This is a genomic window from Actinomycetota bacterium (assembly GCA_035640355.1).
Classification (GTDB): domain Bacteria; phylum Actinomycetota; class UBA4738; order UBA4738; family HRBIN12; genus CALGFI01.
This window is the reverse complement of sequence record DASQWI010000007.1, coordinates 57,672-115,342: the sequence shown is the minus strand read 5'-3', so window position 1 is coordinate 115,342 and position 57,671 is coordinate 57,672. Positions and strand designations below refer to the sequence as shown.

Annotated in this window: 60 protein-coding genes and 1 tRNA gene (2 of these 61 cut by a window edge); 39 read left to right on the top strand and 22 right to left on the bottom strand. The window is 68.1% G+C overall.

Annotated features, from left to right (window positions below):
• The 30 genes from steA to VFA08_03970 form a co-directional block, all read left to right on the top strand.
• A protein-coding gene (gene steA, locus VFA08_04115) for a putative cytokinetic ring protein SteA (protein HYZ12775.1) crosses the window boundary here: on the top strand, window positions 1-666 show its 3' portion. The gene continues 519 nt to the left of window position 1, outside the view; the window shows 666 of its 1,185 coding nt (coding positions 520-1,185); its start codon lies beyond the left edge, outside the window; its stop codon occupies window positions 664-666.
• Complete coding sequence (locus tag VFA08_04110; GenBank protein HYZ12774.1) at window positions 663-1,568, top strand: copper transporter; 906 nt, start codon at window positions 663-665, stop codon at window positions 1,566-1,568. Before steA ends, VFA08_04110 begins: the two co-directional genes overlap by 4 nt.
• 68 nt (window positions 1,569-1,636) lie before the next feature.
• Window positions 1,637-2,299: a glycosyltransferase family 2 protein gene (locus VFA08_04105; protein ID HYZ12773.1), complete on the top strand. Its 663-nt coding sequence runs from the start codon at window positions 1,637-1,639 to the stop codon at window positions 2,297-2,299.
• The gene (locus VFA08_04100) at window positions 2,296-3,033 is read left to right on the top strand and encodes a hypothetical protein (GenBank protein ID HYZ12772.1); all 738 of its coding nucleotides are present in this window, start codon (window positions 2,296-2,298) and stop codon (window positions 3,031-3,033) included. The genes VFA08_04105 and VFA08_04100 overlap by 4 nt, the downstream gene beginning before the upstream one ends.
• An 85-nt stretch (window positions 3,034-3,118) precedes the next feature.
• The gene (locus VFA08_04095; protein ID HYZ12771.1) at window positions 3,119-4,792 is read left to right on the top strand and encodes a CTP synthase; all 1,674 of its coding nucleotides are present in this window, start codon (window positions 3,119-3,121) and stop codon (window positions 4,790-4,792) included.
• A 33-nt stretch (window positions 4,793-4,825) separates the two neighbouring features.
• Window positions 4,826-5,356 (top strand): NUDIX hydrolase, encoded by a 531-nt coding sequence (locus VFA08_04090; protein HYZ12770.1) that lies wholly within the window; start codon window positions 4,826-4,828, stop codon window positions 5,354-5,356.
• The gene (locus tag VFA08_04085) at window positions 5,353-6,702 is read left to right on the top strand and encodes an adenylate/guanylate cyclase domain-containing protein (GenBank protein ID HYZ12769.1); all 1,350 of its coding nucleotides are present in this window, start codon (window positions 5,353-5,355) and stop codon (window positions 6,700-6,702) included. Before VFA08_04090 ends, VFA08_04085 begins: the two co-directional genes overlap by 4 nt.
• 47 nt (window positions 6,703-6,749) lie before the next feature.
• The gene (gene ald / locus VFA08_04080; GenBank protein ID HYZ12768.1) at window positions 6,750-7,868 is read left to right on the top strand and encodes an alanine dehydrogenase; all 1,119 of its coding nucleotides are present in this window, start codon (window positions 6,750-6,752) and stop codon (window positions 7,866-7,868) included.
• Between the two features lie 15 nt (window positions 7,869-7,883).
• Window positions 7,884-8,873 (top strand): site-specific tyrosine recombinase XerD, encoded by a 990-nt coding sequence (gene xerD, locus VFA08_04075; protein ID HYZ12767.1) that lies wholly within the window; start codon window positions 7,884-7,886, stop codon window positions 8,871-8,873.
• Window positions 8,836-9,192, top strand: coding sequence for a TraR/DksA family transcriptional regulator (locus tag VFA08_04070; GenBank protein HYZ12766.1), 357 nt, complete (start codon window positions 8,836-8,838; stop codon window positions 9,190-9,192). Before xerD ends, VFA08_04070 begins: the two co-directional genes overlap by 38 nt.
• Entirely contained in the window at window positions 9,144-10,379 is a 1,236-nt protein-coding gene (locus VFA08_04065) for a phosphopentomutase (protein HYZ12765.1), read from the top strand. Before VFA08_04070 ends, VFA08_04065 begins: the two co-directional genes overlap by 49 nt.
• 117 nt (window positions 10,380-10,496) lie before the next feature.
• Window positions 10,497-11,813 carry a thymidine phosphorylase gene (locus tag VFA08_04060; GenBank protein ID HYZ12764.1) on the top strand — a complete coding sequence of 439 codons (1,317 nt, stop codon included), beginning with the start codon at window positions 10,497-10,499 and terminating at the stop codon, window positions 11,811-11,813.
• A gap of 4 nt (window positions 11,814-11,817) precedes the next feature.
• A complete protein-coding gene (locus tag VFA08_04055; GenBank protein HYZ12763.1) occupies window positions 11,818-12,471 on the top strand; it encodes a site-2 protease family protein in 654 nt (217 codons plus the stop codon).
• A gap of 43 nt (window positions 12,472-12,514) precedes the next feature.
• Window positions 12,515-13,552, top strand: coding sequence for a tryptophan--tRNA ligase (gene trpS, locus VFA08_04050; protein ID HYZ12762.1), 1,038 nt, complete (start codon window positions 12,515-12,517; stop codon window positions 13,550-13,552).
• A 27-nt stretch (window positions 13,553-13,579) separates the two neighbouring features.
• Window positions 13,580-14,338: a ScpA family protein gene (locus VFA08_04045; GenBank protein ID HYZ12761.1), complete on the top strand. Its 759-nt coding sequence runs from the start codon at window positions 13,580-13,582 to the stop codon at window positions 14,336-14,338.
• The gene (scpB, locus tag VFA08_04040) at window positions 14,328-14,942 is read left to right on the top strand and encodes an SMC-Scp complex subunit ScpB (GenBank protein ID HYZ12760.1); all 615 of its coding nucleotides are present in this window, start codon (window positions 14,328-14,330) and stop codon (window positions 14,940-14,942) included. Before VFA08_04045 ends, scpB begins: the two co-directional genes overlap by 11 nt.
• A 7-nt stretch (window positions 14,943-14,949) precedes the next feature.
• A complete protein-coding gene (locus tag VFA08_04035; GenBank protein ID HYZ12759.1) occupies window positions 14,950-15,669 on the top strand; it encodes a pseudouridine synthase in 720 nt (239 codons plus the stop codon).
• A gap of 46 nt (window positions 15,670-15,715) precedes the next feature.
• Entirely contained in the window at window positions 15,716-16,075 is a 360-nt protein-coding gene (aroH, locus tag VFA08_04030; GenBank protein ID HYZ12758.1) for a chorismate mutase, read from the top strand.
• Between the two features lie 7 nt (window positions 16,076-16,082).
• The gene (locus tag VFA08_04025; GenBank protein HYZ12757.1) at window positions 16,083-17,177 is read left to right on the top strand and encodes a prephenate dehydrogenase; all 1,095 of its coding nucleotides are present in this window, start codon (window positions 16,083-16,085) and stop codon (window positions 17,175-17,177) included.
• Window positions 17,178-17,180: 3 nt separating this feature from the next.
• Window positions 17,181-18,542, top strand: a complete 1,362-nt coding sequence (gene aroA, locus VFA08_04020; protein ID HYZ12756.1) for a 3-phosphoshikimate 1-carboxyvinyltransferase — start codon at window positions 17,181-17,183, stop codon at window positions 18,540-18,542.
• Window positions 18,539-19,207 (top strand): (d)CMP kinase, encoded by a 669-nt coding sequence (gene cmk, locus VFA08_04015; GenBank protein ID HYZ12755.1) that lies wholly within the window; start codon window positions 18,539-18,541, stop codon window positions 19,205-19,207. The genes aroA and cmk overlap by 4 nt, the downstream gene beginning before the upstream one ends.
• Window positions 19,208-19,247: 40 nt before the next feature.
• On the top strand, window positions 19,248-20,543 hold the full coding sequence (der, locus tag VFA08_04010; protein HYZ12754.1) for a ribosome biogenesis GTPase Der: 1,296 nt from the start codon (window positions 19,248-19,250) through the stop codon (window positions 20,541-20,543).
• 11 nt (window positions 20,544-20,554) lie between these two features.
• A tRNA-Pro gene (locus VFA08_04005) sits at window positions 20,555-20,629 on the top strand.
• A 12-nt stretch (window positions 20,630-20,641) separates the two neighbouring features.
• The gene (locus tag VFA08_04000; protein ID HYZ12753.1) at window positions 20,642-21,226 is read left to right on the top strand and encodes a CDP-alcohol phosphatidyltransferase family protein; all 585 of its coding nucleotides are present in this window, start codon (window positions 20,642-20,644) and stop codon (window positions 21,224-21,226) included.
• Between the two features lie 72 nt (window positions 21,227-21,298).
• Complete coding sequence (gcvH, locus tag VFA08_03995; protein ID HYZ12752.1) at window positions 21,299-21,691, top strand: glycine cleavage system protein GcvH; 393 nt, start codon at window positions 21,299-21,301, stop codon at window positions 21,689-21,691.
• Between the two features lie 189 nt (window positions 21,692-21,880).
• A complete protein-coding gene (locus VFA08_03990; GenBank protein HYZ12751.1) occupies window positions 21,881-22,333 on the top strand; it encodes an FHA domain-containing protein in 453 nt (150 codons plus the stop codon).
• A 6-nt stretch (window positions 22,334-22,339) separates the two neighbouring features.
• Entirely contained in the window at window positions 22,340-23,050 is a 711-nt protein-coding gene (locus VFA08_03985) for a MerR family transcriptional regulator (protein HYZ12750.1), read from the top strand.
• A 10-nt stretch (window positions 23,051-23,060) separates the two neighbouring features.
• On the top strand, window positions 23,061-24,341 hold the full coding sequence (locus tag VFA08_03980; protein HYZ12749.1) for a D-alanyl-D-alanine carboxypeptidase family protein: 1,281 nt from the start codon (window positions 23,061-23,063) through the stop codon (window positions 24,339-24,341).
• A gap of 94 nt (window positions 24,342-24,435) precedes the next feature.
• A complete protein-coding gene (hpt, locus tag VFA08_03975; protein ID HYZ12748.1) occupies window positions 24,436-25,035 on the top strand; it encodes a hypoxanthine phosphoribosyltransferase in 600 nt (199 codons plus the stop codon).
• Between the two features lie 47 nt (window positions 25,036-25,082).
• Window positions 25,083-25,559, top strand: coding sequence for a bifunctional nuclease family protein (locus VFA08_03970; protein HYZ12747.1), 477 nt, complete (start codon window positions 25,083-25,085; stop codon window positions 25,557-25,559).
• Between the two features lie 68 nt (window positions 25,560-25,627).
• On the opposite strand, the gene VFA08_03965 is transcribed toward VFA08_03970, so the two are convergent.
• The gene (locus tag VFA08_03965) at window positions 25,628-26,146 is read right to left on the bottom strand and encodes a CAP domain-containing protein (protein HYZ12746.1); all 519 of its coding nucleotides are present in this window, start codon (window positions 26,144-26,146) and stop codon (window positions 25,628-25,630) included.
• 217 nt (window positions 26,147-26,363) lie between these two features.
• On the opposite strand from VFA08_03965, the gene VFA08_03960 reads away from it, so the two are divergent.
• From VFA08_03960 to VFA08_03940, 5 genes are all read left to right on the top strand, one after another.
• Window positions 26,364-26,813 carry a MerR family transcriptional regulator gene (locus VFA08_03960; GenBank protein ID HYZ12745.1) on the top strand — a complete coding sequence of 150 codons (450 nt, stop codon included), beginning with the start codon at window positions 26,364-26,366 and terminating at the stop codon, window positions 26,811-26,813.
• On the top strand, window positions 26,810-27,181 hold the full coding sequence (locus tag VFA08_03955; GenBank protein HYZ12744.1) for a hypothetical protein: 372 nt from the start codon (window positions 26,810-26,812) through the stop codon (window positions 27,179-27,181). Before VFA08_03960 ends, VFA08_03955 begins: the two co-directional genes overlap by 4 nt.
• Window positions 27,182-27,240: 59 nt before the next feature.
• Complete coding sequence (gcvPA, locus tag VFA08_03950) at window positions 27,241-28,566, top strand: aminomethyl-transferring glycine dehydrogenase subunit GcvPA (GenBank protein HYZ12743.1); 1,326 nt, start codon at window positions 27,241-27,243, stop codon at window positions 28,564-28,566.
• 53 nt (window positions 28,567-28,619) lie between these two features.
• Window positions 28,620-30,080, top strand: coding sequence for an aminomethyl-transferring glycine dehydrogenase subunit GcvPB (gene gcvPB / locus VFA08_03945; protein ID HYZ12742.1), 1,461 nt, complete (start codon window positions 28,620-28,622; stop codon window positions 30,078-30,080).
• A 131-nt stretch (window positions 30,081-30,211) separates the two neighbouring features.
• Window positions 30,212-30,682, top strand: coding sequence for a CAP domain-containing protein (locus VFA08_03940; GenBank protein ID HYZ12741.1), 471 nt, complete (start codon window positions 30,212-30,214; stop codon window positions 30,680-30,682).
• A 423-nt stretch (window positions 30,683-31,105) separates the two neighbouring features.
• On the opposite strand, the gene lnt is transcribed toward VFA08_03940, so the two are convergent.
• The 4 genes from lnt to VFA08_03920 form a co-directional block, all read right to left on the bottom strand.
• A complete protein-coding gene (lnt, locus tag VFA08_03935) occupies window positions 31,106-33,409 on the bottom strand; it encodes an apolipoprotein N-acyltransferase (protein ID HYZ12740.1) in 2,304 nt (767 codons plus the stop codon).
• On the bottom strand, window positions 33,340-33,684 hold the full coding sequence (locus VFA08_03930; protein HYZ12739.1) for a DUF4193 family protein: 345 nt from the start codon (window positions 33,682-33,684) through the stop codon (window positions 33,340-33,342). Before VFA08_03930 ends, lnt begins: the two co-directional genes overlap by 70 nt.
• A 299-nt stretch (window positions 33,685-33,983) precedes the next feature.
• A complete protein-coding gene (locus VFA08_03925; GenBank protein HYZ12738.1) occupies window positions 33,984-35,495 on the bottom strand; it encodes an amidohydrolase family protein in 1,512 nt (503 codons plus the stop codon).
• An 11-nt stretch (window positions 35,496-35,506) separates the two neighbouring features.
• The gene (locus tag VFA08_03920; GenBank protein HYZ12737.1) at window positions 35,507-36,235 is read right to left on the bottom strand and encodes an RNA-directed DNA polymerase; all 729 of its coding nucleotides are present in this window, start codon (window positions 36,233-36,235) and stop codon (window positions 35,507-35,509) included.
• Window positions 36,236-36,410: 175 nt separating this feature from the next.
• Between VFA08_03920 and VFA08_03915 the strand changes: the two genes are divergently transcribed.
• From VFA08_03915 to cysS, 3 genes are all read left to right on the top strand, one after another.
• Window positions 36,411-36,854 carry an Lrp/AsnC family transcriptional regulator gene (locus VFA08_03915; GenBank protein HYZ12736.1) on the top strand — a complete coding sequence of 148 codons (444 nt, stop codon included), beginning with the start codon at window positions 36,411-36,413 and terminating at the stop codon, window positions 36,852-36,854.
• Between the two features lie 81 nt (window positions 36,855-36,935).
• Window positions 36,936-38,786 carry an AAA family ATPase gene (locus VFA08_03910; protein HYZ12735.1) on the top strand — a complete coding sequence of 617 codons (1,851 nt, stop codon included), beginning with the start codon at window positions 36,936-36,938 and terminating at the stop codon, window positions 38,784-38,786.
• Between the two features lie 54 nt (window positions 38,787-38,840).
• Window positions 38,841-40,226, top strand: a complete 1,386-nt coding sequence (gene cysS / locus VFA08_03905; protein ID HYZ12734.1) for a cysteine--tRNA ligase — start codon at window positions 38,841-38,843, stop codon at window positions 40,224-40,226.
• Here the strand turns inward: cysS and VFA08_03900 are convergent.
• The 11 genes from VFA08_03900 to VFA08_03850 form a co-directional block, all read right to left on the bottom strand.
• Entirely contained in the window at window positions 40,223-41,314 is a 1,092-nt protein-coding gene (locus VFA08_03900; protein ID HYZ12733.1) for a M24 family metallopeptidase, read from the bottom strand. The genes cysS and VFA08_03900 overlap by 4 nt on opposite strands.
• Window positions 41,311-42,234 (bottom strand): diacylglycerol kinase family protein, encoded by a 924-nt coding sequence (locus tag VFA08_03895; GenBank protein HYZ12732.1) that lies wholly within the window; start codon window positions 42,232-42,234, stop codon window positions 41,311-41,313. Before VFA08_03895 ends, VFA08_03900 begins: the two co-directional genes overlap by 4 nt.
• Window positions 42,235-42,263: 29 nt before the next feature.
• Window positions 42,264-44,933 (bottom strand): DEAD/DEAH box helicase, encoded by a 2,670-nt coding sequence (locus VFA08_03890; protein HYZ12731.1) that lies wholly within the window; start codon window positions 44,931-44,933, stop codon window positions 42,264-42,266.
• 68 nt (window positions 44,934-45,001) lie between these two features.
• Entirely contained in the window at window positions 45,002-45,736 is a 735-nt protein-coding gene (locus tag VFA08_03885; GenBank protein HYZ12730.1) for an alpha/beta fold hydrolase, read from the bottom strand.
• Window positions 45,737-45,739: 3 nt separating this feature from the next.
• Window positions 45,740-46,393, bottom strand: coding sequence for a hypothetical protein (locus tag VFA08_03880; GenBank protein ID HYZ12729.1), 654 nt, complete (start codon window positions 46,391-46,393; stop codon window positions 45,740-45,742).
• 91 nt (window positions 46,394-46,484) lie between these two features.
• The gene (tatC, locus tag VFA08_03875) at window positions 46,485-47,276 is read right to left on the bottom strand and encodes a twin-arginine translocase subunit TatC (protein ID HYZ12728.1); all 792 of its coding nucleotides are present in this window, start codon (window positions 47,274-47,276) and stop codon (window positions 46,485-46,487) included.
• Window positions 47,277-47,279: 3 nt separating this feature from the next.
• Window positions 47,280-47,795 (bottom strand): twin-arginine translocase TatA/TatE family subunit, encoded by a 516-nt coding sequence (locus tag VFA08_03870; protein HYZ12727.1) that lies wholly within the window; start codon window positions 47,793-47,795, stop codon window positions 47,280-47,282.
• 3 nt (window positions 47,796-47,798) lie between these two features.
• On the bottom strand, window positions 47,799-48,035 hold the full coding sequence (locus VFA08_03865) for a hypothetical protein (GenBank protein ID HYZ12726.1): 237 nt from the start codon (window positions 48,033-48,035) through the stop codon (window positions 47,799-47,801).
• A gap of 30 nt (window positions 48,036-48,065) precedes the next feature.
• On the bottom strand, window positions 48,066-48,422 hold the full coding sequence (locus VFA08_03860) for a hypothetical protein (protein ID HYZ12725.1): 357 nt from the start codon (window positions 48,420-48,422) through the stop codon (window positions 48,066-48,068).
• A gap of 64 nt (window positions 48,423-48,486) precedes the next feature.
• Complete coding sequence (locus tag VFA08_03855) at window positions 48,487-49,461, bottom strand: WYL domain-containing protein (GenBank protein HYZ12724.1); 975 nt, start codon at window positions 49,459-49,461, stop codon at window positions 48,487-48,489.
• Window positions 49,448-50,398, bottom strand: a complete 951-nt coding sequence (locus tag VFA08_03850; protein ID HYZ12723.1) for a WYL domain-containing protein — start codon at window positions 50,396-50,398, stop codon at window positions 49,448-49,450. Before VFA08_03850 ends, VFA08_03855 begins: the two co-directional genes overlap by 14 nt.
• Window positions 50,399-50,421: 23 nt before the next feature.
• Between VFA08_03850 and VFA08_03845 the strand changes: the two genes are divergently transcribed.
• Window positions 50,422-51,546, top strand: coding sequence for a DUF3866 family protein (locus VFA08_03845; protein HYZ12722.1), 1,125 nt, complete (start codon window positions 50,422-50,424; stop codon window positions 51,544-51,546).
• Window positions 51,547-51,563: 17 nt separating this feature from the next.
• On the opposite strand, the gene pafA is transcribed toward VFA08_03845, so the two are convergent.
• The 6 genes from pafA to arc form a co-directional block, all read right to left on the bottom strand.
• Window positions 51,564-52,922 (bottom strand): Pup--protein ligase, encoded by a 1,359-nt coding sequence (pafA, locus tag VFA08_03840; GenBank protein HYZ12721.1) that lies wholly within the window; start codon window positions 52,920-52,922, stop codon window positions 51,564-51,566.
• Between the two features lie 64 nt (window positions 52,923-52,986).
• Window positions 52,987-53,667 (bottom strand): proteasome subunit alpha, encoded by a 681-nt coding sequence (prcA, locus tag VFA08_03835; GenBank protein HYZ12720.1) that lies wholly within the window; start codon window positions 53,665-53,667, stop codon window positions 52,987-52,989.
• A gap of 5 nt (window positions 53,668-53,672) precedes the next feature.
• Window positions 53,673-54,512 (bottom strand): proteasome subunit beta, encoded by an 840-nt coding sequence (prcB, locus tag VFA08_03830; protein HYZ12719.1) that lies wholly within the window; start codon window positions 54,510-54,512, stop codon window positions 53,673-53,675.
• Window positions 54,509-54,712: a ubiquitin-like protein Pup gene (locus VFA08_03825; protein ID HYZ12718.1), complete on the bottom strand. Its 204-nt coding sequence runs from the start codon at window positions 54,710-54,712 to the stop codon at window positions 54,509-54,511. The genes prcB and VFA08_03825 overlap by 4 nt, the downstream gene beginning before the upstream one ends.
• A gap of 45 nt (window positions 54,713-54,757) precedes the next feature.
• Window positions 54,758-56,242, bottom strand: coding sequence for a depupylase/deamidase Dop (gene dop, locus VFA08_03820; GenBank protein HYZ12717.1), 1,485 nt, complete (start codon window positions 56,240-56,242; stop codon window positions 54,758-54,760).
• A 9-nt stretch (window positions 56,243-56,251) separates the two neighbouring features.
• Window positions 56,252-57,671 carry the 3' portion of a proteasome ATPase gene (gene arc, locus VFA08_03815; GenBank protein HYZ12716.1) on the bottom strand. 332 nt of this gene lie beyond the right edge of the window, so 1,420 of the gene's 1,752 nt are visible here — the last part of the coding sequence; its start codon lies beyond the right edge, outside the window; its stop codon occupies window positions 56,252-56,254.

The window sequence follows — 57,671 nt, the reverse complement described above, 5'->3', positions numbered from 1 at the left end:
CTCGTGGTGGTTCGCGGTCCCAACCACAAGGAGGACCTCGCAGTACTCGGTCCGTACATCCGCGACGTGCGCCCGGTCCTGGTCGGCGTCGACGGTGGGGCCGACGCACTGATCGAGGCGGGGTACCGACCGGAGATCATCATCGGCGACATGGACAGCGTGTCGGACGGCGCCCTCCGCCTTGCGCTGGCGAACGGTCATCTGTGGAGGCGGAGGCCACCGACGGAGGTCGTCCTGCACGCGTACGAGGACGGTCACGCGCCGGGCCGCGCCCGCCTGGACGACCTCGGCGTCCCGTACTCGGTCGTCGCCGCAGCGGGAACGAGCGAGGACGTCGCGTACCTGCTCGCGCACGAGAAGGGCGCCGAGACCATCGTGGCTGTGGGGAGTCACGGCAACCTGCGCGAGTTCCTCGACAAGGGACGAAGAGGCATGGCGAGCACGTTCCTCGTCCGCCTTCGAGTCGGGGAGATCCTGATGGACGCGAAGGGCGTGTCCCGCGTGTACTCGTCTCGCCTGCGAACCCGCGACGGTCTGCTCCTCGTGGGGGCGGCGTTCGCCGCGATCGGCGCCGTGATCGCCGTATCGCCCCCGCTCCGGCTGTACGTGATCCAGCTGTTCGAGGAGTTCCGGCAGTGGTTGTTCGACCTGAAGGCGTTGCTGTGATCTCGTTCCGGTATCACGTCGTAACGATCGTCGCGGTCTTCCTGGCGCTGGCGATCGGGCTCCTCGGTGGGGGAGCGTTCGTTCAGCCGGCGCTGCAGGACCAACTGGAGCAGCAGACCCTGGAGCAGCTGCGGAACAACGCGGAGCTTCGCGAACAGCTCGATGAGGTGAGGGCTGAGGTCGCGGCGATGAACGGGTTCGCGTCGTCGGCACTGCCGTACCTCGCCCGCGACCGCCTCATCGGGAGCACCGCGGTGATCGTGGCGCACGAGGACGTCGAGGACGCCGTTGTCGCCAGCGCCGAGGAGGCGCTCACTATCGGTGGCGCCGAGATCGTCGCGTCAATCTCCGCGTCGAGCGATCTGTTGTCGGAGGACCCCGAGACGCAGGCGCAGCTTGCGGACATCCTGGGGATCTTCTCGGCGCCGCCCGAGGAGCTGTCGGCGGCGGCAGCTGCCGCGCTCGCGCGACGGCTGCGCGCGGCGCCCGACGACGGCGCCCTTCCAGAGGACGACGTGCTGAACAGGTTGCTGTCGGCCGGGTTCTTGGATACGAGCGAGGAGAAGCCGAGCCTCGACGACATCGGTCGGAGCGGACAGATCGTCGTCGTGCTCGCCGGGGGCGCCACCGAGGAATCCGCGCTCGCGCCTGACGCGTTCGCGGTTCCGCTCGTGGACGCGCTCACCGAGCTGGGTGTTCCCGTCGCGGCCGGCGAGTCGGCCACGACGCCCGTTCCGTACGTCGGCGCCGTCGACGGCGACGGCGTGGTGACCGTGGACGACCTGGACCTCACCATGGGTGGCGCCGCGCTCGTTCTGGGGCTGGATCGACTGCTCGCCACCGGCGAGGGCGGGACATACGGGCTCAAGGACGGGGCGGATCCCCTGCCGCCACTCGCGTAACCGGGGGCCTGGCGGCGGGCGCGGCGAGCGAGGCGAGCCTCGAACGGACGCCCCGAACGGAGCGCGTGGTGGCGCTCGTGGCCGCGCGCGACGAGGCCGAGCTGATCGGGATGACCGTACAGGCGCTCCGGATGATCGACGGCGTCTCGGAGGTCGTCGTCGTCGACGACGGATCGCGCGACGCCACGTCGGCGAGGGCGATCGAGGCCGGCGCTACGGTATTTCGGCGGGAGCGCCCCCTCGGCAAGGGCGATGCCGTCGATCGAGCGCTCCAGGGCGCGATGGCCGACGTATGGCTGCTCGCGGACGGCGATCTCGGCTCGAGCGCGTCGGCGCTGGCCGCGGTGCTCGAGGCCGTGCTCGAGGGGGATGCCGATCTCGCCATCGCCGCGTTCCCCCCGGAGCGTGAGGGCGGCGGGTTCGGGCTCGTGAAGCGAGCCGCGCGCTGGGCGATCCGCCGTCTGTGTGGATTCGACGCGACCGAACCGCTCTCCGGTCAGCGGGCGATGACCGCGACGGCGATCGACGCGGTCCGGCCGCTCGCGCACGGATTCGGGATGGAGACGGCGATGACCATCGATGCCGTGCGCGCCGGACTCCGCGTCGTCGAGGTGCCCGCTGGGCTCTCGCACCGGCCGAGCTTTCGAAACGCACGCGGGTTCGTCCACCGGGGCAGACAGGGGTGGGACGTCGTGCGTGCGGTCCTGCCGCGTGCGTTCCGGTTCCGATGAGGTGGGGACGGTTCGCGACAACGAACCACCGCGGCGTACCGGTGCCGATGGTGCTCGGCATCGCGCTCGCGCTGTGCGCGACGGCGTCGACCGTTGTGTACGCGACCGTCCGCGGAGCCGGCGCGGCGGCCTGGGGAGCGCTCGCGGGCATGCTCCTCGTCTTCGCGGCCGGGCTCGTCGACGACCTCGTACCGGTCGGGCCGCGCGGGTTGCGGAACCACCTGCGCGAGCTCGTGTCTGGGCGGATGACGACGGGGATCCTGAAGTTGATCGTGACCGTGGGGGCGTCCGTGTTCGCCGTTGCGCTGCAACCGGAACGCGCGGCGTACGCCACGGTGGCCGCGGTCGTGCTCTTGGCGGCGTCGGCGAACGTGTGGAACGGCCTCGACGTGCGTCCGGGGCGTGCGTTGAAGGCGTTCGTCTTCGTCTGCGTCGCGTTCGCGGTCTGGGGCGATCTCGCCAATGTCCCCGCGATGGCCGGCCTTGCCGCCTGCGCGATCGTCGCGCTCCCGTTCGACCTCACCGAGCGCGCCATGCTCGGGGATGGCGGCGCGAACCTGCTCGGGTTCGCCGTCGGCCTGGCGATCGCCGACGTGCTGGCCGATCCCTGGGTACCCGTCGCGGCCGTCGCCGCGGTCGGGCTGAACATCCTGGCCGATACGGTGACGTTGAGCCGCGTGATCGACGCGACGCCGCCGCTCCGCTGGGCCGACGGGCTCGGCCGAAGGCCCTGAGCACGCACGAACACGGCAATTCGCCCCTGAAAGTCGAGGAGCACGCTCGACGCGTCGGGCCGCTCTGTTACGATGCCATCCCGACGTGCAGACGCCACTGGGGAAGCCGCCGGGAAAGAAGGATCCGAAGTTCATCTTCGTCACCGGTGGCGTCGCCTCCGGCCTCGGTAAGGGCATCACCACCGCCTCGCTGGGCCGCCTCTTCCGCTCCCGCGGACTTCGGGTCGCTCTCCAGAAGCTCGATCCGTACGTCAACGTCGACCCGGGCACCATGAACCCGTTCGAGCACGGCGAGGTGTTCGTGCTCGACGACGGGGCCGAGACGGACCTGGATCTCGGCCACTACGAGCGCTTCACCGGGGAGAACCTCCACCGCGGTTCCAACGTCACCACCGGCGCGGTCTACTCCGCCGTGATCCAGAAGGAACGCAGAGGTGACTACCTCGGCAAGACCGTGCAGGTCATCCCACACATCACCGACGAGATCAAGGAGCGCATCCGCAACCACGCCGCGGCCGAGAACGCCGACGTTGTGATCGTCGAGGTGGGCGGGACCGTCGGCGACATCGAGTCGCTGCCGTTCCTGGAGGCGATTCGCCAGCTGCGAAACGAGGTGGGACGCGACCGCTGCGCGTTCGTCCACGTGAGCCTGATGCCGTTCATCGGTCCGTCGGGTGAGCTCAAGACCAAACCGACGCAGCACTCGGTCAAGGAACTGCGTTCGATCGGTCTGCAGCCGGACGCGATCGTGTGCCGTTCGGACCGAGTGATCGGTCGGCACCTCAAGGAGAAGGTCAGCCTGCTGTGCGACGTGCCGATCTCCGGCGTCGTGTCCGCGCCAGATTCGGACTCGATCTATCGCGTGCCGCTCGTGTTGCACGACGAAGAGCTCGACCGTGAGCTCGCGCATCACTTGCGGATCGACGCCGAACCCAACCTGAACGAGTGGCGCGACCTCGTCCACCGTATCGACGCCGCGTCCGAACCCGTTCGGATCGCGATCGTTGGCAAGTACGTGAACCTTCGCGACGCCTACCTGTCGGTGATCGAAGCGCTCAAGCACGGTGGGTTCCACCACGGCGCACACATCGAGATCGAGTGGATCTCGTCGGACGACCTCGAGGGCGGCGACATGCGCGAGATCTTCGAGGGGATCCATGGGATCGTCGTCCCGGGCGGATTCGGATGGCGTGGTGTGGAGGGCAAGCTCGACGCGATCCGTTACGCGCGCGAGAACGGCGTCCCGTACCTCGGTCTGTGCCTCGGCCTGCAGTGTGCGGTGATCGAGTTCGCCCGCAACGTTTGCGGGCTCGACGCAGCGAACTCCTCCGAGTTCGATCCGGCCACTCCGCACCCGGTGATCGACCTGCTGCCGGAGCAGAAGAACGTTACGGATCTCGGCGGGTCGATGCGCCTCGGCGCGCAGCCGTGCCACGTGACTCCGGGCAGCAAGGCTGCCGAGGTGTACGGCGAACCCGTCGTGTACGAGCGGCACCGTCACCGGTACGAGGTGAATCCCGCGTACCACGAGGCGTTGTCGGAGAAGGGTCTCGTGTTCTCCGGCATGTCGCCCGATGGGCGACTCGTCGAGATCATCGAGCTCGAGGACCACCCGTTCTTCATGGCCGGGCAGTTCCACCCCGAGCTCCGCTCGCGGCCGACGAGGCCGCACCCGTTGTTCCGCGACTTCATCGGCGCCGCGTTGAAACTAGCGCGCTCCGGACCTGTGGCGGAACCCCCGCTGGTCGTCCGCCGTTAGCACGACGATGCGGCGTCCGCCGTCGACGCGGCGATGACCGACGACACCTCGCGCCAAGAGCCGATGTCGGCGGAGACCGTCTACGACGGTTCGATCTTCGCGCTCGTCCAGGAGCGCTGGCCGAATGGCGAGTACGACGTCGTTCGCCACAGGGGTGCAGCCGCGGTCGTACCGGTGACGCCCGACGGCGACGTGCTCCTCGTTCGACAGTTTCGGCCGGCGATCCGGCAGGAGCTCGTGGAGATCCCCGCCGGGCTGCTCGACACCAGCGGTGAGGACGCGCTCGCGTGCGCGGCGCGTGAGCTGTTCGAGGAGACGGGATATCGACACGAGTCGATGGAGTTCATCGGGGGCATCTACACGTCGGCGGGCTACTCCGACGAGTTCATCCACCTGTTCTGGGCCAGGACGTTCGCCGAGCCCGAGGCCATGCCGGAGGAGGGAATCCAGCTCGTCCGCACGCGGTTCGCGGAGATGGCGGCGGCGGCACGCGCCGGCCGCATCCGCGACGCGAAGACCGCGCTCGCGCTCGTCCTGACCGCGCGCAGACTGGACACGTCATGATCCATCCCGCCACCCGCTACGCCCGAAGCGGCGAGCTCAACATCGCCTACCAGGTCGTCGGAGACGGACCGTTCGATCTCGTCTACGTCCCGGGGTGGGTCTCGAACCTCGATCTGATGTGGGAGGAGCCGTCGTACGCGGGACTCCTCGAGCGGTTCGCTTCGTTCTCGAGACTGATCCTGTTCGACAAGCGCGGGACTGGACTCTCCGACCCGGTGCCGTTCGACCAGCTGCCCACCCTGGAGCAGCGCATGGACGACGTCCGCGCGGTGATGGACGCCGCCGGATCCGAGCGCGCCGCGTTGCTCGGCCACTCCGAGGGCGGCAACATGTGCATCCTGTTCGCGGCGACGTATCCCGACCGAGCGTCCGCGCTCGTCTTGGTGGGGTGCTACGCCAAGCGCATCCGATCCGACGACTACCCGTGGGCTCCGGCGTGGGACGAGCGCATTCGCGAGATCGAGGACACGGAGCGCTCGTGGGCGGACCCCGACGTCGTACGGACGCTCGCGCCGAGCAGGGCCGACGACGCGAGGTTCGTGGCGTGGCTGACCCGCTACCTCCGCGCGTCGGCGAGCCCGAAAGCCGGGGCGGGGCTCCTGCGGATGAACTCCATGATCGACGTACGAGACGTCTTGCCGGCGATCCGCGTGCCGACGCTGCTCGTCTACCGGTCGCACGATCTCGACGTGAACGTCGAGGAAGGACGGTACATCGCGTCGCGGATCCGGGGTGCTCGCCTCGTCGAGCTACCGGGACGCGACCACCTGATGTGGACCGGCAACGCCGACGCGATCGCGGACGAGGTCGAGGGCTTCCTGACCGGGACCCGCCGCGGGCCCGAGCCCGACCGAGTGCTCACGACCGTGCTGTTCACCGACATCGCCGGGTCGACCGCACGCGCCGCCGAGATCGGTGACCGTGCGTGGAAGCAGCTCGTCGATCGCCACGACGAGGCCATCCGACGCCAGCTCGACCGGTGGCGCGGACGTGAGGTCGATACCGCGGGCGACGGGTTCCTGGCGACGTTCGACGGACCGGCCCGAGCGGTGAGATGTGCGTCGTCCGTCGTCGACGCGGTACACGAGCTCGGCCTCGACGTCCGCGCGGGCGTTCACACAGGCGAAGTGGAGGTCGCCGACGCCAACGTGCGCGGGATCGCCGTCCACATCGGATCGCGCGTCGCCGCGCTTGCGGCTCCTGGTGAGGTGCTCGTTTCCAGGACGGTCGTCGATCTCGTCGCCGGATCGGGGATCGCGTTCACCGATCGGGGTGAGCACTCGTTGAAGGGTGTGCCCAGCGTGTGGCAGCTGTTCGCCGTGGAGCCGGGCCGAGACGCCGGGTAGGCTTTGCCGGAGGGCGCAACCGCTTCCATCTCCGCGAAAGGGCCGTCGTGATCGTCGGGGTCCCCAAGGAGCTGAAGGACAACGAGTACCGCGTCGCGCTCACGCCGGAGGGCGCGAGGGAGCTCACGCGCGCGGGGCACGACGTCCTGATCGAGGATGGCGCCGGCGAGGGCTCCGCCGTCCCGCAGCAGCGATACGAACGCGCCGGAGCCGACGTCGTCGGCGGCGCCGACGAGCTGTGGTCGAGCTCCGACATGATCCTCAAGGTCAAGGAGCCGATTCCGGAGGAGTACCCACGCCTCCGCGAGGGTCAGATCCTGTTCACCTACCTCCACCTGGCCGCCAGCGCGGAGCTCACGAAGACGCTGCTCGAGCGGAAGGTCTCTGCCGTGGCGTACGAGACCGTGCAGCTGCCCGACGGACGGCTTCCGCTCCTCGCTCCGATGAGCGAGATCGCCGGCCGGATGGCGCCGCACGTGGCGGCGAGATTGCTCGAGAAGGAGTACGGCGGTCGGGGCGTGCTCATGGGGGGCGTCTCCGGCGTTCGTCCGGCGCGAGTGCTCGTGCTCGGCGCCGGCATGGCCGGCTCGAACGCCGCGGTGATCGCCGCCGGTATGGAGGCCGAGGTCCTCGTCGTCGACAAGAACCTCGACAAGCTCCGTTTCGTCGACACGATCCATCGCGGCCGCATCACGACGCTGATGTCGGACCAGCTCACCCTGGAGCAGCGGGTTCGGGACGCCGACGTCGTGATCGGGGCGGTGCTCATCCCCGGTGCGCGCGCGCCGAAGCTCGTGTCGGAGGAGATGGTCGCGTCGATGCGCGCGGGGTCCGTGGTGATCGACGTCGCGATCGACCAGGGCGGGTGTATCGAGACGGCGCGCATGACGACGCATTCGGATCCCACCTACGTCGTGCACGGCGTGGTCCACTATTGCGTCGGCAACATGCCCGGAGCCGTCCCGAACACATCGACCTACGCGCTGACGAACGTGACGCTGCCGTACGCGATCGACGTTGCGACGAAGGGTCTGGAGCAGGCCGTGCGCGAGGATCCCGCGCTGGCCCTCGGCGTCAACGCGTACGCCGGCGCGCTCACCAGCGACGCTGTCGCCGAGGCGCACGGCGTTGCGTACACCCCGCTCGCGGACGCAGGCGTCGGCTGAGCGCGGAGCCGCTCCGTGCGTGAGGATGTTTCGTCTCAGATTGAGCGGTTCCTCGATCATTTGACGGTCGAACGCGGTCTGTCGCGCCATACGATCGCGGCATACCGGCGGGACCTGGCCAGGTACGCGGAGTTCCTGCGGCGCCGTCGCGTCCGCGACGCGACGGCGGTCACGGCGCGGAACGTAACGGCGCACATCGCGGGAGTGTCGTCGTCGACCCACGGAGACGGCGTGCCGTACCGTGCGACGTCGGTGGTGCGTGCGCTGTCGTCGATCCGAGCGTTCCACCGATTCCTGATGCGCGAGGGTGAGGCCGACGTCGACCCGACCGCCGGCGTCATCCGCCCAAGGCTCCCGCGGCGCCTTCCCAGACCGCTGTCAGTCGAGGACGTGGGGAAGATCCTGGCGCAGCCAGGTCCTTCCACTGTGCAGGGCCTCCGCGACCGAGCGGTCCTCGAGACGCTGTACGGCGCGGGGCTGCGCGTCTCAGAGCTGGTTGGTCTGGACGTCGACGACGTGGACCTGGAGGAGGGTCGCGTTCGCGTTCTCGGGAAGGGGAGCAAGGAACGGGACGTTCCGCTCGGCCGGTACGCGCGGGACGCGATCGCCGCCTACCTCACACGCGTGCGCCCCGAGATCGCGACGGCACGCTCGCGGTCGGCCCTGTTCCTGAACCTCCGAGGGGGCCGACTCACGCGACAGGGATGCACCGGAATCCTCGAACGACACGCCGCGGCGGCGAGGATCCAAGCGCGCGTGAGCCCGCACACGCTCCGGCACTCGTTCGCCACGCATCTGCTCGAGGGCGGCGCGGACGTGCGCGTCGTGCAGGAGCTCTTGGGACACGCGAGCGTTGCCACCACGCAGGTCTATACGCTGGTATCGAAAGAGCACCTGCGAGAGGTGTACTTCAGCTCGCACCCCCGAGCGCGGTCGAGCGGGCGGAGCGTGAAGGGAGGGGGAAACCGTGTTGGAGCCGTCGAAGCTGGCGGAGCTCCGCGCTGAGCTCGAGCAGCAGCGAGAGAACCTGCGCAAGGAGATCGTCGAGCAGGGGGGCGATCCCGACTCCGACGACGCAGCGATCGACGTCGAGCGTGGATTCGCCGACAGCGCGCACAGCACGGCCGAGCGCGCGCGGTTGTTGTCGGTGATGAAGGCCCTCCGCTCCAATCTTCGGTGGGTCGACCGCGCTCTCACCAAGATGGAGCTCGGCACGTACGGGACGTGCGAGCGGTGCGGGAACCCCATCGGGATCGAACGGCTCGAGGCGCTGCCGTGGGCGATCCTGTGCATCGACTGCAAGCAGAAGGGCGAGGGCCGCTGACCACTCCCGAGTCGGCGCGGCTCGTCCCCCGCGTCCTGATCGTCGTGTGCGATTCGTTCGGCGTGGGAGACGCGCCAGACGCCGAAGCGTACGGCGACGAGGGGTCGGACACACTCGGCAACACCGCCAAGGCGGTCGGCGGCATCGTCGCGCCGAACCTTGGAAGTCTCGGGCTGGGAATGCTCACCGACATCGTCGGTATGGAACCGGGCGCCGAGGCCGGTACGGCGCACGGTCGGCTCACCGAGCGCTCCGCCGGCAAGGACACGACGACCGGTCACTGGGAGATGTCGGGCATCGTCCTCGACACAGCGTTCCCCCTGTATCCCGACGGGTTCCCGCCGGAGGTGATCGAGCCGTTCGAGCGCCAGATCGGACGTGAGGTCCTCGGCAATTTCCCGGCATCGGGGACAGAGATCATCGACCGACTGGGTGAGGAACACCTTCGAACCGGTCGCCCCATCGTGTACACGAGCGGAGACTCGGTCTTCCAGATCGCAGCACACACCGACGTCGTCAGCCTGCAACAGCTGTACGAGTGGTGCCGCGTGGCGCGGCGTCTGCTGACCGGCCCACACAACGTCGGTCGGGTCATCGCGCGCCCGTTCACCGGTGAGCCGGGAGCGTTCGTCCGGCGACCCGAGCGCCGCGACTTCTCGGTGCCGCCACCGGGACCGACGCTCCTCGAGCGGTGCCGCGACAACGACGTCTCGGTGTATGGCGTGGGCAAGATCCAAGACATCTTCGTGGGGCAGGGGCTTACCGAGGCCGTGTATTCGGACTCGAACGATCACGGCGTCGATCTGACGATCCGATATCTGCGACGGCCGGCGCCGGCGCTCGTCATGGCGAACCTGGTGGACTTCGACAGCAAATACGGCCATCGGAACGACCCCGATGGATACGCGCACGCCGTAGAGGCTCTCGACCGTCGCTTGCCCGAGGTCGTCGATGCGCTCGAAGGCGGTGTGTTGTTGCTCACCGGCGACCACGGCTGCGACCCCACGACGCCCTCGACGGACCACTCACGAGAGCGGACGCCCCTCCTCGCGGCAGGCGTCCCGGGTGGGCCGCACGACGTCGGCGCCCGAGAGTCCTTCGCAGACCTCGGTGCGACGGCCGCGGAACTCCTGGGGGTGCCGTGGGACCTCGAGGGGACGAGCTTCGCCCGGCAGATGGGGTTCTGACGATTGGAAGTCGAGTCTTGAGGTGAGCTCGAGGGTCGCCTGGGCACGCAGGTCCGTCTATCGACCTCGACCTGAGGGTTGGTATCAGGCTTCCTGGAGAGGTGGGCGACGGAGAACGTGAGCATCACGGATCCGCGCCGTGTCCTCGAGGTCAAGCGTGATGGCGGCCGCCTGGACCCGGACGACCTGCGGGCGTTCATCCTCGGATACGCCCGGGGAGAGATCCCCGACTACCAGGCGTCGGCGTTCCTGATGGCGGCCTTCGTCAACGGGCTCGACGACGCCGAGACGCTGGCGCTGACCCGGGCGATGGTCGATTCCGGGCGAACGATCCCGCTCGAAGGGGTCACGCGCCCGAAGGTCGACAAGCACTCGACCGGTGGCGTCGCGGACGGCGTGACGCTGCTGTTCGCCCCGCTCGCGGCCTCACTCGGTCTCGCCGTGGCCAAGCTGTCCGGCCGAGGTCTCGGGCACACGGGCGGAACGCTCGACAAGCTCGAGGCGATACCGGGATTCCGAACGGATCTCGAGCCGGACGCGTTCGAGCGCCAGGTCGAACAGATCGGGTGCGCGGTGGCGGCGCAGACCGCGGACGTGGTTCCTGCCGACGGGGCGCTGTACGCCCTTCGCGACGTGACGGCAACGGTGCCGTCGATCCCGCTGATCGCCGCAAGCGTCATGTCCAAGAAGCTCGCCGTGGGAACCGACCTGATCCTGCTCGACGTGAAGGCGGGGAGCGGCACATTCATGAAGACGCCCGAGGACGCAACGGCGCTGGCGAAGGCGTGCGCGAAGCTCGCGACCGACTGGGGCCACCGAACGCGGTGCGCAGTGACCGACATGTCGCAGCCGCTCGGCGACGCGATCGGCAACGCGCTCGACATCCAGGAGGCGGTGGCGCTCCTCCGAGGCGAGATGCACGGACGGCTTCGCGACGCCGCGGTGATGTTCGCCGGCGAGGCGCTCAGCAGGTTGACGGGGATCGCCATGGGAGAGGGGCGCGCACGAGCCGCCAAGGCGATCGATTCAGGTGAAGCGCTCGAGTCGTTCCGGAAGATGATCGATTCGCAGGGCGGCGAAGCGGCCGTCGTTGACGAGCCGGAAGCCGTTCTGCCTCGAGCTCCGGTCGTCACGCTGATCCTGGCTGAGCGCGACGGCTATCTCACCACCGTGGACGCGGAATCGTTGGGCCGCGCCAGCGCCGACCTCGGTGCGGGGCGGAAGCGAAAGGGCGATCCGATCGATCCTGCCGTCGGTATCGTGTTCCGGCCCAAGATCGGTGACCGCGTCGAGAGCGGACAGCCGCTGGGGTCGGTGCACGCGCGGAGCGAAGAGGACGCGGAGACCTGCCTCACACGGATCGCGGCCGCGATCACCATTGGTGACGAACCGGTCGACGTGCCGCCGCTCGTGTTCAGCTGGTACGGAGACTAGAGCGATGGATCTCGAGAACCTCAGGTTCGCGCTCTACCTGGCGATCTCGCTCGTCCCGGCACTCGTGCTGCACGAGTACGCGCACGCGTTCGTCGCGGTGCGGCTGGGGGATCCCACGCCACGTCGGTGGGGGAGACTGACGTTCAATCCGCGACCGCTGATCGACCCGTTCGGGTCGGTGATCCTTCCGATCCTGGGGCTGATCCTCATCGCGGCTCGCGGAGCGTTCCTGCTGCCGATCTTCGCGTACGCTAAACCGCTCCCGCGTGACGCCTCCTATCTGCGCCAGCACCGGCGGGACACGCTGCTGATCGCGTCGGCGGGCCTGGTCGCGAACGTCGTCCTGATCTTCGTGGGTGGCATCCCCATCCGGCTCGGCGCGTCTGGTGAGCTCCAGCTCTTCGCGTTCGCGTGGGTGATCGTGAACGCGTACATGTTCGGCTTCCAGTTGATGCCGATCCCCGGCTTCGATGGCTCCAGGCTGCTGGCGCCGTTCCTGTCGCCTCGCGCACGCGAGGTGTTCCTCAACCTCGAGCAGTACCTCGTCCTGTTCGTGTTGGTGATCTTCTTCGTGCTGTCGGGGCCGTTTCGTTCCATTGCCGCCGCGTTCGGCAACATCGCCTGCAATCTCGCCGCGGGCACCGACTGCGTCGTGTGACGTCCCGAGACGGCGGACCCTCGGCGTTATCATCGGCCGCATCGTGACGTCCTCTCGGAGCAGCGCTCGCCGCGATCACCACGCCATCGCGCCGCCCGACGCGAAGGGGCGAGTGCTGACGGGGTTCCGCCCCACCGGACCGATGCACATCGGTCACTGGTTTGGCAACGTGATGAACCTCGTCCGTCTGCAGGAAGACCATGAGGCGTTCTACTTCCTGGCGGACTGGCACATGCTGACGACGCACTACGACCGGACGGAGGAACTGCCAGAGAACGTCCGCACGTTGGCGCTCGATCTGGTCGCCGCCGGCGTCGACCCGAACCGCGTCACCTTCTATCGCCAATCCGACGTCAAGGAGGTCGCCGAGCTGACGCTCCTGCTCGGGATGATCACGCCGCTCGGCTGGCTCGAGCGAGTCCCAACGTACAAGGAACGCCTCCGCGACATGGCCGAACGCGATGTGGCGAACTTCGGCTTGCTCGGCTACCCGGTGTTGCAGACCGTCGACATCACGATCGTGAAGGGCGAGCTCATCCCGGTCGGGGAGGATCAGGTCTCGCACGTGGAGCTCACGCGCGAGCTCGTTCGCCGGTTCAACCGTCACTACGGAGACGTGCTGGTCGAGCCGCGGGCGCTGCTTTCGAACGCCCCTTCGGTCCCGGGATCGGACGGCCGCAAGATGAGCAAGTCGCTCGACAACACGATCGATGTGCGCGACGACGAGGCGACGATCCGGCGAAAGGTCCGAAGCTTCATCACCGATCCGATGAAAGTGCGTCTCGGCGATCCCGGACGGCCGGACATCTGTCCGATCTTCGCGCTGCACCGGCTCTTCTCGCAGGACATCTACGAGTGGACGCGCGAGAACTGCAGCACCGGCGCGTTGCCATGCGTCGACTGCAAGACGAACCTGGCAGACCGCATCGTCGCGTACTACGCGCCGTTTCGAGATCGTCGCGAAGAGCTCGAGCGCACGCCTGGGGTCGCCGAGAAGATCCTGGCCGAAGGACGCGAGAAGGTGGGACCCGTGGTCGAGGAGACGATGAAGGCCGTTCGCACGGCGATGAACCTCGCCTAGCGAGCGGAGCGAGCGGATGATTACGAGATGAGCGAGCCCCCCGTCGCGGAGAGCACGTTCGCGGTCGAACTCCCCGTTTTCAGCGGACCGTTCCGGCTCCTGGCGGAGCTGATCCTCGATCACAAGATCGACGTGTGCGACGTGTCGATCGCCACGGTCACCGACCGGTTCCTCGAACGCGCCAAGGACACCGAGGGGTGGGACTTGGAGGAGGCGACGTGGTTCCTCGCCGCATCCGCCGTGCTCCTCGAGCTGAAGGTGGGCCGGCTGATGCCGCGGCACGAGGTCCTCGACGAGGAGGACATGATCGGGATCTCGCCGGACCTCGTGTACGCGCGTTCACTCGAGCTCGCCGCATTTCGTCGCGTCGCCGCGGAAGTGCAACGCCGCGCCGAGGAGGAGGCCAGGCTGTTCAGGCGCGAAGCGGGCCCCCCTCCGGAGTTCGCACACCTGTATCCCGACGTTCTGGAGCGCGTCACGCCCGACGACCTGGCGCAGGCCGCCGCCATCGTCCTGCGCCCGCCGCCGCTCCTTGACCTCGGGCACGTCACACCGATCCGCTACACGATGGCGGAGGCGCTCGACGCGGTGCGTTCGCGTCTCGGCGAGCTCGGGCAGGCTTCCTTCCGGGATCTGGTCGCCGACTGCGAGGAGCGGATCCAGGTCGTCGTTCGGTTCCTGGCGCTGCTCGACTTGTATCGAGAGGGGAAGGTGGATCTCGCGCAGGCGCAGACGTTCGGTGAGATCGTCGTCAGCTGGGAGGGGGAACGACTGCATGCCCGATGACCGCACCGAGCCGCTGCGACGGCTGGAGGCGTTGTTGTTCGTCTCCGACGAGCCGGTAACGGCCGTCGCCATCGCTGACGCGCTCGAGATCGAACGACGCGACGCCGAGGAGCTCTGTGAGGAGCTCGCGCGACGGTACGAGGAGCGCGATGCCGGCATCGTCCTTCGCAATGTCGCGGGAGGGTGGCAGTTGGCCACGCATCCGGACGCCGCGGCCGTCATCGAACGCTACGTCGTCTCGACGCGCCACGCTCGGCTCACGAAGGCGATGCTCGAGACGCTGGCCATCGTCGCGTACAAGCAGCCGGTGACCCGCCACCAGGTCTCGTCGATCCGCGGCGTGAACTCTGACGGTGTTCTCCGCGCCCTTTCCGACCGCGGCCTCGTCGCCGAGGCCGGACGTGACGAGAAGCCCGGCCGGCCCGTGCTGTTCGGCACCACGCCGGAGTTCCTGGAGCGGATCGGCTTGCCCTCTCTGTCGGGGTTGCCACCACTCGCGCCACTGCTCGGGAACGGCGACGGTACCCTTCGCGCGTCCCTCGGTGAAGACGACGGCGACGGCGACGTGACGCAGGACGACGGCGCGGAGTCCTCGACCGACTGAACGAACCATGCCGGTTGAACGCCTCCAGCGCGCGCTGGCGCGGGCGGGATATGGCTCTCGACGCGCTTCGGAGGAGCTGATCGCGGGCGGTCGCGTGACCGTCAACGGCCGGACCGCTCGCCTGGGCGACCGTGTCGACGCCGAACGAGACGAGGTTCACGTCGACGGACAGCGCATCAGCGTGGATCCGGGGCTGCGGTACCTCGCCTTCCACAAGCCCCACGGCGTCACCACCACGATGAGAGACGCCCACGCCGAACGAGACCTTCGCCGTTACCTACCGAGCGGTTCGCGCGTGTTCGCCGTGGGGCGGCTCGACCGAGACACCGAGGGGTTGTTGCTCCTGACGAACGACGGCGAGCTGGCCCATCGGCTTGCGCACCCCCGTCACGGAGTGGAGAAGGAGTACCTCGCGGAGGTCGAGGGGACGGTCACCGAACGGCACGTCGCCCGGCTGCGCCGGGGGGTGCAGCTCCAGGATGGTGTCGCGCGTGCCGTCGTGGCGCAGAGCGTCGGGCACAGCGGTGACCGCGGCGCGATCCGCCTCGTCATGACCGAGGGGCGGAAACGGGAGGTGCGCCGAATGCTCGATGCCGTCGGCCTTCCCGTGCGCCGGCTGGTCCGAACTCGGCTGGGACCGATCAGGCTCGGGAAGCTCAAGCCCGGTGAGGTTCGAGACCTGACGGCGGAGGAGGTTCGCGGCTTGTACCGCGTCGCCGGCCTGTAGCGTTACGCCCCGCGGCGGGGACGGCCAAAGAGACGGAAGGACAGCGATGAGCGTTCGGGCCGCCCGGGGCGCGATCCGGGTGAACGACGACACGGCCGATGACGTGTTGTCGGCGACGGGGCGTCTTCTGAGCGCGATGCTCGATCGCAACGCCGTCGAAGCCGACGACATCGTCAGCGTCTTCTTCACAGCGACGGAGGACCTTCGCTCCGCGTTCCCGGCCGAGGCTGCCCGACGTCTCGGGCTGGGACGCGTTCCGCTGATGTGCGCGCAAGAGATCCCGGTCGCTGGCGCGATGCCGAGGGTCGTCCGCGTCCTGATGCACTTCCACACCGACCGAGCTCAGCGCGAGGTGGTGCACCCCTACCTCGACGGCGCTGAGTCGCTCCGCGATGACCTGGGGTGAGGGCGCGATGAGGTCGGCAGAGCGGGTCGCGGTGATCGGCACGGGCCTGATCGGCACGTCGATCGCGATGGCGGGAGCTCGGGCGGGCGATCAGGTGCGGGGCTTCGACGCCGATCCCGACGCGCTGTCGAGGGCCGTGGAGCGGGCCGGCCTCACGCCGGCGACCGATCTCGATGAATGCGTTCGAGGCGCCACCATCGTGTTCGTGTGCACACCGATACCCGTTGTCGGTGGACTCGTGGTCGAGGCTCTCGGCCTGGCACCGGACGCCGTGGTGACCGACGTTGCGAGTGTGAAGTCTCACGTAATGGTGGAGGTCGAGTCGCGCGTACGGGTTGACGGGCTGCGCCGGTACGTGGGCGGGCACCCGATGGGCGGTTCCGAACGATCTGGGCCGGATCACGCATCGCCGTCGGTTCTCGACGGGGTCGTGTGGGTCTTGACCCCCGCCGAGCCGAGCGACGACGCCTCCCTAGCGCGACTCGAGGGCTGGGTGTCGCGCGTCGGCGCCCGTCCGATCCGGATGGACGCCGAGCGGCACGACCGACTCGTCGCCATGGTCAGCCACCTGCCCCAAGTAGCGTCCACGGCGCTCATGGGACTGGCCGCGCGCGAAGAGGCCGGCGAGCCAGAGATCCTGCTGCTCGCGGCGGGAGGGTTCCGTGACCTCACGCGTCTCGCAGCGTCGAACCCCCACCTATGGAGCGACATCCTCCTGGCGAACGGGGCGGCGATCGGTCGAGCCATCGACCTGTACGTCGAGCGCCTGGAGGCGCTCCGGGATCTGGTCGTGGCCGAGGACGGCGGCGGTGTGGAGTCGGCGTTCGCCGAAGCGAAGACGGCGCGACTCCAGCTGGCTGCCAAGCCGCAGGTGCGAGCCGGCGTCGCCGTGTTGCAGGTACCCGTTCCGGACCGACCCGGCGTCCTCGCCGAGTTGACTTCGACGATGGGGGAGGCCCAGGTGAACATCGAGGACCTTCAGATCGTCCATTCGCCAGAGGGTGGCCGGGGCACGGTTCATCTGACGGTCGCCGTAGACACCGTCGAGGCCGCAGAACGCGCCCTCCACGAACGGTGGTTCGAGTCGACTCGCCTGGCGTGACCGATGCGCCTCACCGTGCACCCGGGCGGGAAGATCGGCGGCGTAACCCGTGTACCGGGGGACAAGTCGATCGCACATCGTTGGCTCATCCTCGCGGCAACGGCGAGAGGTCGAAGCGAGCTCCGTGGACTACCGTCTGCCCTCGACGTCGTGTCGACGGCGAGGGTTCTCGCGGCGATGACGCCCGAGGGGCCTAGAGCTGCACTCGAGCTTTGGGCCGCTCGGTCGCTTCAACGGGCTGAGCATCATGGTTCCACGACGAACGACTCTGAACCTCGAGCGCCTTCGGTCACCCTCGAGGGTGGTGGTCGAGCCGATCTTCATGCTCCGGAGGCGGACCTGAACTGCGGGAACTCGGGCACCACGATGCGACTGGTCGCCGGCCTCCTCGCCTCGCAGGGGTTCGAGGCGCGACTGGTGGGGGACGAGAGTCTTTCGACGCGGCCGATGGAACGGATCGCCCAGCCCCTTCGGCAGATGGGCGCGCGTGTCGAGACGACCGGCGGCCGGCCGCCGGTTACGGTTCACGGCGGCCCGCTCGCTGGGATCCGCCACGCGACGGAGGTGCCGAGCGCGCAAATCAAGGGCGCCGTGCTCCTGGCGGCGCTCGACGCGGAGGGCGAGACCACGATCGTCGAACCGGCCAAGACCCGCGATCACACCGAGCGCGCGCTCGAACACCTCGGCGGGCCCGTTCGGATCGAGGGCCTCGCGGTCGCGGTCTCGCGGTTCGAACATCGGGGATTCGCCGGATCGGTTCCGGGAGACGTCTCGTCGGCCGCATTCTTGATCGCGGCCTCCGTCCTGACGGGCGGAACGCTTCGGATCGACGGCGTCGGACTCAACCCGTCTCGGACGCAGCTGTTGGGGATCCTCCGGCGGATGGGCGTCCCGATCGATGCCGAGATCGAGCTCCACGAGCTCGGTGAACCGGTCGGCGCGATCGGCGTGGAGCCGACCGGTCGATTGTCGGGAGCGACGGTGTCGGAGAAGGAGCTTCCCCTGGTGATCGACGAGGTACCCGTCCTGGCCATGCTGTCCGCGACGGCCGCCGGCGAGAGCCGGTTCCGCGGCGCAGGAGAGCTGCGAGTGAAGGAGAGCGATCGGCTGCGGGCGATCGAACACGCCATCCGCTCGCTGGGAGGCGACGCGCGGATCGAAGGCGACGAGCTGGTGGTGGCGGGCGGAGGCCTGCGCGGTGGAAGCGCCTCGTCTGGCGCCGACCACCGGCTGGCCATGGCGATCGCGGTGGGAGGGCTGGGCGCGGGCGGCTCGGTGACCGTCGACGGCATCGAGGCCGCGGACGTGTCCTTCCCCGGTTTCGTGCGGACCCTGTCGGCGCTCGGCGCGAGGTTCGAGCTGTGAGCGGGACGGCGGTGGTCGTGGCGATCGATGGACCCGCGGGATCGGGGAAGAGCACCCTCGCGCGGCGACTCGCCCAGACGCTCGACCTGCCGTACCTCAATACGGGCCTCATGTACCGAGCCCTCACCCTCCAGGCGCTTCAGCGAGGAGTCGACCCCGACGACGCGGACGGCCTCGCTGCACTCGCGAAGGAGATCACGTTCGATCTGGATTGGCGCGTTCGGCCGCCCGAGCTGACCATCGACGGTTCACGCGCGAGCGAACAGTTACAAAGCACAGACGTCGAGTCGAGGGTTTCACAAGTGGCCCGTCATCCACACGTCCGCGAGGTGCTCCGCGCCGAGCAGCGTCGACTGTCTGAGCGCGGAGGTGTGGTCGAGGGTCGAGACATCGGGGCGGTCGTGGCGCCTCACGCGGACGTGAAGCTCTACCTTCAGGCCGCCCAGTCCGAACGCATCTCGCGGCGCATCAACGAGCGGACCGCGCCGGCTGAGCCCGTCGGCGACGCGCTCTCGGCGAGGGACGCGCTCGACGCGCGTACGAACCCGTTCCGGCCGGCCGACGACGCCATTGCGATCGACACCACCGGCATGACCTCCGACCAGGTGTACGAGAAGGCCCTGGCGACGACGCGGGCCCGACTCGCCCAGCGGGGACGTCGATGATCGGGGCCGGTGTCGAACGAACCGACGTCTCCGGGCGCTGATGAGCCTTCCCGCGGTCGCCCTGGTGGGGCGCCAGAACGTGGGAAAGTCGACACTCGCCAACCGCCTGCTCGGGCGACGCGAGGCCATCGCGCACGAGACGCCGGGGGTCACGCGAGACAGGGTGGAGCTCGAGGCAACCTGGCGGGGGAGGACCTTCCGGATCATCGACACCGGCGGCTACGTGCACGCCGCTCGTGGGATGGACTTGGAAGTAGCCCGGCAGGCTGAGCGCGCCGCGGCCGAGGCGGATCTCATCCTGTTGGTGGTCGACGGGCAGACCGGACCGGTCGAGGAGGACGCCTCGCTTGCGCGTCGGCTGCGCAGCGTCGCCGTTCCCGTGCTCGTTGCGGTCAACAAGATCGACACCGAACGCGAGGAGACCGACTCGTTGCAGTTCCACCGTCTCGGGCTCGGCGACCCCATTCCGGTCTCGGCGCTGCACGGGCGCGGCTCCGGAGACCTCCTCGACCGGATCGTGGACCTGTTGCCCGCGTTTCCGGGAGAGCCGGAGGAGGAACGAGAGCCGCGTTTCGCGCTCGTCGGCCGTCCGAACGTCGGCAAGTCGAGCTTGTTCAATCGGCTGGTCGGGGAGGAGCGCTCGGTCGTGTTCGAGGACGCCGGCACGACGCGCGACGCCGTCGATGCGGTCGTGCAGTGGCCGGGTGGGGCCGTTCGTTTCGTGGACACGGCGGGCTTCCGGCGGCCGGCGAAGGTCCACGGCATCGAGTACTTCGGGTTCGTCCGGGCGGAACGAGCCATCGAGCGGGCGCACGTCGCCGTCGTGGTCCTCGATGCATCGGACGGCTTCACGGCGGAGGACAAGCGCATCGCGGCGAGAGTGATGGAAGAGGGGCGGGGCGTGTTGATAGCCGCGAACAAGTGGGACCTCGTCGAGGAGAAGGACCGAACGTTCAAGCTTCTCGGCGAGGAGCTCGCGGTGTACGCCCGCGCGACCGTGCTCCGTACCTCTGCCCGGACCGGCCAGGGTGTCCACCGGCTCCCGCCGGCGCTCCTCCAGGTGCACGACGCCTGGGCACGACGAGCGCCGACGGCGGCGGTCAACGACGCCCTCCAAGCTGCCGTGTCCGAGCGTCCTCCGCCCGGCGGGGGCAGGTACCGCTACGGCACGCAGGTCACGGCGGGTCCGCCGGCGTTCGTCATCTTCGGCGGCCGCGCGCCGGATGCCCCGTACCGGAGGTTCCTCGAGAATCGGTTCCGTCAAGCGTTCGATCTCGACGGCGTCCCGATCCGGTTACGGTTCCGGCCATCGCGGGCGCGCGCGCGAGGCCGCTAGACTGGGTCGAGCGGGCCGTGGCGCAGCTTGGTTAGCGCGTCTGACTGGGGGTCAGAAGGTCGCCGGTTCAAATCCGGCCGGCCCGACGGGATGCGGGTGTGCGTGAGGTGACGCGCACGACGCCGCCCACGGATCGGCTCCTCACCATCGCGAACGCGATCTCGTTGTTACGGATCGCTCTCGTCCCCGTGTTCGCGTTGCTGATCGTGGATCGAGACACGACGGCGGTCGGATTCACCGTCTTCGCCGTCGTTCTGGCCACCGACTGGCTCGACGGGATCGTCGCCCGCGGTATGGGACAGGTCTCAGAGGTCGGCAAGGTCCTGGATCCGGTCGCCGACCGCATCGCCATCGCCGCCGGTCTCGTCGCGCTCGTGGCGCGGGGCGCTTTCCCGCTCTGGGCGGCCCTCCCCATCATCCTCCGCGACGCGCTCGTCCTTGTGGCCGGCATCCTGCTCCTCGCTCGCAGCGGGAAACGCATCGAGGTTCGGTACATCGGCAAGGTCGCGACGTTCTCGCTGATGGCGGCCATCGGTGCCGTGGCGTGGGGGAACCTGGGGTACGCCCTGGCGCCGGCGTTCCTCGTGTGCGGATGGGTGTTGTACGTGGCTGGCATCGTCGAGATGGTCGTGGCTACCGTGCTGTACGCGCGCGACGTGCGTCATGCGTTGGCCTCCGAGTAGACGGGTCGTTCGTGCTAGGTTCCGGCCGCGAACGTGCGCCGCCTCGCGCAAACAGCATGACGAAGGAGCGACATGGAGTTCCCCGAAGATCTTCGGTACACCAACGAACACGAATGGGCCCGCGACGAGGGGAACGGCCGCGTCCGCGTCGGCATCACGGACTTCGCTCAAGACGCGCTCGGCGACGTTGTCTACGTTGACGTTCCCGAGGTCGGCACGTCGGTGACGGCCAGCCAGGCGTTCAGCGAGGTCGAGTCGACGAAGTCCGTGTCCGACGTCTTCGCACCCGTTTCGGGATCCGTCATCGAACGCAACGCCGCGCTCGAGGAGCGGCCAGAGCTCGTGAACGAGCAGCCGTATGGCGACGGGTGGATCGTCGCGCTGGCCATGACCGATGCGGCCGAGCTCGAAGGGCTCATGGACGCGGCGGCGTACCGGTCGCTGGTCGACCAACAGCGCACCTGACCGTCAGGTAGGCGATCGATCTCGCCTGGACGCCGAGTGGGTCCGGCCCTCCAGGTAGAGCCCTCCGCCCACCCACAGTGTGGTTGACCCTTCCAGCACGGGCGGGTAGCGTCTACTTCCGCTCGAGGTCAAGAACGACACCTCGAGACGAACGTTGAGGTTCAGAGAGGGCTCGGGGGACGCTCGAAGGTGTACTGCACCCGCTGTGGACACCCCAACAAAGACGACGCGCGATACTGCGCGAACTGTGGTGCTCCGCTGCAGGACGAGACCACGATCAGCATCGCTCCGATCGAGGTCGAGGGTGAGGCTCACGACGAGTTCCCGTTCCCTCACGATGAGCTCGAGCCCGGCCAAGCGCTCCTTCTGGTGAAGAATGGCCCCAACGCGGGGTCGACGTTCCTGCTCGGCGACCACGCCACCGCGGGTCGGAACCCGCAGAGCAGCGTGTTCCTGGACGACATCACCGTGAGCCGCAAGCACGCCGAGATCCGGAACGAGCCGGACGGTTGGTACATCCGCGATCTCGGCTCGCTGAACGGCACCTACGTCAACCGGGAGCGGGTCGAGTCGACCAAGCTCGCGTCCCGTGACGAGGTTCAGATCGGCAAGTTCAGGCTCGTGTTCTTCGCGGGGGAGTGAGCGGGAATGGCGACGCGCAACTATCAGTCGATCGGAGAGGTCCTCGTCTCGGTGAAGACGGAGTTTCCCGACATCACCATCAGCAAGATCCGCTTCCTCGAGTCCGAGGGCCTGATCGATCCCGACCGCACGCCGTCGGGATATCGGAAGTTCTACGAGAAGGACGTCGACCGGTTGAAGTCGATCCTCAAGATGCAGCGGGATGAGTACCTCCCGCTCAAGGTCATCAAGGACCGACTGCTGGAGGTGGAGGCGGGAGACGGACACGCCGACGGTGTCGGCGGAGCACAAGAGGCGACGGCGGAACCCGACGAGGAGCTCGCCGAGCCCCCGACCGGTCTACAGATGTCGATCGAGGAGATGTCGGCGGCGACCGGCGTCGACAAGGACCGCATCAGGGAGCTCGAGTCGTTCGGGCTCGTGCACTCACACGGACCGGATGCGGCGAGATACTTCGACGGCGACGACTATGTCGTGCTATCGATCGTGAAGGACCTCTTCCGCTACGGCGTGGAGCCGAGGCACCTCACGATGTACAAGCACTTCGCCGAACGCGAGGCCGGATTCTTCGAGACCATCGTGATGCCGCAACTGCGTCAGCGGAACCCCGACGCCCGGCGCGCGGCGACGAACTCGCTCAACGATTTGGCGCGTTCGTCACGGAAGCTGAAGCAGGCTCTCCTTCGCGCGAAGCTGCGCGAGCACATCGGCTCCTGACCGCGTCGCCGTGACGCGTCCGCTCGCGGATCGACCGGCCCAGATCCTCATCGTCGTCGTTCTGGCCGTCAGCGCGGCCGTCGCGATCGTTCCGCACGGCGCAGCGCAGACGGTCGAGCCGCCGCCGCCGACGCCCGTTCCGGTCCCCGGAGGCGGAACGTCCCCGTCGCCGTTCCCGTCGGTCCTTCGAACCCCGCCTCCCAGCACCGAACCGCCCGAGGTCCGTGCCGCCGCCGCGATCCTCATGGATCTCGAGAGCGGCCGCACGTTGTACGCGTCGAACGCCAACGAGCGGCGTCCGATCGCCAGCCTGACGAAGATCATGACCGCTTACCTCGTGATGACGAGGACGAGCCCGGACGAGATCGTCACAGTGAGCGAGACGGCGGCGACCGGCACGACCGTCGGCATCTCCAGCCTCGGTCTCGGCGCGGGCGAACGGATCCGGGCGGGGGAGCTGCTCTACGCGTTGATGCTTCAGTCGGCGAACGACGCCGCGGTGGCCCTGGCCGAACACGTGGCCGGCTCCGTCGACGAGTTCGTCTCGATGATGAACCGCACTGCGGCGCGCTTGGGGCTCGCGCGAACGTCGTTCGCCTCGCCGAACGGCCTCGACGACTCGGGATACTCGACGGCGCGCGACCTTGCTCGGCTCACCCGGGTCGCGTACGAGGTCCCCGGCTTCGAGGAGCTCGTCTCGACGAGCGCGCACGCCGTCATGTCGAGGGGAGTCGAGCCTCGGGTCGTGCAGAATCGGAACGCCCTGCTGTGGCTGTATCCGGGCGCCACAGGTGTCAAGACCGGGTTCACGACGCCGGCGGGCTTCTGCGTCGTGGGGACCGCCGTTCGCGGGGACGAACAGGTCGTCGTGATCGTGCTCGGTGCCTCCGGAGAAGCGTTCACGGACGCCGCGACGCTCATGAACTTCGGGTTCGCCGGCTTCGACCGTCGTTTGCTCATCGCCGAGGGACGATCGCTCGGGACGGTGGACGTCGACGGGCGTGCCGTCTCGGTTGCTGCGGGGGATTCCCGGTACGCGCTCGTCGTTGCCGGTTCCACCGTCCGGCCCGAGGTGGTGCCCGATCCCACTGTCCGGTTCCCGCCGGGGCGCGGAGACCAGATCGGCGTGGTCAGTTTGACGTCGTCGGGCTCTGAGGTCGCCACGGTGCCGCTCGTCGTCGTCGACGTCGCGCCGCCGCCGCCGCCGAGGGATGATGGCCCGTGGTGGCTGCGCGGCGCGGGATCGATCGCGCGCGCCGGCGGCTCCCTCGTTCGCGCGCTCTTCGGCTGATAGGCATCGACGCTCGTCCCACGGAACACGCGAGGCGCGACGCGCGCACGAATGGCGACGGGCCCGCGATCGACGGGCTACCATCGTGCGCTGGATGTCGGACCTCATCGCCGTGCTGTTCGGGCGCGAGGAGATCCGCCGTCGGATCGAGGAGCTCGGCCGCACCATCACCGGGGACTACGAGGGGCGCGCGCCCGTCTTGATCTCGGTCCTGAAGGGCGGCTCGATCTTCCTCGGCGACCTGATCCGTGAGATCAGCCTCCCATTGTCGATCGACTACATGTCGATCTCGCGCTACGGGGGCGCTGCCGAGTCGATGGGACGGGTTCGCATCGTCAAGGACCTCGACCAGGACGTCGGCGACCGCGACGTCATCGTCGTGGAGGACATCATCGACACCGGCCTCACCCTCGGATACCTGATCTCGGTGCTCGAATCGCGGAACCCCTCATCGGTGAGGGTGTGCGCGCTGCTCGACAAGAGCGTCAGGCGGATCGCGCCGCTGGAAATCCGCTATCGCGGTTTCGATTGCCCGGACGTGTTCGTCGTCGGCTACGGCCTCGATTTCCGAGAGCGGTACCGAAACATCCCCGATCTTCTCGCGGTCCATGATCTCCGCGCGCTCGAGGCCGATCCGGATCTCCTGATGCCGTACCTTCCCGGCAGCGACGGCGCGACGCCGGACCGCACGTAGGTTGCCGGATCTCAGGACCCCGGTGTAGCGTCGGGAACCTGGCGATGTTGGTCGAGATGACGCTGGCGGGCGTGCGGATCGAGCTCCCGACCAACTCACCCATCGTTCTGCTCCGCGAGGCGTCGGGCGAGCGCTTCCTTCCGATCTGGATCGGGCAGCCCGAGGCCGCCGCGATCGCCATCGCGCTCCAGGGAGTGGTGACGCCGCGCCCCATGACGCACGACCTGCTGAAGAACATCCTCGACGAGATGGCGGTTCAGGTGGAGAGCATCGTCATCAGCGAGCTCCGAGACGGGACGTTCTACGCGGTGATCAACATGCAACGAAACGGAAGCTCGCACGAGGTTTCATCGCGGCCGTCCGACGCCATAGCCCTCGCCGTTCGATTGGGCTGCAAGATCTTCGCGAACGAAGAGGTGCTGTCTGAGGCGTCCATCCTCATCCCGAACGAGGGGGAGGACGACGAGGAGGTCGAGAAGTTCCGCGAGTTTCTGGAGAACGTCAACCCCGAAGACTTCCAATGAGGATCAGCTCACGCCGACGAGGCGCGACCGTCACCGGATCGCCCGTCACCGCGCGCCGATAGTCCGATTCAGCCGTAGAAGATCTCGGTGGCCCATATCGAGCCACGACCACAGTGGTTCCTCGTGTCGTTTTGGACCACGCCGATGCCGACGCGACGCAGGTTGCCGTTCAACAGGATCACTCGATGTGCGTCGTGGTTCATCCACGCTTTGTGCAGTCGCGGGATCGTCGCGGCGCATCCGACGACGTCGGCACCGACGTCGTCCCACGCGTAGTCCGACAAGATCGCCGCGAGGTTGTACGGGTCGTAGACCTGATCCTCTCGGACCATCCTGTGCGTGTGAACGCGCGCGTCGTCCGAGAGCGAGCGATCGATCTTCAGAAGGCCCAGACCGTGGCTCGCACGAGTCTGGTTCAAGAGCCGAAGAAGCTTCTGCCGGTATCCGTCGCCATCGGCACCGGCGACAGGACCCTCGGCGACGCTCAGTATGAACATCGCCACCATCACGACGGCGACAACGAGGATTCGCCGTCGGTTTGCGGGTGTTGCAGGCGTTGCGCGGGCAGCATGCAACGGTGCGCGCATCCGCATCCCCCTTCTTTGCGCCGTCTACAACCGGTGCAGTACCTGCATCAACCCCCTTTCATCGCTCTTTCAAACCGCCGCACCCTAGCGTCTTGCGATAGGCCCGTCCACTTTGCAGGTCGCGAATATCGTGGGCGCGAGCGTTGGCGGCTCCGATGATTGACACGTGCACCGTCGCCGCCTACCCTCCCGACGAGGGCGTAATTACGGAGATGTGATGGCCGAGCACGGATACCGCGTGCCCGACGTGACCAAGATCGTTGGCATCAGCTACCGCCAGCTCGACTATTGGGCACGAACGGGCCTGGTTCGACCGTCCGTCAAGGACGCGCAGGGATCGGGAAGCCAACGGCTCTATTCATTTCAGGACCTGGCGCTCCTCAAGCTCATCAAGCGGATGCTCGACAGCGGCATGAACCTCCGTCAGATCCGCACCGCGATGCGGACGCTCCGCGACCTGAAGAGGCCCGCTCTCGGAACCACCCTGGTATCCGACGGGAACCGTATCTACTCGGTGGAGTCCCCCGAAGAGGTCGTGGACCTGCTCGCCAGTGGCCAGGGGGTGTTCGCGATCGCCGTTGACAAGGTATGGACCGATCTCGAGGGAACCCTGGCGAAGGCAAGCCGGAAGAAGGGCCGCGGAGCCCGCGCCGCCGGAGGGGCGTGACCGAGAGCTCCACGGCCGCACCGGCGGCCCTGAAGAGCGATCTGGTCAATTTCGCCCACGCGAGCGAGCGCCAGTTCGCCCAACTCCTCGACTTCTATCAGATCGAATGGGAGTACGAGCCGCGTTCCTTCGATCTCGAGTGGGACAAGCAGGGGAACGTCGTGCAGCGGTTCACCCCGGACTTCTACCTTCCGCAGTACGACCTGTACATCGAGATCACCACGCTCAACCAGAAGCTGGTGACCCGGAAGAATAGGAAGATCCGGCGGCTCCGCGAGCTGTACCCCGGAGTGAACTGCAAGATCTTCTACCAGCGGGACTACCTCTCACTCGTCTCGAAGTACGGGCTGGAGGACGTCTCGGGCTGACGCCTCTGCGCGTCACCGGCCAGCGCTCATGGCCGCGAGGGCTAGACTGACGGCTCGGGATGAGGTTCGCGCCGCAAACCGACGACGACGTGCGCGAGATGCTCCGCGCGATCGGCGTCGCCAGCCTGGACGATCTGTTCGACCAGATCCCGGAGGCCGTCCGACTCGATCGGCCGCTCGATCTGCCCGATGGCGTCTCCGAGATGGAGATCGTCGCGGACCTCCGCCGCCTCGCCGCTCGCAACCGGAACGCGGACGAGCTGGTGTGTTTCGCCGGCGCAGGCGCGTACGACCACTACGTCCCCGCCGTCGTGTGGTCGATCGCCGGGCGTTCGGAGTTCTACACCTCGTACACGCCGTACCAGCCCGAGCTCTCTCAGGGCGTCCTCCAGGCGCTGTTCGAGTACCAGTCGATGATCTGCGAGCTGACGGCGCTCGAGGTCAGTAACGCCTCCCTGTACGACGGCTCGACCGCGCTCGCCGAGGCGGTCAACCTGGCGCGCTCGACCCCGGGACGCGACCGCGTCCTCGTGAGCGCGGCCCTCGATCCTCGACACATCGACACGCTCCGGACCTATGGTCGGGGAGCGGGGTACGAGCCGGAGCTGTTCGACGTCGTCGACGGCCGCGGTGGTCACCCGGAGGTCGGCGACGACGTGGCGTGCGTCATCGTCCAGCACCCGAACGCGTTTGGCCTGCTGGAGCCAGCACGTGAATTGTTCGGAGTGGCCCACGCCGGGGGAGCGAGGGCGATCCAGGTCTTCGACCCACTGTCGCTCGGCGTGCTGGCTCCGCCCGGTGAGCTGCGCGCCGACGTCGCGGTCGCGGAGGGTCAGTCCCTCGGCAACCACCTGAACTTCGGCGGTCCATACCTGGGCGTGATCGCCACTCGGCTCGACGACGTCCGACGGCTGCCTGGCCGCATCGTCGGCGAGACGCTCGATGTCGATGGCCGCGTCGGATACGTCCTGACGCTTCAGGCGCGCGAGCAGCACATCCGTCGCGAGAAGGCCACCAGCAATATCTGCACCAATCAAACACTCATGGCGATAGCGGCCACCGTGTACCTGTCCTGGCTGGGGCCCGAGGGACTCGAGGAGCTCGGCCGGCAGTGCGTCTCCAAGGCCGCGTACGCCGCGGAGCGACTCACCGAGGTACCCGGCGTCGAGTTGTTGTTCCCCGGCGCGCCGTTCTTCAAGGAATTCCCATTGCGGCTACCGCGTCCGGCCGACGAGGTGCTCGAGGCGCTGATCGAGCGGGGGTACCTCGGTGGCGTGGCGCTGCCCGACGCCGACGGGCATGCGCTTCTCGTCGCGGTCACCGAGCGGCGCGCGCGCGAAGAGATCGACGGACTCGCGCTCGCGTTGAAGGAGGTGCTCTCGTGACCCCCGGCCGGAATGGCGGCGCCGAGGAGACCGGTCGTCGTATCGGCGCGCCGGTGCGGACGCAGGGCCCGCCCGTACGCCAGGGCACGATCCACGACCTGTCGCGGCCGAAACGACGCGCGTTCAGCCTTCCGGCGCTCGACGTACCGGAAGCCCAGATCCCGGAAGGGTTCGAACGGAACGCGCGCGCCGAGCTGCCGGAGGTCGCCGAGCGAGACCTCGTCTCGCACTACACGCGACTGTCGCAGCTGAACTACGGCGTCGACACCGGCATCTATCCGCTCGGCTCGTGCTCGATGAAGTACAACCCGAAGGTTGCGGAGGCGGGAGCGACGCTGCCCGGATTCCAGCGACTGCACCCCCTGCAGCCGGACGGGACGACTCAAGGTGCGCTCGAGCTGATGTGGCGGCTCGAGCGCGCACTCTGCGAGATCACCGGCATGGCGCGCGCGACGCTCCAACCACCCGCCGGCGCGTGCGGCGAGCTCGCGGGTCTTCTGATCATGCGCGCGTTCCACACGAAGAACGGCCACGCGCGGCGGCGCATCGCGATCCCGGACTCCGCGCACGGAACCAATCCCGCCAGCGTCCGCCTCGCCGGGTACGGGGCCGTTCATGTGCCGTCCGACGCCCGGGGACTGATCGACGTGGGCGCGCTCGAGAAGCTCGTCGACGAGGACGTCGCCGGTTTGATGCTGACGAATCCGAACACGCTCGGCCTGTTCGAGCAGGAGATCGAGCGCATCACGCAGGTGATCCACGACGTCGGCGGTCTCGTGTACTACGACGGCGCGAACCTCAACGCGATCCTCGGCCGGTGTCGCCCCGGCGACATGGGGTTCGACATCGTCCACATCAACACGCACAAGACGTTCGCGACGCCGCACGGCGGAGGAGGGCCGGGTGCGGGTCCGGTCGGCGTGACGGAGGCGCTCGTTCCGTTCCTGCCGGTTCCGCGGATCGAGCGGGACGAGGCGACCGGATCCTTCCACGTGAGCTCCGACGCGCCCGACTCGATCGGACGCATGCACGGGTTCCTGGGGAACTTCGGCGTGTTGGTCCGCGCGTACGCGTACGTGTTCCTCCACGGGCAGGAGGGCCTGCGCGATGTCGCCGAGCGATCGGTGCTGAACGCCAACTATCTCGCCTCGCGGGTGAAGGACCTGTACCCGCTGGCGCACCCGGACGGGCGTCCGATGCACGAGTTCGTCTCGAGCGCAAGGAAGCTCAAGGAGGAAACGGGGATCCGAGCGATGGATGTCGCGAAGCGCGTCATCGATCTCGGTTATCACCCATCGACCGTGTACTTCCCCCTGGTGGTTGAGGAAGCCATGATGGTCGAGCCCACCGAGACGGAGACCATGGAGTCGCTCGACGGGCTCGCCGAGGCGCTTCGCCAGGCTCATCGCGAGGCGCACGACGACCCGGATCTCCTCCACGATGCGCCGGTCACCACGCCCGTTCGCCGGCTTGACGAGGCGCGCGCGGCGCGACATCTCAAGCTCCGCTGGTAGCGAACGACATCCACGACTACGGCGCGTGAGTTCTCGCGGTCTAGTTCTCACGAACTATCCCCGCTCAAGCCGAGGCGCGCCGCACCCGATACCTGCCAAAGCAACTGGAGGCGTGGGTCGGGGAGCTCTAGGTGGTCGCATTCGCAAGCCGTCGCAGGCCGCTCGGCCTGGTCGCGTTCTTCCTCGCTGCGTTGCTCGTCGTGGCGCTCGTGGCGTCGGACACGAACGCAGGGGAGCGACACGGCCGACGCCGCCAGATGCTCTCCCTCACGAACGACGACCGCAGGCATCACGAACGGAAGGCGTTGGACTTCGCGACGGCGATCTCCGACTACGCAAAGGCCCATAGCCGGGCGATGGCAAGCAAGGGGTATCTGTTCCACTCGACCGAGGGAAAGCTGCGGAACCTCCTCGACGGCCACAACTGGTCGATCGCGGGGGAGAACGTGGGCGTCGGGAGCACCCTCGTATCGCTCGAGGACGCGTTCATGGACAGCAAGAAGCACCGCGAGAACATCTTGCGTCGCGAGTTCTTCCACGCAGCGGTCGGCGTCGTCCGACAGGACGGCCGCCTGTGGGTCACGGTCATCTTCTACGGCTAGGAGCCGTTCGCATACCAGCGAGATGAAGGCCCCGAGCCGAAGAGCCCGGGGCCTTCCAGCGAGGCCGTCGGGGAGAACGGCGCTCGTGAACCCAGGCGAGACGCTGGACCTCGCCTGCCCCCTCGCTCGGGCGTTGACGAACCGGCGCACCCGCCCGTCTGGGCCCTCCTGAGTTTGGCGGCCTACGTCGTTGACCGCCATCGGGCTAAGGGCCACGGAACGGCTTAGTTCCTTCGTCCTAACCGGTCCAACGCGTGTCGCTCCCAACAGGCGACGTCGTTCGGCTGCCCCACAGGATCCGCCGGAGAGGGAGCCGTCAGAGTGTGTCGTGGGTGATGGGTTGGTTGGGGGGGTAGTAGTTGGTTTGGGTGGGAAAAACCTAACTTGTCATAACGTACATTCTCGGCGCCCGGTCAGGGGGATCTACCAGCCCGATTGAGGCCGGAATCGCGCACGGAAGCCCCACTTCGCCACCTGCCACAGCGCCTCCAGGACGATACGGCGACTGATCTTCGACTGCCCGTACGAGCGTTCCCTGAATGTGATGGGTGCCTCGGCAATGGACAGTCCCTCGTTCCATGCTCGGAAGACGAGCTCAACCTGGAAGCCGTAGCCGTCCGACGTCACCGGCCTCTGCAGGACCGTCTCCAGGGCCTGCCGTCGATAGGCGCGGAAGCCGCTCGTCGCGTCCCGGACGCCGAGCCCCAGCCAAAGCCGGACGTAAGCATTGCCGGCACGCGAGAGTGCGAGCCGTGCCCGGCTCCAGTTCGACACGCTTCCCCCACGGACGTACCGGCTCCCGATGACCAGGTCGTTCGATCTCGCCGCCTCCAAAAGCCGCGGCAGGTCTTGGGGATCGTGGGAAAGGTCCGAATCCATCTCGACGACGAGGTCATACCCCTCGGCGATCCCCCGATCGAACCCGACCCCGTAGGCGCTCGCCAGGCCGAGCTTTCGGTCTCGCTCCGCGAGCCGCACCCGGTCGTCCGCCTGGGCGCGAGCGCGCACGATCGCTGCCGTGCCGTCGGGCGAGCCGTCGTCGACAACGAGGACGTGGATCGCATACGGAAGCTCGAGCAGGCCGTCGAGGACGCGACCGATGGTCTCTTTCTCGTTGTAGGTGGGGAGGACGACGAGCACCCGGGGCGTCTCAGCGAGCGCGAGCGGCTGCCGACGCGGCCGGCGGCGCGAGCGAGGGAGCGCGAACAGGATCCCGACGAGCACGACGCTCCCCAACGGCATCCAGTCGCCGAACCGCGTGTACAGCGTCTGTCGCGTCGACGCGACAACGTCGTGGCGCATCAGCGCCGGCTCGAACAGCCCTCGAGTGTCGACGATGCGCCCGCGCTGATCGATGAACGCGCTGATCCCGGAGATCGCCGCATGGATGACCCACCGTCCGTTCTCCACCGCGCGGAGCCGGCTCATCTGTAAGTGTTGCTCGGATGCCGCCGTCCGTTCGTACGAGGCGTTGTTGATGGTCAGGACGAGGAGCGCCGCGCCTTGCCGCACCATTCCACGGTCGATCGAGGGGAAGCTGTTCTCGAAGCAGATCGGCGCTCCGATCTCGGGAAGACCGTTCACCAGGAGGTTTCGAACGTCCTTCCCCGCCGCGCGGTCGATCGGAACCTGGTCGATCGCATGAACCCGTCCCTGCAGGAGCGATCTCCACGGGACGTACTCGCCGAACGGGACGAGATGCACCTTGTCATATCGGTCGACGGGACGCCCCGAACCATCGAAACCGATCGTCGACGTCCGCTGGCGACCATCGGGATCGTTCACGACTGCACCGGCCAACGTCGGTGCGCCGACCGAGGCGATCGCGTCGGTGACGGCCGCGAAGGTTGTGGCGTCCGCGGCCGCTCCGGGGTCGAGCGCGGCCTCCCCCCACACGACGAGGTCCGGTGGATCGTTCCGCAGCGTGACGTGCCGCTCGACGTTGAGCCGAGCGACGGCGATGTCTTCGGCGATGCCGTCGAGGTCCTCGACGCTCTCCACGTCCACCTGGATCGTCGCGACGTCGAGCTTCCGGCCGTTTGGGGCGGGAATCGGGATGAAGGCCGGAAGCAGCACGAGCGCCGCGCACACAATGAGCGCACGGGCGGAGCGGCGGACCCCGCTCCCCCACCACTCGACTGCCAGAAGGAGAAACCCCGCGACCAGCAACACGATGAACGACACGCCCCACGCGCCCGTCACGGATGCGAGCGGCAACGTCGGCCCGTCCACCTGCGACGCGCCGAGCTGCCCCCAGGTGAACCCGCCGAGCGGGAACGCGCCACGGATCCACTCGATGGCGGTCCACAACGCGGAAAGCCCCAGCGTCGAGAGCACGGGCCGTTCCGGACGCCACAGCGCCGGCGCCAGGGCGCCGAAGGCGGCCACGTACGCGCCGGAGGCGAGGACGAGCATGACGAAGGCCAGCTCGCCGAACAGCAGGATCCAATAGAGGACCACGCCGAAGTAGAAGATGCCGAACGTGAAGCCGATCAGGGCTCCACGCGCCGGTCCCGACGAACGGAGGAGCCAGAGCAGCGGGATCGGCGCTAGGAACGCCAGAGGCCACAGCCCCGCCGGCGGCAGCGACAGAGACAGCAGCGCGCCGGACAGGGCCGCGACGGGGAGGGCGAGCGAAAGCCCGGTTCGGCTTGGGCTCAGGCGCAGTCCCGGCAGAGCATCTTCGCCTTGTCCTTGAGCTGGCTCCGATGCTTCACCAGGAAGCACTTCTTGCATATGAACTCGGTGGGCTGGGGCGGGACGACCTTGACGGCGAGGGGCTCGAGCCGCTCCTCCCGCGTCAGGTTGAGGACCGAATCGTCCTCTTCCTCGGTCTCCTCACGGGCCTCCTGCTTGACGAGGATGTCCTGGATCGACTCGACGTCCTGGTCGCCGGGCGTCGCGGGGGCGGCGGCTGCGGTGCCGACCTCCTCGACCTCCTCTGCCTCTTCGCCCTCCTCGTCCAGGTCTTCGTCTTCGATGGTCTCTTCGGCGTCTTCCACGCTGGTCTCCTAAGCCGGGGGATTGTAATGCCGGGCATCTCCCTGGCAAGCCCCACCAAGAACACAGAGGCTTCCCTTCACATTCCCGTCGGAAACGACGTGGAGGCAGGAGAAACAGAGAGAAGGACCCGAGTGGCCTTTGGGGCCGCGACGCCGGGGCGCCGCGTTCTCTACTCAGCCTCTCGGGTCCTTCAACGGCCGCCGCCGAAACGGCGTCCGAAACCAAGCTACGAGCCGAACGCGGCGCGTGTCAAACGTGCAGGTCGCGCGGCCGCTTTCGCGAGGTTCGCGGGCGCGCTTCAGGCGGCGTAGACGTCCCGGCCGATGCTCACGGTCAAGATCGGCCGGAGGCCGTCGAGCGACTCCGCCGAGAGCGGATCGACATCGTACGCGGCGAAGTCCGCGTGCTTGCCGGGCTCGAGCGTTCCCTTCTTGTCCTCGTGGTGCGCGAGGCGGGCGCTCCCGATCGTGCAGATCCGGACGGCGTGCTCGCGCGTCAGGCGTTGCGAGGGGTCGTGGTGCAGCTCGAGTGCGGTGATCGCGGTCATCGGATCGATCGGCGTGATCGGCGTGTCGGACCCCGCGCCGACCTCCAGGCCGCGGTCGACCATGTCGCGGAAGGCATTCATGCCGAACGCGCGGGAGGCGCCGAGCCCCTGCTCGTACAGGCCGCCCGCCCCGCCCCAGGTGGAGTCGAAGCTCGGCTGGACGCTGATACATAGACCCAGGGCGGCGGCGCGCTCCATCAGCGAGGGGCTGGCCATCTCGAAATGCTCCACGCGGTGCCGGCGTGCCCTGAAGTGGCGCCGGCCGCGCGAGTCGAGCGTCACGTAGACGCGTTCCCACGTCGCCACCACCTGTTCGATCGCGGCGTCGCCGATCGCGTGCACCCCTACCTGAAGGCCGGCAAGGTGCCCGTCGTGGAAGAACTGCGCGAGCGCGTCGTCATCGAAGTTCGATTTGCCGGTGTCCGCCGTGTCGTCGTACGGCTCCGCGACCCAAGCGGTTCTCGCACCGATCGACCCGTCGACGGGGAGATCGCCGCCGATCGCGGGGAGCCCGAGGTCCATCACCTGCGGGATGTCGGTCGTCGCCACGTAAGGGGCGACGTCGACGGGCAACCGAGATCTGTGGCCGAGGAGGATCTCCAGATCGCGGATCCCCCGCTCGCGGGGCATCGACATCTCGTGGATCGTGGTGACGCCTTTCGACACCGCGAGGCTCGCCGCGGCGAGCTGGAGCTGCTCGACGTCGCCCTCGGCGAGATGTGTGGAGAACCACCGGCGGAGCGACGCGTTCGCTTCCAAGGTCACCTTCCCCGTCGGCTGACCCGTCTCGTCCACCTCGAGGCCGTTGCGCTCGAGCACGCCCGATTCCTTCAGGGCGCGCGAGTTCGCCAGCGTCAGGTGTCCATCGACGCGAACGACCGCGAGCGGAAGGTCGGAGATCGCGTCGAGGTCGGCGAGCGCGGGGAGCGCCCGAACGGGCCAGGTCGACTCGTCGTACCCGTGCACGAGCACGGGCCCATCACGATTCTCGACGACCCGCCCGACGATCCGCATCAGATCCTCCGCCGACGTCGCGGTTCCGAGGTCCGGCGCCTGCAGATGGATGCCCGTTCCGGTGAGGTGAACGTGCGAGTCGACGAACCCGGGGATGATCGTCGCCCCGGGAAGCTCGACGACGCGGTCGGCTTCCGGTGGATCGCCGGTACCCACGCGCTGGACGTGACGATCGTCCACGAGGATCCACTCTCCGGTACTCGGGTACGAGAGCGTGTGTACGCGAGACGCGCGGTACACGGTGCGCATGGCAGCGGAGCTTAGCCCACGGGCACCGCCGACTCTTCCATTGCGGTTTCGAGACGGCCGTCGGGCGCGATGGAAACCGTCGCGTCGGCCGGCAGGGTGCATGGATCAACAACGACTCGCGTCTTGCGCTCGTTCAACTCGAGCCCGACGGGTTCGAGCGCAGCGCGGACGATCGCCATAACCCGTTCGGCTTCCGCGGGCTCGGCCGCGACGGCCACCACGTCGTCCACCCATCGCAGGTGCGTGATACCGAACGCGGCGAGGCGCCGGTCGACGGCCGCGAGCACGGCGTTCGCCAGGACCGGCGAGGGCTCCGGACCAACCGGCAGGCCGACGATGCCGATCGTCTCGAGCCGGCGGAGGAACGAGACCACTCTGGCGGACTCGAACGCCTCACAGCCCGCGGCGCGAAGCGCCCAGGCCACTGCCTCCGGGGAGATCGATCGGTAGCACGCTCGGACATCGGCGAAGACGACGCATCCACTCCCGGTCGCGAGACGAGCCAGCCGCGCGTTGAACGCGGCTCGCTCGTCGCGCCAGGGGCGGAAGCGCAGACGCGGCGGATCGATCGACCAACCGACGAGACGGTTGGCCGCCACGACCGGCGAGAGGGTGCCCTCGACGTCCGCGGCAATGGAGGCAACGAGCGACGTGTAGCGCGCGCCGAGCGACGGATGGAGCACAACGAGCTCACGCGCGGCGGGCGTCCGCGCGACGCGCCATGCATCACGTTCGATCAAGGCGAACCTCTCCCCCAACCGGCCCGGGAGAGGCGGGACCGCTACGGCGCGAACAGTCTCATCGTTCGACGATCTGCCGGCAATCGGCCGAAGCGGGACGATTCGAATCGTCCGAGGAGTCCGGCGTGGATCGGGTACGTGCGTCCGCCGTTCGGCGGCGCCGTACGATACGGCCCTGCTCGACGAGCGCGACCTCGAGATCATCGCCGCCCTCCAAGAGGACGGCCGTGCGACCTACGCCGACATCGGACAGCGCGTCGGGCTCGCGGCGTCGTCGGTGCACGACCGCGTTCGCAAGCTCGAACGCCTCGGCGTGATCCGTGGGTACCGGGCGGTCGTCGACCCCGAGGCGGTCGGCCTGTTCGTCACGGCGCTGATCGCGGTCACGCCGCTCGACCCGACACAACCCGACGATCTTCCCGACCGTGTCCGGGACTTCCCCGAGGTCGAGGATTGCCTCAGCGTCGCCGGCGAGGCGAACTACGTCTTGAAGGTGCGGATGAGAACCACGGGCCACCTCGAGGAACTGATCCGCCGCCTCCGCGAGAAGGGCGAGGTCCAGACGAGGACGACGGTCGTGCTGTCGATCCCCTTCGAAGGAAGGCCGATCCGGCCCTAGCGGCGTCGACCCGGTTAGCGGATACGTCCCTGCAACAGGGGCCGGGCGTACACTGAGGTCTCCCTCGACCAGGAGCGCACCATGGAACCCTACCGGCGGTACGGGCGCTGGCTGAAGCGCGCCGCGATCTTCCTGATCCTGTATGTAGCGATCGGATACCTGTTCATCGGCGTCACACCCGGCCAAGCCTTGCTCCACCCGGGCGACACGCTCGACGAGTATCGCGGCCTCGTCATCTACCTGATCTTCATCATGTCCTTCGTTGTCTTGCAGTTCGTGGCGATGTTCTGGTTCCTCGCCCGCGGCAACGACTACGTGATCTATCCGAACGAGTACGACACCTCGTTCGAGGACGTCCGGGGTCAGCCTGCCGCCGTCGAGTCCACGAAGGAAGTCCTCCGCGTGTTCGAGGGCTTCAAGGACTTCAAGCAGATGGGTGGGTACCCGCCGCACGGGATCCTGTTCGAGGGGCCACCCGGCACGGGCAAGACGCTCATGGCGAAGGCCGTTGCCGGTGCGTCGGGCGTACCGTTCCTGTTCGCCACCGGTTCGGGGTTCTCGAACATGTTCCTGGGGATCGGGAACATGAAGGTTCGCCGCCTGTTCCGTCGCGCCCGCAACATGTCCGACAAGTACGGCGGCGCGGTGATCTTCATCGACGAGCTCGACGCCGTCGGTTCGCGCGGCGGTGTCTCGGACCGCTCGGTCTCGGATCGCTCGGTCTCGGACCGCGCTACCGACCGGATCGTCATGGGTGGTATGGGCATGGGTGGGGGGATGGGGGTCATCAACGAGCTGCTCGTGCAGCTCGACGGCTTCACGGTCCCGCGCGGGATATGGCGGCACGTCCGGCGCATCGTCTTCCGGGCCAAGCCGAAGGTCCCCTTCTACAACATCCTCATCATCGGGGCGACCAACCGCGCAGCCGCGCTCGACCCGGCCCTGGTGCGGCCGGGGCGGTTCGACCGGGTCGTGCACGTCGGGCTGCCCGACGCGGAGGGGCGCGAGGACATCCTTCGCTACTACCTGGCCAAGGTTCGCCACGAGCCGATCGACTACGCCAAGCTCGCGCGCATGACCGTCGGTTACTCGCCGGCGATGCTCAAGAACATCGTCAACGAGGCGCTGCTGTTCGCGCTCCAGGACGGGCGCGACGCGCTCATGTGGTCCGACCTGTGGTCGGCCAAGCTCACCGAGGAGATCGGCCTCAAGCAGCCGGTCAAATACATGCAGCGCGAGAAAGACATGGTTGCCACGCACGAGGCCGCCCACGCGGTCGCGTCGTACTCGCTCGAACGTGGCGAGCTGCAGATCCAGGTGATCTCGATCCAGAAGCGCGAATCGGCGCTCGGACTGGTCTCGACGCAGCAGATCGAGGAGATGTTCCTGCGGACGCAGAAGCAGATGATCGCGCGGATCCAGGTGTCGCTGGCTGGTCTGGTGGCCGAGGAGATCTGGTACGGCCAGTCCACGTCCGGCCCGTCGTCCGACCTCGTCAACGCCACTCGTACCGCCGCGGCGTACGTCGGGCTGTTCGGGATGGGTCGGACCCTCTCCTCGGTCGCGGCCGCCGGGCCCAGCCCCTTCGGTGACGTCGACCCCATCGGGCGCGTTCTCTCCGAACGGGAGCGGCGCGAAGAGATCGATGCTTTGCTGAACGACTGCAAGGACCGCGTGCGGAACCTTCTCCTCAAGAAGCGACACGTGGTCGACGGCATTCGGGCCGCGCTGCTCGAGCGGGAGGAACTGATCGGAGACGAAATCGAGGCGCTGATGGCCGAGCTCGGAGAGCGAGAGCCGATGGAAATCCCGGTCGGCGCTCCGGTCGGGGTAGCCGGTAACGGCGGCGTCGCGGCGCCAGGCAGCACGCAAGGAGACGGACAGGGCGGAAACGGCCAGCGGTCGCCAACGCCTCCTCCCCCACCGTCGTAGCGACCGACCGAGCCGATCCCGTCGACGGTGTGACCGTGGCTATGCTGGATGACCGTGCGCCTGTTCGACTCGCTCTCGCGTGAGCTGATCGAGGTCTCCCCCGTGGACGGGGAGACCGTGAAGATCTACTCCTGCGGTCCCACCGTGTACCGGTACATCCACATCGGCAACATGCGGTCGTTCATGCTCGGCGACCTGATCCGCCGCGCGCTGCGGTTCGAGGGCAAGAACGTGCAGTGGATCATGAACATCACCGATGTCGGACACATGACCGACGAGGTCTCCGACTCAGGTCGCGACAAGATGGAGTTGGCCGAGGCGGACGAGGGCCTCTCTGCCGCCGAGATCGCCGAGAAGTACACGAACGCGTTCCTCGAGGATTCGGACCTCGTCGGGATCGAACGCGCCGACCTGTACCCGCGAGCGACCCAGCACATCGACGAGATGATCGATCTCATCAAGACCCTCATCGACAAGGGACACGCGTACGAGGTCGACGGCACGGTGTACTACGACGTCACGAGCTTCCCCGGCTACGGGAAGCTGTCGGGGAACATGCTGGCTCAGCTTCGAGCGGGTCACCGGCAGGAGGTGGCCGTCGATCCAGCGAAGCGGCATCCCGAGGACTTCGCGCTGTGGAAGAAGGCAGGGCCGAACCGCGCGCTGAAATGGCCGAGCCCGTGGGGTGACGGGTTCCCCGGGTGGCACATCGAGTGCTCGGCGATGTCGATGAAGCATCTGGGCGAGCGTTTCGACATCCACACGGGAGGCAACGACAACAAGTTCCCGCACCACGAGGACGAGATCGCCCAGTCCGAGGGCGCGGTCGGTCACCAGGTCGTCTCCATCTGGGCGCACGGCGGATTCCTCCAGATGAGCGGGGCGAAGATGGCGAAGTCGGCGAAGAACGTCTATCGCGTCACCGATCTCGTCGATCAGGGCATCGACCCGCTGGCGTATCGGATGCTGTGCTTGGGAACCCGATACCGCAGCGAGATGGACTTCAGCTGGGACGCGCTCGAGGGCCAGAATCGTCGGCTGGCCGACCTGCGTCGCCGGGTCGCATCGTGGGGTGACGCGGCGGAGCTATCGGAGCCCGCGCGCGAGCTCGACGAGCGGTTCCGCGCCGCGGTCGCGGACGACCTCGACATGCCTCGCGCGCTCGTCGTGCTGAACGAGACCGTGGCGTCGAAGCTACCGGGTGGCGAGAAGCTCTCCCTCCTCTCGACGTGGGACCACGTTCTGGGACTGGACCTGTTGCGCGAAGCGCGCGAACAGTGGGAGCCGACCGACGAGATGCTCGCGCTCGTCGCCGAGCGCGACGAGGCTCGAGCCTCCAAGGACTACGCCAAGAGCGACGAGATCCGCGACCGGCTCCAGGGCATGGGTCTCGAGGTGATGGACACGGCAGCCGGGACGCAGGTCCGACCGCGTACCTAGCCGACGACCGTCGGTTCCCTGCTCGCCTGGTTCAGTCGCTCGGCGCCGTCCGCTGTGACGACGACCTGGTCCTCGATGCGAACGCCGAACCGATCAGCGAGATAGATGCCCGGTTCGTCCGAGAACGTCATACCCGGCTCGAGTGGAGTCTCGTTCCCTTCGACGATGTACGGCGGCTCGTGGATCTCGAGTCCGATGCCGTGCCCCGTTCGGTGGATGAAGCGTTCGCCGTAGCCGGCGTCGGTGATGATCGCTCGGGCCGCCCGATCGACGTCCTGGGACGGGACGCCCGGCCGAACGGCCTCGAACGCTGCCTGCTGGGCCGAGGCGACGACCTCGTGGACGCGTAGCTGCTCCTCGCCGGGCTCGCCGACGAACACCGTCCTCGTGATGTCGGAGCAGTAGCCGTTCGCCACGCCGCCGAAGTCGAGCACCACCGCGTCGCCGGGCACGACCACGCGTTCGCCGGCTCGGTGGTGTGGCGACGCACCGTTCGGTCCGCCTGCAACGGTGGTGAACTCGACCCGATCGTGACCGTGCTCACGGAGAAGGCGGTCGAGGTCGGCGGCCACGTCGAGCTCGCGCCTGCCCGCGAACGGCAGTGACACGATCCGAGCGAACGTCGCGTCGGCACCCTGCGCGGCCGAACGCAGTCTGGCGATCTCGTCCTCGTCCTTCACCGCGCGGAGCAACGGCAGCGCCCGCCCCGCCGCGACGAACACGCAATCGGCGGTCGCGTGCTCCAGCGCCAGCAGGTGCGACGCCCACGTGCCGTCGCTGATCGCGTAGCGCCCAGCGCGAAGGATGCGCGCCACGAGCTCGTACGGATCGTCGCCGTCGCGCCAGCTCGCGAGCTCGACGCCGTCGATGCCGGGGGCGCGCTCGGCGGCGGGCCGTTCGAGCTCCGGAACGACCAGCACGGGATCGCGTCCCGACGCGAGGAGCAGCAACGTGAGCCGCTCCAGGGGCGGTGGATCGTGACCGACGAGGTACACGAGGTCGGCGCCCGGCGCAACGAGCAGACCGGCCAGCTCCGCGTCCTGGGCGGCAGTGAGCGAGCGCGTTCGCCGGTCCGTGTACCTGTTCACAGCTTCAACCGGATCGGGTGCGGGATGACCTCGAAGGTCGCCGGGGTCGACCCCAGCACCTCCCCGTCCGCCTCGATGGGTAGCGGCCGGTCGGACTCGATCACCAGTTCACGCTTCACGCGGAACTCCTCGACGTGATCGTGCGGGACGTGCTCGCCGCGGTAGACCTTGGGGATCATCGTGAACGAGTCGGACTTGGGTCCCTTGAACACCAGCACGTCGAGCACGCCGTCTCCCGGATACGAACGCGGCGAGACCTTCATCCCGCCGCCGTTGTACTGGGCGTTGCCGACGACGATCAGATACGCCGGGCCTTCGTACGACCTGCGATCGGCACGGACGGTCACCGTCGCCATCTTGAACCGTGGCAGCGTGAGCCAGAACCCGAAGAAGTACTTCGACTGCCCGAGCCGGGGCGACATCCGCTCCGCTCGCGCGGCCACCGCCGCGCCGAGACCCGCCTCGGCGACGTTGACGAACAGCCGCGTCCCGGACGAACCGTTCGATGTGTACGTGATCTTGCCGAGGTCGAGCGGGTACGTGTTGTCGCCCTCGAGGTGCTGGCACGCGCGCGGCACGTCGCCGGGAAGCCCGAACGTCCGGATGAAATCGCTCCCGCTCCCGGCCGCCACCACGCCGAGGACCGCGTCATCCACGATGGGCTTGCCGTCCTCGAGCATGCCGTTCACGACCTCGTGCACCGTCCCGTCGCCTCCGACGGCGACGATGAACCGTCCTCCGTTCCTGAGCGCCTCGCGCGCCAGACGGGTCGCGTCTCCGCGGCCCTCCGTCCGCGCGAGCCGGTACGCGAGGCCCCGCGACTGCAGGTCGCGCTCGAGCTCGGGGATCTCCTCCCCCACGTGCCGCCGGCCGGCATGCGGGTTGACCAGGACGGTGAGCTCGCCGAACGGGGACGCCATACGGCGCGAATCCTATTCGGCGGACCACCCTAGACGCCGGTGTACGCCACGACGCCCCGGTTGACCGCCTCGCGAGCCTTCCGAGCCACGTCGGCCTGCTCCCCCTCCGCGACGTCCTCGATCTGGCGGAGGAGGTCGAGCAGCTGCTTGCAGTTCCGCACGAAGTCGCCCGGCGCCGTCCCCGTCTCGCGGAGCGCCGCCTCGAGGGGCTCGCCTTCGGCCCACCGGTGCACGGGCGAGGCGAACCCATCGTCGAGCTCCCGGATCAGCTCGACGTTGTGAGAGTCCTCGGCGCGCCGAACGCGCCGGTAGATCCCTGTGAGCCGGGTGTACCGCTCGACCGTCGCGGCCGTGGGGAGCTCGCCCTGTCGCGGAACGCGCTCCCTCGACTCGTACACGATCGTCGACACGAGCGCCGCGGTCTCGGAGGGCGTGAGTCCTTCGAGCAGCCCTTCGGCCAGCAGCTCGGCGACGAGGACATCACCCTCTCCGTAGATCCGAGCGAGCGAACGACCCTTGGGCAGGATCGAGAAGTCCTTCACGTACCCCAATTCCGTGAGCACGGCGAGGACGCGTTCGAACTGCCGGGCGAGCGTCTCGGTGCGCGTCTTGATCCGCCGCTCGACCCCCCGGACCTGCGCCTCCAGGTCGCTCGCGCGCCGCGCCCAGCGCTCATGCGTCGGACGGTCACGACAGGCATGGCAGGGATGTTCCTCCGCCTGCCGTTCGAACCGTGCGGCCTCCCGCTCGACGCGAGCGTCGACACCGCCGCGGGGCCGGCGCGGCGCCCGGACGTCGAGCGCCACGAGGCGCGCCGCGAGGTCGCGGCGGTACCGAGCGCTCCGCGCGCTCCCCGACCGCGGCAGCGGGATGCGCGTCAGCGATACCGGTGGCTCCTCGAAATCCCGTGGCGACACGCGGAAGAACTTCCGGTCCTGCGAGAGCACGGTCAGCCGGCCGTCGCGGTTCGAGAGCACCGCGGCGAGCCCGCGGCGCTTCGCCCGCGGCACGAAGACCACGTCGCCCGGTCGGAGCTTCCCCAGCGCCTCTCGAACCGCGTCGGCGCGCGTCCGATCGCGTCCCTTCCGGGCGTCCTCTCGGATCCGCTCGGCCCGTTCGCGCAGGCGCCAGTACTCCTCGAAGTCGCCTCGGTCGCACCGCATCTGCTCGCGATAGCCCGAGAGGTAGGCCCTGTCGCGCTCCAGCTGGCGCTCGAGGGCCACGACTCCGCGGTCGGCCAGGAACTGTGCGAACGACGAGTTCAGCAGGTGGTGCGCTTCCTCGCGCACGTAGTTCCGCACGAGGTTCACGGCCATGTTGTACGAGGGTCGAAACGACGATGTGAGCTCGTAGGTCCGCGTCGAGGCGAGCGACGCCACACGCTCGAACGGCACGTTCCGCTGGAGCACCACGATGGCGTGGCCGAGCTGATCGATGCCGCGCCGTCCCGCGCGACCGGTCAGCTGCGTGTACTCACCCGGTGTGAGCAGCTCGTGACGCTCGCCCTGGAACTTCCACAGGTCCTCGAGCACCACCGACTTCGCGGGCATGTTGATGCCGAGCGACAGCGTCTCGGTGGCGAACACGATCTTCACCAGACCGGCCTCGAAAAGCTCCTCGACGGTTTCCTTGAACACCGGAAGCATCCCGGCGTGGTGCGCCGCGATCCCGGCGGCGAGTGCGTCCTGGAACTCGTAGAAGCCGAGCGTCTTGAGGTCTTGCTCGTCCATCCACGCGGCCCGCATCTCGGCGAACTCGCGGATGCGCCCGGCCTCCTCGTAGGTCGTCAGCCTGATGCCCGCTGCCATGAGCCACTCGACGCTCCGATCGCACCCCGCCCGACTGAACACGAAGTAAATCGCCGGGAGCATCGCGCTCTCGGCGAGCACGTCGGCGACCTCCTCGCGCTTGGGAACGAAGACGCGGCGATGACCCTCACGCGGACGAGGGATCCGGTGGTGCTGCAGCGTGGACGAGCCACGCCGGTAGTACGTCTTGTATCGGACCTCCTCGCGATCGAGCGAGATGAGGTATGGGTTCGGCATCGGCTGCCCGTCCTGGTCGACGTGCATCGGGTGCAGGTCGTGGCCCACCAGGTAGTGGTGCTCGAGGGGGACCGGCCGTCGCTCCTCGATGACCACGCGGGTCGGGCCGCGGAGCGTTCCGATCCACTCGCCGAACTCCTCTGCGTTGGAGATCGTCGCCGACAGACACACGACCGAGACCGACAACGGAAGGTGGATCAGGACCTCCTCCCAAACGCCGCCGCGGTACGGATCCTGGAGGTAGTGCACCTCGTCCATCACCACCGAGTTCAGCCCGTCCAGCGTGTCGCTTTGCTCGTACAGCATGTTCCGCAGCACCTCGGTGGTCATGACGACGACGGGCGCCTCACCGTTGATCGAGTTGTCCCCGGTGAGCAAGCCCACCTTCGCGGCGCCGTATCGAGCGACCAGGTCGCCGAACTTCTGGTTCGAAAGCGCCTTCAACGGCGTCGTGTAGAAGCACTTGCCCTCTTTCTCGAGTGCACGCTCGACCGCGTACTCGGCGACGACCGTCTTGCCGGAGCCGGTCGGCGCGGCCACGAGCACCGATTCCCCCTCCGCGAGCGCGTCGACAGCCGAGAGCTGGAACGGGTCGAGCGCAAACGGGTACCGCGCCGCGAAGCGCTGCGGATCGGTCACCTGCGCGGATGGCATACGTCGTCGCTCCGGAGTCACGGATCGAGTCTACGGTCGGGCCTCGCGGGGGCTCGACCGCCGAATCGTCAGGCCAGGCCGCAGGCGCGGATGTGCTGGAGAAGCAACCGGTCGAACTCGCCCGGCGCCTCGAGATTCGATAGGTGTCCCGCGTCGTCGATCACGTGGAGCTCCGCGCCGGCGATCTCCTCTGCCATCGCCGACGAGACGTCGGGTGGGATGAGACGATCCCCGGTCGACGTGATCACCAGGGTCGGCACGTCGATCGTCGCCAGGTCCGGTGTCGAATCCGGTCGCTCGGCCATCCCCAGCGCCGCTGCGGCGATCGCCTCCGGAGTCTGATCGACGATCCACGCACGAACGCGCTCGAACAGCTCAGCCGGCGCGTCTTCGGCGAGGAGCGGCGGAGGCTCGTCGGCCAAGACGTTCCCCTCCGACCGCAGGCGTTCGGCGAGCGCCCGCCTCTTGTCTGCCCCGTCGGGCGTGTCGTCGACGGCGCGCGTGTTCGCCAGGACGAGTCCGAGCACGCGATCCGGGGAACGCCTCCACAGCTCGAAGGCGACGTAGCCGCCCATCGATAGCCCACACACGAGCGCTCGGTCGATCCCTGCGCGTTCGAGCTCCGAGAGCGTCCGTTCGGCCGCTGCTCGCATGGTCGCGACGGCATCCACCGGTTCGGAGCCGCCGAATCCCGGGAGATTCGGCGCGACGACGCGGACGTCGTTCGGGAGCGCGGCAAGCTGTGGTTCCCACATCCGGGCGTCGAGCGGCCACGCGTGGAGCAGGAGGATCCCGTCGGGCATCGGTCAGCCGGTCGGCCCGACGGGCTCGAAGACGTCGGCAGCCGCTTGCGCCTCGACGTAGTCGGCGTACGCGCGGGCGAACGTGTCCTCCGCCACGGCGAACAGATCGTCGGCGCTCCCGAGCAGGTCCTGCCGTTCAGGCGGGTCGTCGAACGCGATGGCCATCGTGACGAGCCGTGCCGCCTGCTCGTACAGCTTCATGGCTCGGGCGAGCTCGCTCTGCGAGTCGAGCATGTACACCACGAACTCGCGCGAGAACCCGCGGTCGCGGATGAAATCGGCCACGGGGACGTCCCCGATCAGGCTCGCGGCACTCTTCGCCGCGGACGCCGCGTCCTTGGCAACCGTTCCGGCTTGATCGAGTGCCGTTTCGTCTGCGCCGTTCGCCGAGATGACCGGCAACGTGGTGCCCAGGTCAGGGAAGGCGTCGAATCCCGCCGGTGGCTGTGGCTGCCCCACGGTCGCGAGCACGGGATCGATCTGACCGCGGTACTGATTGACCGCCGTCGCCATGCGGTCGGTCCGTTCGCGCTCCCGGGCGTCCTCGCGCTGCTGGATCAACCCCACCCCGAGCGCGACCACGAGCGCGCACGCCGCCACCGTCGCGACCGAGATCCACAGCCCCCGCCGACGCAGGAACGGGGTACGAACCGGCACGTAGGCGGGCTTCGGCCCGCGGGCGACGGTACGCGTACCACGGCTCTTGCTCTTCCCCTTGATCGCCATGCCGTCCTGTTCTCTCGATCGCTTACCGGTTCATGAGCCGGCCAACGATGATAGCGGCCTCGTAGAACAGGACCATGGGAACGGCCATCGCCAGCAGCGTGTACGGGTCGCCGCTGGGCGTGATCACCGCAGCAAAGACGAAGATGAGCAGGATCGCCGTCCGGCGCCATCCTCGCAACTGGGTGGGGCCGATCACGCCGGCCATCTGGAGGAACACGAGCGCGATGGGGAACTCGAACGACAGGCCGAACACGAAGGCGAGCAGCACGACGAAGGAGAAGAACCGATCGCCGGTGAGCAGCGGCGACGCGACGTCGCCGGCGAACCCGAGGAGGAAGCCCAGTGCCTTCGGCAACGACCAGTAGGCGAACAACGCGCCGAGCGCGAACAGCAGCACCGAGCTCACGACGAACGGGATCGCCAACCGGCGTTCACGCTTCGTCAGCCCCGGAACGACGAACGCCCACAGCTGGTAGAGCACGACCGGGAGCGCAAGGAACAGGCCCAGGTACCCGACCAGCTTCAGCTTCAGCAGCACGGCGCCGAGCGCCTCGGAGAAGAACAGCGTGCACTCGGGGGTGGGACGACGATCGAGTGGGATCGATTGGTAGTAGTTGCAGTACGGGTTGAGGAGCAGGTCGGCAACGCGGTCGTACAGGACCCACCCAACGATCGCGCCGACGGCGATCGCCGCGACGGCGATGATCAGCCGGTACCGGAGCTCCTCAAGGTGCTCGATGAGCGTCATCGAGCCCTCTGGATCCCGCCGCGGGCGCCGCCGGAGTCGCTCGGGGATCACGCGCACCCCGGCCACCACCTACTCCGGTAGTGACGTTTCGCGTTCGCCGCCGGTTTCGTCGCCCTCCGTAACCTGCTGGGTCCCGTCCGTCACGGTCTCCGCCGCGCCATCGCGTCTCTTGGGCGTCGCGCTCGATGCCGGTCTGCTCGAATGGCTCGGAGGTCGTGGGTCCATGTCGACGCGGAACGAACGCTCGACCTCCCTGCGGGCGCGACGGATCTCGGCGAGCCCGCGGCCGAGAGTCCGCGAGATCTCGCGCGCGTCGTCGGTACCTGAGGCGGCAGCTCCCGCGGCCGCCGCCGCTCCCTTCCCGTTCGGCCCTGGCTGCGAGCGGTCACGCGACTCGTCGAAGGTCGGACGACCGTCGTCGTCGAGGTTCAGCTGGATCGTCTTTCGAACCTCCTCTTGCGCCTTTCGGATCTCTCGGATGCCCCTGCCGATCGAACGACCCAGCTCGGGAAGCCGTCGCGGCCCCACGACGACGAGCGCCACAACGAGGATCAGGAGCAGCTCCTGCGGACCGATCTGGAACATCGCCTATCGCTTCCGCGCCGACTCGATCTTCTTCGCCCGAACCGATGCTCGTTCCGAGCGAGCGGCGGCCTCGTCGCCCAGGGCAGAGATCTCCTGCACGAGGGGATCGACCTCTCGCAGGAACCGACCGAGCGCTCGGCCGAGGACCTTCACGTGCCGAACGAGTCCGATCAGAACGGCGGCGATGGCGACGGTCGTGATTATCGCAACCACGAGCCAGACGATCGCGGGAATGGACATGTCGGGCTCGATGCTAGCCGAGCCCTCCCCTTACTGCCGGGCGAAGAACTCCTGGATGTAGCTGTCGTCCTGCAGCTTGAAGTGGAAGTCGATGACGTCGTCGATCGTCAGGGCCGGGCCCACCGGGAGTGGCCCGCGCGGGTCCTCGGGCTCGTCGAACAGCTCCGACGTCTCGGTGAGCACGCCTCGGCCGGCGACGTCGACGCCGGCCGACACCAAGAGCGCCACGATCTTCCGGTCGGCGCGCTTCTCGACGGCGTCCATGCACGTGGGACAGGTGAACTTGTACGTACCCTCGCGCCCACCGCGAGCGACCTTCAGCATGATCGACTCGGGTCCCATGTCGACCTCTCCGCAGCGGGGGCATGTCGTCCGGATGGTGGTCATGTCAACCGCTGTATCGGTCGCGTGGGTGACTCGCTTGAGCGCGCGAACGGTCAACCGGGCTACCCTAGACGTACCGTTTTCGCGTCCTGCGAGCGAGCTCCGCGACCCGGTCTTTCAGCTCCTTCGGCTCGACGACCTGAGCGTCGGCGCCGAGCCGCAACAGCAGGCGTTCGAGCCACTCGAGTCGTCGCGCGGGTAGAGCGATCTCGAGACCACCTCCGTAGAGCTCGCTCACCGAGGTCGTTTCGTAGTACTCGGCGACCCACCGAGCATCTGGTGAGAGCCGAAGTCGCACGTCGAGGTCCTCGTCGCCGCGCGTGTAGAGGGGGCGACCGGCGCGCTCGAGCCCCCGCGGCTCGAACCGCTCCCCCGTCCGCGCGACCGAGCGGATGCGGTCGGCCCGGAACAGCCGCTCGGCATCCGAGCGGTGATCCCACGCTGCCACGTACCAGTTCCCGAGGGCGACGAAGACCTCCTCCGGGTCGATCTCGCGCTGGGTCGTTTCGGCCGTCGAAAGCGCGTGGTACTCGATCCGAAGACGTTCGCGATCGGTGGTCGCGCGGCGCAGGTCCTCCAGCCACTCGACCTCGCCCCCGGCGGTCGCGGCGACACGAGCCGGAAGGCCTCCGAGTGCGTCCGGCCCGAGCGCGCCGGCCAGCTTGTCGAGCGCGGACGAGAGCGCCGGGGCCTCCTCCAGCCCCGGCGTCTCGGCGAGCTCCGTCCCGTGGAGGTAGAGCGCGAGCGCCTCGGCCCGCATCGGCCGGAGCGGGCGTGAGAAGTAGTCGGCCATGCCGATCCAGATCCGGCCGTCCTGCACGTCGACATCGATCAGATCGCCCGGCCCGTACGGGGGCAGGCCCGAGACGAACAGGAGATCGAGGTCGTCGAGCAATTCCTGCTCCGACACGCCGAACAGCTCCATCGCCTCGTCGACCGGCGTCCCGGGGTGGCGCACGAGGTACGGAACCACCACCAGCAGACGCCGGAGCCGCTCGGACGCCTTCCTTGGCGCCGTGCGGGCGCCGTCAGACCGCGGCAAGCGCCGCCTCCAGCCGCGACACGACCTCGTCGCGGAGCTCGGGTGGCTCCAGCGCCTCGGCGTCCGGGCCGAAGGAGAGGACCCATCCGGCGAAGCTCTCGCCCGGCTGCCACGGCACCCGCACGAGTGTCCAGCCGTCCTCGCGCGTGCCGATGGCTTCGGCGGCCGCCACCCCCTTGGTGGCCAGCCATGCCACCTCGGGCGAGAACGCAACCACGGCCGCCGTCTTGGCCTCTCCCGGACCCCACGGCCCCGCCTGGACGTGGTCGGCCGCTCGGAACCCGTCCGGTGGCTCGCTCCCGTCGCCTTCGTCGGCGACGTCGGAGGCGAAGCGAGACAGCCGGAACGAGCGGATCTCGTCGCGAGCTACGTCACGCCCCACCACGTACCACCTTCCGCCGCGCAACACGAGCCCGAACGCGTCGACGACCCGCTCCGACGTGTCGCCGCGCGCGGTGCGGTAGGAGAACCGGATCCGGCGGAGCGAAGCGACGGCCTCGCCCACGGCCGGCAATCTGGCGTCGCGCGCACCGCCGATCGCGCCCGTCGACCCCGCGAGCGCCGACATGATCCCGCCCTCAGCGCCAGACAGCAGGGTGCGTACCGCGTCCTCTGCGGAGCGATCGCCGCCCGCTCGCGCCGCCACGAGCAACGCGGAGATCTCCTCGGGGGTGAATGTGATCTCGGGTACGTAGTACCGGTCGCGCGGGATCGTGTAGCCCTGCTCCGCCTCCCAGACATCGACCGACCGCACCTCGATCGGGACGCCGATATCGCGGAGGATGTCCTTGTCGCGTTCGAACATCCGCTTGGCGGAGTTCACGTCCCCGTGCCCGTACGCCTCGGAGAGCTTGCTGCGGATCTGCTCGAACGTGAGCGGGGTTCGCGTCTCCAGCAGCAGTGCGACGAGATTGACCAGGCGCTCCAGCGGCTGCATGGCCGCGGCATCATACTTCCGGCATGTCCGCGCATCGTGGGGGCGTCCGCCTCCGGCGCGCCACGGTTCTCGACGTTCGCGCCGTTCATGCAGGCCTCCTCGAGCTCGACGCCGAGATCGACGGCACGCGCGCGCGTGCGCTCGCGTATCCGGATCTCGTCGGACCGGTCGACGCCGGCGACACCGTCGTCGTGAACACCACAGCCGTCGAGCTCCAGCTGGGAACGGGTGGCTTCCATATCGTCGTCGCGGTGGAGGGCGCGTCGCTCGACCCGTCCGACACCGGCCGAACGATGAAGCTGCGCTACACGCCGTCGCAGACGGCGGTCAGGGCAGTCGAGGAGACCGACCGGGACGTGATCGAAGGTTCTCGCGGTCTCGCCGGCACGCCGGTCGTGTGCGCGCCGCTGCATTCGATGATCGCTCCCGCCGCCGCCGGCGCGAAGGCCGCAGGCGCACCGACCGTCGTGTACGTCATGACCGACGGCGCGGCGCTACCGGGCCCGTTGTCGCGGCTCGTCCCGTCGCTCCGCAGCGCAGGTCTCCTCGACGGATGGATCACGTGCGGGCAGGCGTTCGGCGGAGAGCTCGAGGCCGTCACCGTGTGGACGGCGCTGATCGCGGCCGTGGACGTCCTCCACGCCGACGTCGTCGTCGTCGCCGACGGCCCGGGGAATCTCGGCACCGAGACGACGTGGGGTGTCAGCGCGCTGACGAACGGTCACGCACTGAACGCCGCCGCCGCGCTCGGCGGGAGGCCCGTGGCCGCACTCCGCGTCTCGTTCGCCGACGCCCGCCAACGCCACCGAGGCGTGTCGCACCACTCGCTCACGATCCTCGAGCACGTGTCCGCGAACGCGAACGTGGCCGTTCCGGCGCTCCAAGCCGATCATCGTGAGGCCGTGTGGAACGCGTTGCGCTCGCGCAGGCTCGAGGAACGCCACCAGCTTGTCGAGGCGGACGGTCGCCCCGCGCTCGCGGAGCTCGAACGACGGGGCGTCGCCGTCCGGTCGATGGATCGAACGCCGAGCGACGACCCTGCGTTCTTCCTGTCGGCAGGCGCGGCGGGCGTGCTGGCCGCCAGGATGGCTTCGGGCTCTCGTTCGTGGAAGGACGGAACCCACGCGAGCGGGCACCCGCCCGAATGACCGTTCAGGCGCAGGCGCTACATGTGGGCGATCAGCTGCTCGACCCGCTCGTCGGCGGCGCGGAACGGGTCCTTGCACAGCACCGTGCGTTGCGCCTGGTCGTTCAGCTTCAGGTGAACCCAGTCGACCGTGTAGTCGCGCCGCTTCTGCTTCGCGTGCTTGATGAAATCGCCTCGCAGCTTGGCGCGAGTCGTCTGCGGTGGCTCCCTCATCGCGCGCTGTATCTCTTTCTCGGTAGCGGCGCGCTCGGCTCGACCCTCGCGCTCCAATAGGTAGTACAGCCCTCGACCGCGGTTGACGTCGTGGTACGCCAGGTCGAGCAGCGCGATGCGTGGATGCGACAGCGGAAGGCTGTGGCGGGCACGGTAGCGATCGATCATGGCCTGCTTCGCCACCCAGTCGACCTTTCTGATCAGTCGCTCCGGCTCACCGTCGGTCAACGCGTCGAGCGCGTCGCGCCACTCCTCCAGCAGCTGCTTGGACTGAGGGTCGGTTCCGCGCCGTTCGAGGAAGCGCGCCGTCCGCTCGAAGTACTCCTCCTGGACGTCGATCGCGGTGAGCTCCCGCCCGTTCGCCAGCCGGACCTTCTTTCGGCATGTGACGTCGTGGCTGATCTCTCGGATCGCGCGGATCGGGTTCTCCAGCGTGAGGTCACGCATCACCGTGTTCGCCTCCACCATCCGCAGCACCAGATCCGTGATGCCGACCTTCATGAACGTGGTCCACTCGTTCATGTTCGAGTCGCCGACGATCACGTGCAGCCGGCGGAACCGCTCGGCATCGGCGTGGGGCTCGTCCCGAGTGTTGATGATCGGCCGGGAACGCGTTGTCGCGCTCGAGACGCCCTCCCAGATGTGCTCCGCGCGTTGTGCGATGCAAAACTGCGCCCCGCGGGGTCCATGCAACACCTTCCCCGCACCGCAGTAGATCTGCCGCGTGACGAAGAACGGGATCAGCAGGTCGGCCATCCGCGCGAACTCGCCCTGCCGCGCCACGAGGTAGTTCTCGTGGCAACCGTACGAGTTGCCGGCCGAATCGGTGTTGTTCTTGAACAGGTAGACCTGCCCGCTGATGCCCTCCTCGTGGAGCCGAACCTCCGCCGCCGCGAGGAGCGCCTCGAGGATCCGCTCCCCCGCCTTGTCGTGCGCGACGAGGTCCGTGATCGAGTCGCACTCCGGCGTGGCGTACTCCGGATGCGAGCCAACATCGAGGTAGAGTCGCGCGCCGTTCTCGAGAAACACGTTCGACGAGCGACCCCAGCGGACGACGCGGCGGAACAGGTAGCGCGCGACCTCGTCGGGCGACAGCCGCCGCTGGCCTCGGAAGGTGCAGGTTACCCCGTACTCGTTCTCCAGCCCGAATATCCGGCGTTCCATGTACCGAGTGTAGGTCCCAGACGGCGAATGACCGGGATGCTTCGAAGGACCGGCCCGACGAGGCTCAGGCAGCCGACAGGATGCCGGCGATCTCCTCCTCTTCGAGCCGCCGGAACTTCCGCCGCGGACGGCTCGTTCTATCGAGCACGCCCGCCTCGATCGACTCGGCCTCGATCTGCCGGTTCTCTGCCGATCGCAACGCGCTCACGGCCTCGCGCACGCCGGTCGCGAGGTCCCACCCCTGCTGGTACGCGTTGCTCACCGCGGTCGTGAGCTCGTCGGCATGGCCGCCGATTGCCACGAATCCCTGTTCGTCGGTGACGGTTCCGTCGAACAGGATGTGGTAGATCTCGTTCCGCCCGGCATCATCGGCGACCTCGCCGACCACGATCTCCACCTCGTATGGCTTCATCTGCGTGGTGAAGATCGTCGATAGCGCCTGGGAATATGCATTCGCGAGATCGCGCGCGCGAACGTCCTCGCGCCCGTACGAGTAGCCACGCAGATCGGCGAGCCGGACACCGCTGATACGAAGGTCCTCGAACTCGCTGTACTTGCCGACGCCGGCGAAGGCGATCCTGTCGTAGATCTCGCTGATCTTGTGAAGGGTGGCGCTGGGGTTCTCCGCGACGAAGAGCAATCCGTCCGCGTACTCGACCCCGACGACGGACTTGCCGCGCGCGATGCCTTTGTGCGCGAACTCGGAGCGGTCCTTCATCAGCTGCTCGGGCGGGACGTACGGCATGAAGCTCACGGAGCACCACCGTTCCCCGACCCGGACCGGGTCGCCTGCTCCGCTACGATCCGCTCGTATGCCGCGCGGATCTCGTCGTCGGTGACGACCGCGGTTCCCTCCGACGTGGCAACGACGAGCGTGGGAAAGATCCCCCGCGCCGGGTCGGGTCCGCCGGTCGCAACATCTTCTTGCGAGGCGTCGACGAGGGCCTCGACGGCGACGCGAACCGCCTCGTCGCGATCGAGATCCGGACGCCACCGCTTCTTGAGTGTGCTCTTCGCGGCGCGACCACCCGAGCCGGTCGCGTGGAAGTCCTGTTCCTCCCACCTGCCTCCCGTCGCGTCGTAGTAGAAGATCCGTCCGGCACCGCGCCGTTCGTCGAAACCGCCGAACAACGGCACGACCACGAGGCCCTGGATGGCGAGGGGGAAGTTCGCTCGAATCATCTGCCCCAGCCGGTTGGCCTTTCCCTCGAGCGAGAGCCGGTCGCCGGTGATCTTCTCGTAGTGCTCGAGCTCCAGCTGGAACAGGCGCACGATCTCGATGGCCTGACCCGCGGCGCCGGCGATGGCGATGACGGAGTAGTGATCGGCGGCGAAGACCTTCTCCATCCGGTCGTCGGCGATCGCGAAGCCTTCCGTTGCGCGACGGTCGCCGGCGAACGCGACGCCGACGCCGAACTTCAGCCCGACGACGGTGGTCCCGTGCGCGCCGCGGACGTCATCGGGCGGCCCTGAGACTCCCCCCTGTGGGATGGCTTCTGGACGATTGCGGGCGAGAAGGTCGAAGAAGCTGGGATTCGCCCCGATGATGCCGCCCGTGGAGAGGGGCGACACGCCGGGAGCGTCCGTCACTCCCCGCCCTTCTGGACGTAGGACTTCACGAACTCCTCGGCATTCTCCTCGAGGACCGAGTCGATCTCGTCGAGGATCTCGTCCATCTCCTCTTTCAGCTTCTCGGTCCTGGAGGCCTGCTCGACCTGGCCCGCGGCCTCGTCGCCCTCGCCGCCACCGTCGCGACGTTGCGTCCTCTTCTGCTCCTGCTCTTGCGGCACGCTTCAATCCTCCTGTCGAGGCAGCGATTCTACCCGTGGGCGACGCTACGACTTGAGAAGGTCGACGAGCGTCGCCGGGTCGGGCGACTGCTCGAGCAGCTCCTCGACGTGTGCCCTCGTTCCCCTGAGGGGCTCGCGCATTGGAACGCGCTGCAACGCTTCCCGCCCGGTGTCGAAGATCACCGAGTCCCAGCTCGCGGCGGCGATCGCGTCCGGGTACCGCGAGATGCATCTCCCTCGGAAGTACGCTCGCGTGTCCTCAGGCGGCTCCATGACCGCGCGCTCGATCTCGTGGTCGCTGACGATGCGCTCGACCTTTCCGGTCGCCACCAGCCGGTGGTACAAGCCGCGTTCCCGTCGGACGTCGTGGTACTGCAGGTCGATGAGCCTGAGCTTGTGGTCGCTCCAGTCGAGCCCGTCGCGCTCGCGGTATCCCTCGAGCAGCCTGTACTTGGCCACCCAGTCGAGCTCCCGGTGTAACTGCATCGGGTCGTCCTCGAGCGCCGTGAGCACCGACTCCCACCGCTCCACGACCTCCTGGTTGTCGGAGGTCGGGTCCTCCTGCTCCACGTACTTCTTGGCCCGCTCCAGGAACTCCCACTGCAGTTGGACCGCCGTGAGCCTCCGCCCGTCCGCGAGCCGGACCATTCCCCGGCCGGCGAGATCCCGCGAGACCTCGTGCAGCGACGCCACCGCGTTCGCCACGGTGAGATCCGGCAGGTACTCGTCCTCGATCATCTTCAGCACGAGCGATGTGGTCCCCACCTTGAGCAGGATCGCCACTTCACACAGGTTCGCGTCGCCGACGATGACGTGGAGCCTCCTATACTTGTCCGGGTCGGCATGCGGTTCGTCGCGGGTGTTGATGATCGGACGCTTGAGCGTCGTCTCCAGACCAACCTCCGCCTCGAAGAAGTCCGCGCGCTGGCTGATCTGGTACCGGTGTCGGTTCCGGTCGTCCCACGGCGCCTCGGCGCCGAGCTTGCCGGCGCCGCAGAAGATCTGCCGGGACACGAAGAACGGTGTCAGGTCCCGCACGATGTTCCCGAACGGCACCGCCCTGTCCACCAGGTAGTTCTCATGCGTGCCGTATGAGTTTCCCTTGCCGTCGCTGTTGTTCTTGTAGACGGCGATGCGCTGGCCCGTCGGCACGGCACGCTCCAGCTCGAGCATCGAGCGCTCAAGCACGCGCTCGCCGGCCTTGTCGTGGATCACCAGTTCACGCGGCGTGGCACACTCGGGCGTCGAGTACTCCGGGTGCGCGTGGTCCACGTAGTAGCGCGCGCCGTTGGGAAGGATCACGTTTGCGAGCCCGAGATCCTCCTCCGACGGCTCACGTACCTGAACGGGCTCGAACCCGCGCGCGTCTCTGAGCGGTGACTCCTGCTCGTAGTCCCAGCGGATGCGTCGCAACGCTCCGGCGTACGTGCTGATCAGCAGCGAGCTCGAGATGACGGGATTGAACTCAGGTGCGCCGATCGCCGAGATGCCGTACTCGGTCTCGGTACCAACGACCTTGGGGATGGCCACCGGCGAAGCCTACAGGTACTGACCGGCGCTGACGCGTTCGACCTGCCGTCCCTCACCCGCCCCGTCGCCGAGCAGCGTGCGCACGTACACGATGCGCTCGCCCTTCTTGCCCGAGATCCGGGCCCAGTCGTCCGGGTTGGTCGTGTTCGGCAGGTCCTCGTTCTCCTTGAACTCGTCTCGGATGGCGTGCGCGAGGTCCTCGCTCTTGATGCCCTTCTCCCCCGTCGACAGGAAGCGCTTGATCGCCTCCTTCTTCGCGCGACGCACGATGTTCTCGATCATCGCGCCGGAGTTGAAGTCCTTGAAATACAGGATCTCCTTGTCGCCGCTCGCGTACGTCACCTCGAGGAAGCGGTTCTCCTGGTTCTCGGAGTACATCCGATCGACGGTCTGCTGGATCATCTTGCTCGTCGCCGCGGAGACGTCGCGACCGGACTTGTCGATCTCGTCGGGATGGATCGGAACCTTCGGGTTCAGGTACTTGCGCATGATGTCGTGCGCCTGGTTCACGTCGGGGCGCTCGATCTTGATCTTCACGTCCAGGCGACCGGGCCGGAGGATCGCCGGGTCGATGAGGTCCTCGCGGTTCGAGGCCCCGATCACGATGACGTTCTTCAGCGTTTCGACGCCGTCGAGCTCCGAGAGCAGCTGCGGCACGATCGTCGACTCGACGTCGCTCGAGATGCCCGAACCGCGCGTCCGGAAGATGGAGTCCATCTCGTCGAAGAAGACGATGACCGGTAGCCCTTCCTCGCTCCGCTCCTTCGCGCGCTGGAAGATCTGCCGGATCTGTCGCTCGGTCTCCCCGACGTACTTGTTCAACAGCTCGGGCCCCTTGATGTTCAGGAAGTACGAGTGTGCGTCCTGACGTCCGGTGCGCTCGCGAACCTTGTCGGCGAGCGACTTGGCGACGGCCTTGGCGATCAGCGTCTTCCCGCAACCAGGGGGGCCGTACAGCAGGACGCCCTTCGGCGGCTCGAGCTCGTGCTCTGCGAACAGCTCCGCGTACAGGAACGGGAGCTCGACCGCGTCGCGGATCGCCTCGATCTGTCCCTCCAGGCCGCCGATGTCGTCGTAGGAGACGTCCGGCACCTCCTCAAGGACCAGCTCCTCGACCTCTTCCTTGGGGAGCTTCTCCAGCGCGACGTTGGATCGCGGGTCGATCAAAAGCGGATCGCCAGCGCGGATCGGTTCTCTCAGCAGGCCGGCCGAGAGTGTCGCCACGAGCTCCTCGTCGCCGCGGCCGATCACCACCACGCGGTCGTCGCCCAGGCGGTCCTTCACCTTCACGACCTCGCCGGCACGGTCCGGTTCGAGCACCTCGACGACGTTCAGTGCCTCGTTGAGGATCACCTCTGCGCCCTTGTGCAGCGCGGCCCGGTCGACCTCGGGCGAAACGTTCACCCGCATCTTGCGACCCGCGGTGAAC

Coding starts and splice junctions, on each gene's coding strand:
- VFA08_04090 (HYZ12770.1), top strand. CDS start 4,826: ATGACCGACGACACCTCGCGCCAAGAGCCGATGTCGGCGGAGACCGTC.
- VFA08_04055 (HYZ12763.1), top strand. CDS start 11,818: ATGGATCTCGAGAACCTCAGGTTCGCGCTCTACCTGGCGATCTCGCTC.
- VFA08_03895 (HYZ12732.1), bottom strand. CDS start 42,234: ATGGCGTCCCCGTTCGGCGAGCTCACCGTCCTGGTCAACCCGCATGCC.
- VFA08_03850 (HYZ12723.1), bottom strand. CDS start 50,398: ATGCAGCCGCTGGAGCGCCTGGTCAATCTCGTCGCACTGCTGCTGGAG.
- gcvPA (HYZ12743.1), top strand. CDS start 27,241: ATGAGGTTCGCGCCGCAAACCGACGACGACGTGCGCGAGATGCTCCGC.
- prcA (HYZ12720.1), bottom strand. CDS start 53,667: ATGCCGTACGTCCCGCCCGAGCAGCTGATGAAGGACCGCTCCGAGTTC.
- VFA08_03860 (HYZ12725.1), bottom strand. CDS start 48,422: ATGACCACCATCCGGACGACATGCCCCCGCTGCGGAGAGGTCGACATG.
- VFA08_04100 (HYZ12772.1), top strand. CDS start 2,296: ATGAGGTGGGGACGGTTCGCGACAACGAACCACCGCGGCGTACCGGTG.
- scpB (HYZ12760.1), top strand. CDS start 14,328: ATGCCCGATGACCGCACCGAGCCGCTGCGACGGCTGGAGGCGTTGTTG.
- VFA08_03965 (HYZ12746.1), bottom strand. CDS start 26,146: ATGCGCGCACCGTTGCATGCTGCCCGCGCAACGCCTGCAACACCCGCA.
- VFA08_03870 (HYZ12727.1), bottom strand. CDS start 47,795: ATGTTCCAGATCGGTCCGCAGGAGCTGCTCCTGATCCTCGTTGTGGCG.
- VFA08_04085 (HYZ12769.1), top strand. CDS start 5,353: ATGATCCATCCCGCCACCCGCTACGCCCGAAGCGGCGAGCTCAACATC.
- VFA08_03985 (HYZ12750.1), top strand. CDS start 22,340: ATGGCGACGCGCAACTATCAGTCGATCGGAGAGGTCCTCGTCTCGGTG.
- VFA08_04025 (HYZ12757.1), top strand. CDS start 16,083: ATGAGGTCGGCAGAGCGGGTCGCGGTGATCGGCACGGGCCTGATCGGC.
- VFA08_03845 (HYZ12722.1), top strand. CDS start 50,422: ATGTCCGCGCATCGTGGGGGCGTCCGCCTCCGGCGCGCCACGGTTCTC.
- VFA08_04035 (HYZ12759.1), top strand. CDS start 14,950: ATGCCGGTTGAACGCCTCCAGCGCGCGCTGGCGCGGGCGGGATATGGC.
- VFA08_03885 (HYZ12730.1), bottom strand. CDS start 45,736: ATGCCCGACGGGATCCTCCTGCTCCACGCGTGGCCGCTCGACGCCCGG.
- pafA (HYZ12721.1), bottom strand. CDS start 52,922: ATGGAACGCCGGATATTCGGGCTGGAGAACGAGTACGGGGTAACCTGC.
- der (HYZ12754.1), top strand. CDS start 19,248: ATGAGCCTTCCCGCGGTCGCCCTGGTGGGGCGCCAGAACGTGGGAAAG.
- VFA08_04045 (HYZ12761.1), top strand. CDS start 13,580: ATGAGCGAGCCCCCCGTCGCGGAGAGCACGTTCGCGGTCGAACTCCCC.
- VFA08_03890 (HYZ12731.1), bottom strand. CDS start 44,933: ATGCCATCCGCGCAGGTGACCGATCCGCAGCGCTTCGCGGCGCGGTAC.
- VFA08_03925 (HYZ12738.1), bottom strand. CDS start 35,495: ATGCGCACCGTGTACCGCGCGTCTCGCGTACACACGCTCTCGTACCCG.
- VFA08_03910 (HYZ12735.1), top strand. CDS start 36,936: ATGGAACCCTACCGGCGGTACGGGCGCTGGCTGAAGCGCGCCGCGATC.
- aroA (HYZ12756.1), top strand. CDS start 17,181: ATGCGCCTCACCGTGCACCCGGGCGGGAAGATCGGCGGCGTAACCCGT.
- VFA08_03865 (HYZ12726.1), bottom strand. CDS start 48,035: ATGTCCATTCCCGCGATCGTCTGGCTCGTGGTTGCGATAATCACGACC.
- hpt (HYZ12748.1), top strand. CDS start 24,436: ATGTCGGACCTCATCGCCGTGCTGTTCGGGCGCGAGGAGATCCGCCGT.
- gcvH (HYZ12752.1), top strand. CDS start 21,299: ATGGAGTTCCCCGAAGATCTTCGGTACACCAACGAACACGAATGGGCC.
- aroH (HYZ12758.1), top strand. CDS start 15,716: ATGAGCGTTCGGGCCGCCCGGGGCGCGATCCGGGTGAACGACGACACG.
- VFA08_03960 (HYZ12745.1), top strand. CDS start 26,364: ATGGCCGAGCACGGATACCGCGTGCCCGACGTGACCAAGATCGTTGGC.